This is a genomic window from Prauserella isguenensis, from assembly GCF_014191605.1.
GTDB classification, from domain to species: Bacteria; Actinomycetota; Actinomycetes; order Mycobacteriales; family Pseudonocardiaceae; genus Prauserella; species Prauserella isguenensis.
Genome location: NZ_JACHWU010000001.1, coordinates 519043 through 575984 on the forward strand (window position 1 = coordinate 519043; position 56942 = coordinate 575984).

Here is a 56942-nt window from a genome sequence, read left to right on the forward strand (position 1 = left end):
GGGGCAGCGTCTCGAAGGACGCCGAGACGAAGCCCCGGCCGTCGCAAGGCGGCGACAACTCGTCGCAGCAGCCGGGCGGGCAGTCCGGGCGCGACGGCGACAAGGGCAACGGCTCCGACGGCTCCGACGGCTCCGGGGACGCCGAGAACGGCTCCGGCGACAGCGGCGGCGCCACGGGTTCCGGGTCCGACTCCGGCGGAGCGGGTGTCGACATCGGCGGTGACGCCGGCGTCGACATCGGCGGCGACGTGAGCGGCGACGGGAACGGGGGCTGACCGCCCATGGCCGTCGACATGCCGCTGGAGCGCTTCGAAGAGCTCGTCGCCTCCGCGCTCGACCAGGTTCCGGAACAGTTCGCGAGCGCGATGGACAACGTCGTCGTGCTCGTCGAGGAACACAACGAGGAAGAACCCGACATCCTCGGGCTGTATCACGGCGTTGCGCTCCCCGACCGCGGTCACGACTACGGCGGCGTCCTGCCCGACCGCATCTCGATCTACCGCGGGCCGATCCTGAGCATCTGCGACACCGAGGACGACGTCGTCGAAGAAGTGCTGGTCACCGTGGTGCACGAGATCGCGCACCACTTCGGCATCGACGACGCCAAACTGCACGAACTCGGCTGGGGCTGATCCACCCGGATCCCTTCGAAAGTCGCCATTCGCTCTGCGGCATTCGCCCGAAAGGGTAGAATTACTGGCGGTTGCCGCCCCGGCACGCTCTGCTCGACAACGATGCCGCACGACTCGACCACGACAGCGACTCCTTCGGCTCCCGCCCGCCGCGGGCTACCCCTGCTGCTGGGCGCCAACCTCGCCGCCAACCTCGGCGACGGTATCGCCAAGGTCGCGTTCCCCCTTCTCGCCGCGACGGTCACGCGCGACCCGGTGTTGATCGCCGGGCTGTCGGCCGCCCAGTTCCTGCCGTGGCTACTGCTCGCGGTGCTGGCGGGCGCGCTGCTGGACCGCATCGACCGGCGCAAGGCGATCGTGCTGGCCAACACCGCGCGGGCGGCGGCGATCGGCGGCATGACCGTGCTGGTGCTGACGGACTCGGCGTCGATATGGCTGATCTACGTCGGCGCGCTCGTCGTGGGCGTGGCGGAGGTCGTGGCCGACAGCGCGGCGAACGTGCTGATCCCGTCGGTGGTGGACAGCAACGGCCTGTCGGGCGCCAACAGCAAGCTGCAGGCCACCGAAATCGTGGGGCAGACGTTCGCGGGCGGGCCGCTGGGCAGTCTCACGTTCGCGGTGTTCGCGGCGTTCCCGTTCCTGCTGACGTCGGCGTCGTTCGCGATCGGTGCCGCACTGCTCCTCGCACTGGCGGGAAGCTTCCGGCCACAGCGGTCCTCGTCCGAGATGCAGGACCGGCCCACAGCAACGCTGCGCTCCGACCTTGCCGACGGCCTGCGCTGGCTGGTCCGCGACCCGATCATGTGGCGGCTCGTCGTCGCGGCGGGCGGACTGGCGCTGACCTCGGAGCTCGCGCAGGCCCAGCTGGTGCTGTACGCGCTCGAGGACCTCTCCCTCACCGAGGCGGCGTTCGGCGTGTTCGGCCTCGTGGGCGGTCTCGGCGGGCTGGCGGGCGCGGCGGTCGCCTCGCGGCTGGTCGACCGGTTCCGCGGCCGCTACGTCCTCGCCTGGTCCATGGCGGCGGCCGGGGCCGCGTTCGTCGCCATGGGTCTCTCGGCGCAGCCCGTCGTCAGTGCCGTGCTGTTCGGGGTGTTCGCGGGCGCCGTCGTCGTAGCCAACGTGCTGCTGGCCACGACGCGCCACCGTCTCGTGCCGGCCGAGCTGCTCGGCAGGGTGCTCGGCGTGTGGCGAACCGTGGTGTGGGGCATGCTGCCCGTCGGCGCCCTGCTCGGCGGCCTGCTGACGACCCTGCTGGGCTCGACGAGCGCGACGTTCGCGTTCTCCGGTGCCTGCCAGATCGCACTCGGCGTCGTCACGATCGCCGCGGTGTTGCTGCTGGACCGCCGAGCCGGCCGGCGGCACAACCCGGCTTGAGTGCCCACGCCTGCGGCGGTCACGGCTGCGGCGGTCGGCTGCGGCGCCCACGGTCGTGGTGCCCGGCACCGACTGCGGCCGGGGCACCACGACCGACGGTGTCCGTCAGCGGCCGGGCTCGACGGTCGCGACGGTGAGCTGCTGTCCGTCCGGGAACTCGGCGCACCCCGTGCCGGGTGCCCGGACGAACATCGAGTTCGTCTCGTGCGGCGGGTACACGCGGAGGCCGCGAACCGGCGTCGGCTTGCACTCGGCAGGATCGTAGTTGCGGACCTGCACGAAACCGACGTCGGCGTGCGCGGTGCGGCCCGGCTGGATCGTGACCGGGTCACCCTTCCCACCGGTGCGGTACGCGGCGGTGCCGACCTGATGACCGTCATCGCCCGCGACGTACGAGACTCCGGGAAAACCGTGGATCACACACGGTGAGTCGGACACGTTGGTGAAGCGCAGCGGGCGGTAGTGCGTGCCCGCGGTGCCCTGCCCGTGGCCGAGCGACAGTTCGAGGTCGGCGGCGAGGCAGGTATCGGCGGACCCGCCCCGCTCGTTGGACGGCACGGCCTGTTTCGGCGCGTCCTGCCGGGGCGAGCCGTCACCCGAGCCGTCACCGCCCGAGCCACCGCGCGCGCCGTCGTCGGCCGTGCCTTCGTCGGCTGTGGTGGAAGAGTCTCCGGAGCCGTTCGCGGCGGGTGCGGCCGACGGCGCCTGCTGCGCCTCTCCGGACGAGTCGGACGTTCCCGGCGAGCCACCGCAACCGGCGAGAACGAGGCCCAGAATCGCCACCCCCGCGACGAGCGACTTTTGCGAAGCGGTTTCACGCATCTTGTTCATCACGCGCCTCCCTTGCCGGAATCTCGGCTACCCGGAAGACGTTTCACACACGCTTCGGTTGCGCGGAACTTTCCCGCCAACGGTCAAGGTGAGATAACAATTAACGACCGTCGGACGAATGGCCGGAAGTCGTTCGCGGCCACTTCCCCGCAACCTTCCGACGAACCGCGCGCGATGTGTTCAGCAGCGCTTTCCCAAACCGCGACCGCGCCGGTTTCACCCGTTCGATACCGCGCCTTCGCGTCAGGGACACGGCAAGGAAGCGCCCGTCAACACCGCGGCGAACCGCCCGGACCGCCCACGACCCGGCCGCGGAAATCAATTCCCGACGGCGATACCGGCCCATTCGGAACAACGCCAGCCGCCGCTCGCGTCGGCGTCCAGGCGGACGACCGCGGTGTTGGGCAGCAGACCGTTGTCGGCGATGTCGGAGGTCACATTCCCCGCCAGCCATTCGGCGCCGAACCGGATGGCGCCACCGTGACTCACCACGACGACGGCCTCGTCCCTGCCGTAGTGCCTGCTGTGCAGTCCGCTGATCGCCGCGACGTACCGTTTCCGCACGTCGTCGCCGGTCTCGCCGCCGGGCAACGGCACGTCCAGCCGTCCGTCGAGCCACTGCCGGACGACCTTGCCGTACAGCTCGAGGGCCTCCTGGTCGCCGCGGCCCTCAAGGTCGCCGACGCTGACCTCGTGCACCCCCGGAAGCGGCGTCACGGCGCGCGACAGGGCGTCCGCCAGCGGCCGGGCCGTCTGCTGGGCACGCGTGGCGTGCGACGCGTACACCGCCGCGATCGGCTCCTCACCCAGCCGTGTCGCCAAGTCGTGGGCCTGCTGCCTGCCCAGGTCGGTCAGCGGCGGCCCCGGTAACGCGGTGTCGAGGATCTTGCGGACGTTCGCTTCACTCTGGGCGTGCCGCACCAAGTACAGCCTCACGCGAGTTCTCCCTTCCTGACGGCCTCCACCCAGGCGTCGGCCGCGGCGAAGTCGTCGTTACCCGCGCCTGCTTCGAGCGTGGCGGCCACCCCGTCGGCACGCGGATGCGAACCGAGGAACCGCACCTCGGTGGAACGCCTGCGCAGCGCGGCGAGGGCATCGGCGATGCGTGGCTCGGCGACGTGGCCTTCGAAGTCGAAGAAGAACCGGTACGTGCCGTAGTCGCCCTTGACCGGCCTGGCGTCGAGGCGCGTGAGGTTGATACCGCGCATGGCGAGCTCGGCGAGCAGGCCTGCGAGCGAACCGGTGCGGTTGGCCGCGGCCACGACGATCGACGTCCGGTCGGAGCCCGTCGGCTCGGGCAGTGGCCCCGGCCTGCGCAGCAACAGGAAGCGGGTGCGCGCGTCCGCGAGGTCGGCGACGTCCGTGGCCAGCACGCGCAGCGGGTAGTGCTCCGCGGCGACCGGCGCGACGACCGCGGCGTCGTACTGGCCTTCGAGCACGCCCACCGCGGCTCCGGCCGTCGACGACGCGACCCGCTGCTCGGCGCCGGGCAGGTGCTCGCCCAGCCATCCGCGGACCTGCGCGAGCGCGTGCGGGTGACTGGCGACGGTGCGCGGCGGATCGGGCGCATCGGCGCGGGTCAGGACGCTGAACCGGATCGGCAGCAGCGCCTCGGCGACCCCCACGAGCGGGTCGCCGTCGACGGCGCTGTCGAGTGTCGCCGTGACGGGGCCCTCGACGGAATTCTCGACGGGCACACACGCGCCCTCGGCCGCGCCGCTGCGAACGGCGTCGAAAGCTGCTGGGATTGTCTCCACCGGAAACAGCTGATCACCGCCGGCGAGATTCCGCGCCGCCTGCTCGGTGAAAGTGCCTTCCGGACCGAAGAACGCTATGCGTACCACAACCGGCAAGGTTACCGATCGCGAAAATGTTCACTCCCACAGCCCGTTACACAACTCGCGAGTATTTGCGATCCTGGACGGGTGACCGCCGAATCAGGCACCCATATAACGTGGAATGGTGTGGCTGACGTGACCGGTGCAGACCGCCGACCGGCCGCACCGGAGGTCGTGCTGTGCGCAGTCGACGAACCGCTGGCCCGTGCGTGGGAGTCGGTGGTGGGCAAGGTGTCCGGCCCGGTGAGCGTCCACCACGGCTCGGTGCTGGACGTCGGCGCGGACGCCGTCGTCAGCCCCGCCAACTCGTACGGCTGGATGCGCGGGGGCATCGACGCGATGTACACCAAGGCGTTTCCCGGCATCGAACAGCGCGTGCGGAGCGCGGTGCTGGCCTATCACGGTGGGGAGCTGCCCGTGGGCGAAGCGCTCGCCGTCCCGACCGGCGAACCGATGCCCATGTGGCTGATCAGCGCACCCACCATGCGCGAACCCGGTGAGCAGCTGCCACCGGACACCGTGCACCCCTATCTCGCGGCGAAAGCCGTGTTCACACTGTGGGCCGAGGGCGCGGCCGACACCACCGAAGGCGCCGACGGAGGCGAGACCGTGGCCGCGGCCGGCGGCGGAGCGGTGCCGTTGCGCGATGTGGTCACCACGATCGCGCTGCCCGGGCTCGGCACCGGCGTCGGCGGGGTCGCCCCGGCGACGTGCGCCCACCAGGTCGCCGCCGCGTGGGACGAGGTGTTCGGCTGACGGCCTGCGTACGGACTCCGCGGTTCTCGCCGAGCCCACGTTCGGGCCCGTCTATCCGCTCCGTGTCCGGCGTGACCTGCGGTGGGTTCCGCGCTTCTCCCCGCGTGACGGCACTCCCCCGCGACTCGGGAACGATTGACATGCAAGTATGCACTTGCCTAGTGTCGACGGTGTGGCCGACGTCTTCAAGGCACTCGCCGATCCGACCCGCAGGACCATCCTGGACGAACTGACCGAACGCACCGGCCAGACGTTGTTCGAACTCTGCGGCCGGCTCTCGACGAAACACGGGCTCGCCTCGTCCAGGCAGGCGATCTCGCAACACCTCGACGTCCTCGAAGCCGCAGGATTGGTCGAGACCCGGCGTGAAGGCCGGTACAAGTTCCACTACCTCGACACCACACCGCTCGAACAGATCGCGGTGCGTTGGCTCGACCGGACCGCGGCGCCGCAGTCCGGCGCATCGACCACGAACGGCGACACCACGAACGTCGACACCACGACCGGGGAATGACCGGCCACCCGCCACACCGACCCGACACCGAAACGGAGCCGACCATGCGGATCGACCTGACGAGCGTCTTCGTCGACGACCAGGAGAAAGCCCGCCGCTTCTACACCGACGTCCTGGGCTTTCGCACCAAGCACGACGTGGACATGGGAGGCGGCGCCCGCTGGTTGACCGTCGTGTCGCCGGAGAACCCGAAAGGCACGGAACTGCTCCTGGAGCCGTCCGGCCACCCCGCGGTGCAGCCCTACCGGGACGCACTGCGCGCCGACGGCATCCCGCTCGCCCAGTTCGCGGTCGACGACGTGCACGCCGAGTACGCGCGGCTGATCGCACTCGGCGTGGAGTTCACCCAGCCGCCCGTCGAGATGGGCCCGGTGACGACCGCCGTGCTCGACGACACGTGCGGCAACCTCATCCAGATCGCCACCGCGGCGCCGGAGCCGGCGTAGGGCGCCATCAGCCCGGCGTGACCCGCGCCCGGCACGCCACCCTCGGGCACGTTCCGTAACCGCACGTGCCACTCCTGCCCCGGTTCGTATTCACGGAGTCCGGCAGTGCGACCACGACGTCGGCACCAGCATTCGCCGAAGCACGGGTGCACAACGTCACAGTCCGTTTTCGGCCGCTACGGCTTACCGTAAGAACTGCGTTACGAAAGTCGCGGGAACGCCGGCCCATCGACGGGCGAGGAGTGAGCGAATGCCACGGGTCCGTGAGCTGAGCCCCTATGTTGAATTGCAGCGTGACCAGTGGCGGGAGCTCCGGCGCTCCACGCCGCTTCCGCTGACGGCGGACGAGCTGGTCAAACTCAGAGGCCTCGGTGAGCAGATCGACCTCACCGAGGTGGCCGAGGTGTATCTGCCGCTGTCGCGGCTGATCAACCTGCAGGTCGCGGCCCGGCAGCGGCTCTACGAAGCCACCACGACGTTCCTCGGCGAGGACACCCGGCCCTCGAAGGTCCCCTTCGTCATCGGTGTCGCGGGCAGCGTCGCGGTCGGTAAGTCGACCACCGCACGGATCCTGCGCACGCTGCTGGCCCGCTGGCCCGACCACCCGCGCGTCGACCTCGTCACCACGGACGGATTCCTGTACCCGCGCGACGAGCTGATGCGCCGCGGGATCATGCACCGCAAGGGATTCCCCGAGAGCTACGACCGGCGGGCGCTGCTGCGGTTCGTCACCGACGTCAAGTCCGGCGCCTCCGAGGTGCACGCGCCCGTCTACTCGCACCGCGCCTACGACATCCTGCCCGGTGAACAGCAGACGGTGCAGAGCCCGGACATCCTCATCATCGAGGGGCTGAACGTGCTGCAGCCCGGGCCGAGCCTCACGGTGTCCGACCTGTTCGACTTCTCGCTGTACGTCGACGCCCACACCGCCGACATCGAACGCTGGTACATCGAGCGGTTCCTCGAACTGCGCCACACCGCGTTCGCCGACCCGAGCTCGCACTTCCACCACTTCGCGGGCCTGTCCGATGAGGACGCCCGGTTCGAGGCGCAGCACCTGTGGAAGACGATCAACGAGCCGAACCTGGTGGAGAACATCCGGCCCACCCGGCCCCGCGCGACGCTCGTCATGCGCAAGGACAGCGACCACTCGATCAACCGGGTTCGCCTGCGCAAGCTCTGAGACGCCCGGCCCCGGCGCCGCACCCGCGGTGACGCCGCGTGACGAGGTCGGAGTGGGCGGCCGGGCCCGACGTCGCCACGGGCGGTGACGGGTCGCGTCACCGGCCGCCCGCTGGCCGGTGACGGCGTCACACCGGCGGCCGGGCCCGTGTCGGATCCGGAGCGCCGAGGGTCGTCGGCGCTCCTCCGAAGGTCGCATCCGCGCCGCGGTTTCCGTCATTCCCGCAGCGGAACGGCCCACGCCCGGCTAACGTGGCCGTTCTGTTCACTCACACGCCACCCAGGGGTTCCGGTGATCGCGGAGCGCGACGTTTTCTCGTGCTTTCGGTCGATCGGAAGGCGCGGGGTTTAGCCGGTTGGCCGATGGCTGAGGTCCAGTCCAGGCCCGACCCTGGTGAACGGAAAACGAACGCCCACGAGGGGGAAGGGACGGTAGCCATGCTGGCGACCATCGTGACGTGGATCGGTGCGATTCTCGGGATCGTCGTACTGCTTGCGATGGCGTGCGGCGCCTTCGTGCTCGACATCGACGAGTCCCGCCGCGCCCAGAAGACCGCGCCCTGATCGAGCCGTTCGGCAGCACCGGGTCCGCCGCTCTCCGTGTCGGCTGTGCCTCCGGTGTCGACACCGGTGCCGCCGCCTACTTCCGCACCGGTTCCGCTGCCGGCCTCGCCGTCTGCTTCGGCGTCTGCTTCGGCACGGCGATGCGGGCGGCGCGGATCTCGTCCAGCAGTCGGGTCTTGCGGCGGTGCCGCTCGACCAGGCCGGCGAGGTAGTCGGTGAACTCGTTGGGTATTCCGGCGTCGCGATGCAAGGTCCGCAGCCGCCGTAGCGCGGCCGCGGCCCGCGCGTAGTTCGCCGCGGGGTTGCGGGAGTCCCTCCCGTCGATGAGGGAGTCGATGTGCCTGCGGTACAGGTCGATGACCACGCCTGCGGGATCGGCCTGCGACGCGCCGTGGTCCGGACCAGGATCGCCGTCGTCGTCGACGTTGCGGGCGGAACCGTGGCCGCCGAGCAGATTCCGCGTGAGGGTCCACGCGTCGTCGTCGCGGCCCGCGGCGAGGAGGTCACCGATCCGCGAGGGATCGCTGCCCCGGACCCGCGCCGCGTGGGCGAGCGCGTCGGAGTGTCTGCCCACTGCTCGCAGCACCCGCACGATCTTCAGGCTGACCTCGATGTTCGGGAGGCGCTTCTCCCAGGCCGCGACCAGTCCGCCGACCTCGCCGGTCAGTTCCGCCAGTTCTTGTCCCAGCCGCTCGACGACCGGCTCCGGGCACTCCACTGTGGATGCAGCAAGACGCTCATCCACAGTGGACCGAATTCGCGCCAGACCATGCCGGCCGAGCGCTTCGGCGAAATCGTGTAGCGACACCCGACGGGCCGGCTCACCGAACGACATGGCCAGGAACCAGTCGGCGAGTTCGCCGGGGTCGGGCGGGTGCGCCGCGCACGCACGGGCGTAGAGCGCGATCGCCCGGTCGAGCGGGGCCTGGTCCGGGCAGGCCTCGTCGATCGTGGACGAACCCGTGATCCGGTCGACGGCGAGGCGCGCCAGCCGAGCGACATCGGCCGTCGTACCCGCGTCCAACATCCGCTCAAGGGTGTCGAGTACCGCGGTCACCTGCGCAGGTTCACCGGGTCGACGCATCGAATCATGGTGCCACGACCGCCGGGTCGGTGGTAGCTCTCGGTGCCGGCACCCCGGAATCGCCCACGGCACGCACCTCCGGACCGGCCGCCCGCACCCGGCCGAGCGGCGTCCCCGCGGCGGCGTCCGCGAGCGATGCGGCGTCGGCCAGCAGATACAGGGTGCCGCGAGCACGGCTGGTCGCGGAGGCGAACGCGCGGGTGCGCGCATGCCAGTCGTCCGAGACGAGGTCGACGAGGACGGTGTCGAACTCCTCGCCGTGCATCGTGCGGGCGGTGCCGATGGCCAGGTCGTAACGGCGTCCCGCCGCCTCCAGCCACCGTGCCGCCGCCGTCCGATGTGGAGCGATGACGGCCGAGCCGAGCGGCAGCGAGGTGAGCACGCCCGAGTGCCGCACCGATTCGCCCGCCGTGTCGAGGACCACGACGTGGCCGTCCCGCCGCCCGGCCCCGCCCGTGCCCGCACCGTCGACGTCGGCGGCGCGGTCGAGCGACACCCGGCGAGACGCCGTCAGCACGTAGCACCCGGCGTGAGTGCGGGCGTCGTCGGCGGTGCGGATGCCGCAGTGCGAGAACACCGTCGCCCCGCACCAGCGCCGCACCGCGGCGTCGTCGCGCAGCTCCGGGCCGAGCCAGGGCTGCGGCGAGTCGGGGTCGCCCGCGACGACGGCCGTGTGCCGGGCCAATCCCACCGCGGCGAGCACCTCGGACAACGGCCTGCTGCCCGCGTCGTCGATCAGCACGACGTCGAACCGGGCGTTCGCCTCACCGTGGGGCACCGTGTCGCAGCGGTGCACCGGGCCGTCGGTGGCCACGCAGGCGCCGTCACCGAGCCACCAGAGTCGCTCCTCGAGCTGGCCGCGGCGGGCCGCCTGCTCGGACGAGGAACGCATCAGGTCGTCGTACTCGGTCTGCATGTCCGGCAGACCACGATGGACGCACTCGGCGTGGAACCGCATGTCCTGCTCGGACGGTTTCGTGGACCGCAGCTGGGCGATCTTCGCGTGCAGCTTCTGGACGCGGGTGTAGGCCTCCGATTCGTCACGAGCGGCCTCGTCGAGGCTGCGGTGGGCGTCCGACAGGGCGCTGTCCAGTGCTGATGCCCGCTCGGGCGAGATCGCTTCCTCGCGGCACGCCCCGATGTGCTGGTGCAGCGAGTCGCGTTCGCGTTCCGTGCGATACAGCGCCTTGCGGTCGCGGTTCTTGCCCCGGTACGGGCGCCGTTCGACGCGCAGGTGCAACCGGGCCAGCTCGGCGTCGACGTCGGCGAGCCGGGCGGTGAGCGCACGCACCTCGGTCAGTTTGCGCCTGCCGTCGGCGGCGTTCTCCCAGGCCGCGCGGGCGCGGCGCAGCGCCTGCCTGGCCTGCGCGAGGTCGGCGGCCGCGACGTCGTAGTCGCGTTGCGCCGTGGTGAGCTGTCCTTCCAGGTCGTCGGCGCGGAGCTGGTCGTCGATGCGGCGCCGCACCGCGTCGTAGGCGGTCCGGTCGAAACCCCGCAACTGCTCCCGCAACTCCGGAAGCCTGGTTTCGGCCGCGGAGAGATCGGCGAGCTGCTGCTGCACGGTCAGCCGCGCCGGGTCGGGCATACACGAGAGAGCCTGTTCCGTGCGGCTCAGCAACAGGACGCTGTGCCCCTGCCGCGAGAGTTCGTCGGCCGCCTCGGTCAGCAGGGTCGTTTTGCCGCTTCCCGGGCCGCCGTGGATGAGCCGGACGCCCGGCAGGAAGCACGCCCGTGCCGGGTCGCCGTGGGCACGGTCGGGTTTGCCCGCGGCGAGCCGGTCCGCGAGAGGTGCGAACCCGAGTTCCCGCAGGGTGGTCGCACGGTGATCGGTGACGGCGATCCGCGCCCAGGCGCGGTCGCATTCGGCGGGCAGCGGGCCGGGGTCGTCCAGCCACAGCACGCCGTGGCGCAGGCGCACGCCAACGGGGACGGCCGCACCCTCCCGCGGGCCGTCGGGCCCGGCGATGCGGACGTCGAGCAGCCTGCCGACACGCCTGCCACGCAGGTCCACGACAGGGCCGTCGTCGGAATCGCGCAGCGGTCCGAGCTCGTGCCACTCGTCCTCGGCCTGCGGCTGCGCTCCCCCGTTGTGGGCGGTCTCCGTGCCGACCGCCTCGGCAGCCTCGTGCCGCCAGTTCGCCATCTCATCCCCCTTCACACCTCTCGTCATCCAACCGGTTCGACGGGTCACCCCGGGGGAATGTCCTTCGAGGGTGTGAGATCGCCGTGTCGAACGTCCCCGATCGTGGCGCGGCGGTAACGGCGGGCGCCGTCGACGCGACATCGTGTGGTTGAGCGTCGATCGGCGCCGCGATCACGACCACGGGGTCCGCGGGCGCTCCTGGAGCACGCCGTCGACACGGACGTCGACGCGTTCGTCGGCGAAGCAGATCAGCCCCGCGATGCGTTGACTCTCGGGCAGCGGGCTGGGATACGACCAGGCGATGTCGGTGTGATCGCCGACGGACCAGTACTCGGCCGCGCCCTTGTACGGGCAGTGCGTGACGGTGTCGGTGCGGACCAGCCGGTCGAGGCGGACGTGCGGTTTCGGCAGGTAGTACCGCGTCGGCAGACCGGTTTCGAACAGCAGCCACGGCGACGAGGACTCGGCGACCGGTTCGCCGCCGATGTCGACGCGCACGTGCCGGGAACTCGGCAGGATGTCGACGCGCTTGTGCGGATCGCGGGCGTGAGTGTGGATCTCCTCGTCCTCCTCGAACCAGCGGTCCATCGCGGGCCAGTCCAGTCGGACGTGGCCGCCCAGCGGGCCGCCGGGGTATTCGACGGCGGCGTCGACCGCCTCGCGATCGGCCACCCGCACGGTCGACAGCTCACCGTCGCCGAGGTGCGAGGCACGCGTCCGTCCACTCGGGACGAGCACGTCACCGCGGACGTCCTCCTTCGGCAGGTAGTACGTCGGGTAGTACGGGTTCTCCCACACCAGTAGCGGGCGGGTCGTGTCGGCGACGACGACGCCCGCGAACAGGACCCTCACCCGCTTCGCGGACTGCTCGGTGCGCGGTTCCTCGACGGCCATGGTCGTGACGGTACGCCCGATGCGAGGGGTTTCAGCCTGTCGAACCGGCTCCACCCCTCCGCTCATCGGGTGACGCGGGCAGGCGCTCGTGCCGGACGGCGCCGCGGGCGACGACGTAACCTCGGGGTATGGCCATCCAGGTGCTCCTCGTCGACGATCACGAGGTCGTGCGGCGAGGCCTGCGCGATCTACTCGGCGACGAACCCGACATCACGGTCGTCGCCGAGGCGAGCAGTGCCGACGAGGCGCTGGCGGTCGCCATGCACGTCGAACCGGACGTGGCAGTCGTCGACATGCGGCTCGGCGGTTCGGAGAGCGACGGGGTCGAGCTGTGCAGGCGGCTGCGAGCGCTGAGCAGTCCGCCGTACTGTCTCGTGCTCACCGCATTCGAACACGAGGAGGCCATGGTCGGCGCCATCCGCGCGGGAGCGTCGGGGTACCTGTTGAAGCAGGTCCGCGGGCAGGATGTCGTCCACGCGGTGCGCGAGGTCGGCGCGGGGCGGTCGCTGCTCGACCCGGTCACCACCGCCCGGCTGCTCGACGCGATGCGCGGCGACGTCGAGGCCGATCGCCTGGCCGGGCTGTCCGAACGCGAACGCAGCGTCCTCGACCTCATCGGCCAGGGCCTGTCGAACCGCGAGATCGCGCAGCACCTGTTCCTGGCCGAGAAGACCGTGAAGAACTACGTCACGTCACTGCTCGGCAAACTCGGTATGCAACGCCGCACCCAGGCCGCCGCCTGGGTCGCCCGCCACACCGCGAACCCCGACCGCACCCCCTGACCCGCGTGTTCTGCACGGCTCACGTCGCGGCCGTGCCCGGCCGCCGTAGCTCACCACTCTCGACCTGGCCGCCGAGTACGCGGCTATGGGCGCGACCGGCCCGGTGGCCGAGTACCGCTAGAACGGTGGTCCGTCGTCGTTCTGGTGGCCGGTTCCGCTGGCGTCTCGCGGCGGTGCGGCTCCGGCGGGGTGGCGCCGCGTCTGGGCGTCTCGTGCCGGGCGTCTCGTGCCGGGGCGTCGCACCGCGGTGCGTGACGTGCCCGGGTGTCGCGGGCCGGGGTGGGCCGGCGTCGTCCTGACTTCGGGGACAGGACGGGGTGGCGGTGCGCGGTGTAGGTCGCCCCGTGTGGGGTGGTCACTCGGGTGGTGCCGTGGGTCGGGTCGTAACGGGTGTTCCAGTCGGGCCGGTCTTTGAGTCGGTGGTGGCGTCGGCAGCGTGGACCACCGTTGGCCACCGACGTCGACCCGCCACCGGTGGCCCAGGCTTGTTCGTGGTCGTGGTCGCAATGCCGAGCCGGACGGTGACACCACGGCATGACGCATTCCCGGTCGCGCACCCGCACCAGCTCGCGGATCGTGGCGCTGGGTCGTCGCCGGGTGCGGCCCAGATCAACCGGATCGCCGGTGCCCGGATCGCACAACACGGCCCGCCAGATACTGCGCGGGTTGGTCATGATCTCCCGGGCGACCGCGGCAGGAACGGGCCCGTGGCCGTCGAGTTCGCACCCCTGGTCGGAGATCGTCAGGGCCGCGTCGGCGGGCACGTGCAGGTACACCATGGCCGCGGCTTCAGGCGGTGTCACGCCGGGGTCGCGCCCCAGCAGCAGGTCTGCGGTGACGTCTGCTCGCAGTTGGTCGAGGGTGCGGCCGTCGCCATTGCGGCGTAGCGATCGCGCCATTCCGTCCACCCGCGAGTAGCACGCCGCCGCCACCTCCGCGGGTAGCTGCGCTTCCAACGACGACATCACGTGCTCGCCCGGGGCGAGTTCGAGCTTCCGTTCCGCCCGGGCTCGCCGCGCACGCTCGACCTGCCCACCCGGATCGACCTTTTCCACCAGCCGACGCGCCCGCTGAGCCAGGTTCCCCGGCTGCCACGCCGTCTCCGGCGCATCGGCCAGCCGCTCCGCCAGCAACGCGTCAACACTCCGGGCGGCGTCGTCGTCGAGCGGGCCGGTCACCGCCAACACCCGCCTGGCCCCATACGACTCGACCTCACCGGCCCGCATCGCAGCCAGCAACCACGGCATCCGCCCCGCCACCGACCGGCCAGCGTCGACACGCCGCTCCACCTCACGCGTCGAGACCCGCAACACCGGCGTCAACTCCTCCGCCACACCGCGGTCATCACCCACCGCCGCCGCAATCTCGGCCAACAGTGCCAGTTCCTCGGCATCCAGCCGCGCCCGCCGAACCCGCACGTCTCGCAGCCGCTCGACCGTGGCTCCGACGCCGTCCCCCATGTCATCCACAACCGCCACACTATCGAACTGGTGGTCGAACAAGCTATTACTCGATGGAGTGAAACGACTCCGGTATCGCCTACCGAAAACTCGACCAACGAGAACGCAGTTCGGCCGAGGTCGGCACGTGTCGAGGAGACGCTCCGGTAGTCCGCAGTCGACGCGTCACATTCGCCGTCACGAGCCCGGGATCGTCAGGCTGAGGAAGGAGTCCTCGCCTCAGTCGAGGGAACTCAGTCGAGGGGACGGCCGTCGAGGAGGGCCCGTTCCTCGTCGAGGGTCAGGCCCGCGGCGCGGGTGCGGTCCAGACCCCGGCTGCGTTCGTCGGCGAGGGCCGTGAGTGCGGTGTCGGCGAGCGGGCGGTTCGGTAACCCGGCCTCCGCGGCGGGCGCCGGGTCGTGTGACGCGAGGCCGTGGAAGTCCGGTGGCAGCCACAGCGGCAACGAGCGCGGACCGCCCCACGGTTGCACCCCTGCCGCGGTGAGGTCATCGGCCGAGACGGGGACGAGTTCGAGGTCGTCGGCTCCGACGACCTCGGCCAGTCCGGCCAGGACCTCGCCCAGTTCCAGCACCGGGCCGACGGCGTCGTACACGCCTGCGAGGCCGCTCTCCGCCGCCGTGACCAGCCACGCGGCCAGGTCGCGCACGTCGACGTGCTGGATCGGCTGCCGCGGGGTGTCGGGCACGACCGCCCGGCCTCCGCCGGCGAACCGCGCCGCCCAGTAGCCGAACCGGTCCATGATGTCGCCGGGGCCACTGATGATGCCGGGCCGGACGACGAGCGACCGCTCGTCCCCGACGCGGTCACGCACGGTCTGTTCACTGGCGACCTTCGTACCGCCGTAGGTGGCGACGGTCAGCTCGTCGAGTCCGAAGTGGCGCGGGTCGTGCACCGCGGGTACGAGTGGCGCGTCGACGGTCTGTCCCTGCGTCGCGACGTCGGCGTAGACGTTGACGCTCGAGACGAACGTCCAGTGTGGAGTGTCGTCGGCGAGGACGTCGAGCGCGTCCCGTACCCAGCCGAGCGCGCCCGTCGCGACGTCGACAGCGGCGTCGAACCGCTCACCGGCCAGGACCTCGACGGCCCCGGGCTCGTCGCGGTCGACCGGTACGAGCCGGGCACCGTCCGGTGCGGAACCCGACCGTCCACGAGCGGCGCACACGACGTCGTGTCCGCGCGTGACGGCCTCGGCCGCCACCTGCCCGGACAACCCCGTCGTGCCACCGAGAACGAGAAGGCGCATGCACACACGTTCCCCTGCCGGGGACCGTGCCGCCAGGCGTATCGCGACGAGCGAACACGCCCGGTGCGGCTCCCTACAGCGGGATCTCGAGGGCCACCATCGTGCCCATGCTGGGTGAGGAGTTGACGTCGAACCGCCCGCCCGCGGCGTCGGCGCGTTCGGCGAGGTGTCGCAGTCCGCGCCGGGCGACGTCGGCGGGGACGCCGCACCCGTTGTCGCGCACGCGCAGCCGGACCTCGCCCTCGTCGCGTTCGAGCGTCACCCGCACCTCACTCGCGCCGGAGTGTCGGACCACATTGGACAGCGCCTCGCGCAGGGCGGCGCGGATGTGGTCACCGCGTTCGCCGGGAATACCCGCCAGTTCGCCCGACAGTTCCAGGGTGGGCGGATAGCCGAGGAGTTCCCCGGCGATACGCACCTCGGAGCGGGCCGACTCGGCGAGGTCGCCGGCGTCGGGGGGCTCGGGCACGGGTTCGGGCGAGCGCAGTTCCCGCACGGTGCCGCGGATCTCCTCGATCGTCTGGTCGAGCTGTTCGATGGCCTCGCCGAGCCGGTCGCGCTCGGCACGCGCGAACCGCCGGTGCAGCCTGCGGTACACCCGGTCGAGCTGCATGCCCGCCGCGTACAGCCGCTGGACGACGACGTCGTGGAGTTCGCGGGCGATGCGTTCGCGCTCCTGGTACAGGGTCAGCCGGTGGCGCGCGTCGGCACCGTCGGCGAGCGCCAGCACGACGCCCGCCTGTCCGGCGAACGCGGTGAGCAGTTCGCCGGTTCCGGTGTCGAACGGCGCGCGGCGCGGCGACCGGTACACGGTCAGCACGCCGAGCTGTTTGCCGCCGGTGCCGAACGGGGCCGCGGCGAACGGTCCGTATCCGGCGAGTTCGGCGGGCACGAACTGGGAGGTGCGCGGGTCGCTGGTGACGTCGTCGGCGAACACCGGCTCGGCCCCGCCCGCGACCCGGCCCGCCGCCGACTCGGGTGGAAGCACGAGACCGACGAGGCCCGTGGTGTCGGCGCCGTAGGCGGCCTCGACGGTGACGCCGCCGTCCTCGTCGCGGACCATGAGCAGGCCGAGGTCGGCGTCGGCGAGCTGCACGGCGGACCGCACGACCATGGGCAGCACGGCGTCGGGATCGTCCCCGGACAGCACGGTCGTCGTGATCTCGGTGGCGGCGGACAGGGCCCGCGCGGCGACGTTCGGTTCCATCAGGCTTCCGACGGTACGACCGCTCATGTCGCGGGTGCTCGCGGACGTGTCGCGGCTCGCGTGCGCACCCGCCCTTCGGAGACCTCGAGCACCAGGTCGGCGCCGTCGACCTCGTCGGGCCGGTGGGTGACGTGCACGACCGTCCTCCCTGCCAGCGCCTCGCGCAGGTCGTCGAGGACGCGGTCGGCTGTCGGCGCGTCGAGGTGGGCGGTGGGCTCGTCGAGCAGCACGAGGTCGGCGTCCGGGACGGCGAGCAGCGCCCTGGCGAGTGCCACCCGCTGCGCCTGCCCGCCGGACAGCCCGGCGCCCGCGGCGTCGAGCATCGTGTGCGGGTCGAGGTCCGCGTGCGCGGTGCGGAGGGCGTCGGCGAGCTCGGCGTCGGTGGCGTGCGGATCGGCCAGGCGCAGGTTCTCGGCAACGGTCGTGGAGACGAGTTGCGGATCCTGCGGGGCCCACGCGACGCGCGCGGGTACGTCCGCCTCGCCGCGCACCGGCCGCAGGAAGCCCAGCAGCGCGGCGAGCAGCGTGGACTTGCCCGCACCGGACGAGCCGACGACCGCGACGTACGAGCCCGGCGGGATGTCGAGGCCGACGTTCCGCAGCACCGGAGTCGCACTCGACGGCCAGGCGAGGTCGGCGCCACGCAACGAGACGTGGCCCGAGTGGTGCGTCGGCTGCCGCGCCGCGGGAACCGCGTGCGCTGCGCGAGCGGTGGCCGGGCCGGTGTCCGTGCCGGTGTCGTGCTCGGCGGCGGCCAGGCGGGCGCGGGCGTCGCGGAGGGTGTCCCAGTGCTGGGCGACGGGCGGGAGCAGCGCGAGCACCTCGGCCAGGGCCAGTGGCACCAGGGCGACGACGGGAGCGGCGACGGGAACCAGCGTCCCCGCCTCGACGGCACGTGCGCCCAGCCAGGCGCCCGCGACGGCGGCGGCCCCGGTGGCGGTGACGATCACGGCGTCGGCGGCGCCGTCACCCCAGGCCTGCCTACGTGCCGCGGCGGCGAGCCGCTTGTCGAGTCGCGCGAGTTCACGGCGCCTGCGGTGGTGGGCGCCGACGGCGACCAGTTCCGCCGCGGTGTCGAACAGCGCGAGCACCCGCTCGTCGAGCGTGCGGCGACCGGCCGCGAGCGTGGCGGTGGCGCGGCGCTCCACGACCAGAGCGGCCCACGGGGCGACGACCGCGGCGACGACGACCGCGACCGCGAGCACCAGGCCCGCGGCGGGCAGGACCAGGGTCACGGCAGTGCAGGCCGCGACCAGCACGGCGCCGACCACGAGCGGCGGGGTGAGCACGCGTGGCAGCAGGTCGCGCACGGTGTCGGTGTCGCCGACGAGGCGTCGGTGGTCCGCGCCGCGGCGCAGCGCCACGGCCGGTCCCCTGGCGACGAGCGCGCGCCACAGGCGGACGCGCAGGGTCGCGGCGATGCGGAACGCGGCGTCGTGGGTGACGAGGCGTTCGGCGTAGTTCAGTGCGGCCCTGGCCAGGCCGAACGTGCGCACGCCGACGACGGCGACGCTGAGCATGAGGATCGGCGGCTGTTGCGATGCGCGGGCGATGAGCCAGCCCGACGTGGCTGTCAGCGCGACCCCGGCGATCAGCGAACCCGCGCCGAGCGCGACGCCGCCGAGGAAGCGCCGGTCGACGAGTCTGCGCAGCGCGATGGTGCGGGCAGGGTCCATGGGCGGTTCGGACGTGGCGGCGTCGGCGCCGGGCGAACCGGTCGCGGCGTCGGTGTCATCGGTGGTGTGGGTGTCGAGCGCGGCGCGGTCGTGGGCGGCGACGATGACGGTGCAGCCCGCGCGAGCCGCCTCGTCGACGAGTTCATGGACACGGCGGGCGTTGTCGGCGTCCAGGTGCGCGGTGGGTTCGTCGAGCAGGAGCAGCCACGCCCCTGTGCGCACGCGCGCCAGGGCCCTGGCGACGGCGAGTCGTTGGCGCTGGCCGACCGACAGCGTGGCGACGGGCCGGTCGGCGAGCCCGTCGAGTCCGAGTCGGTGCAGCAGGTCGTGGGTGTCGGCCGGGTCGAGTGCGGGGGCGGCGAGCGCGATCTCGGCGGCCGCGGTGCCTCCGGTGAACGCGGGCGACTGGGGAACCCAGCCGATGCACTCGCGCCAGACGTCGGGGTCGAGGTCGGCGAGGGACATACCGGCGACCTCGACGTCGCCCGCGTCGGGGCGGACGAAGCCGAGGAGGACGGCGAGCGTCGTGCTCTTGCCCGCGCCGCTGGGCGCACGCAGCCGTACGGTCCGTCCCGGCCTCGCGGTGAACGTCTCGCCGTTCGGGGCGTCGCCGCCGCGGCGGTGGACGTGCAGGTCACGGACGTGGATGTCGCCGCGGCGCGGGCGCAGCGTGCCGCCGGACGGTGCGGGTTCGGCGAGCACGTCGGTGACGCGGCGGACGGCCTCGACGCCGTCGGTGCTGGCGTGGAACGCGGTGCCGACGCCCCGGAGCGGCGCGAAGCACTCGGGAGCGAGCAGGAGCACGCCGAGTCCGATGGCGAGGGGCATGTCGCCGTGCACGAGACGGACACCGACGACGACGGCGACGAGGGCGACCGACAGGGTCGCGGCGAGTTCGAGGGCGAACGCGGAGCTGAACGCGACACGCAGGGTGCCGAGGGTCGCGCGGCGGTGCCGGTCGGAGACGCGACGGACGGTGTCGGCCTGTGCGTCGGCACGGCGGAACGCGGCGAGCACGGGCAGGGCGCGCACGAGTTCGAGCACGTGGGCCGACAGCCGTGCCACGGAGTCGCTCGCCTCGGCGACGCGGTCGCGCGTGTAGGAGCCGATGAGCGCTCCGAACAGCGGGAGCAGAGGGAGGGTGACGGCGATGAGCAGCGCCGACGGCCAGTCGGCGACGAGCACGGCCGCGCCCGCGGCGAGGGGTACGACGGCGGCGGTGACGAGCGCGGGCAGATAGCGGGTGAAGTAGGCGTCGAGCGCGTCGAGTCCGGTGGTGGTGAGTGCGGTGAGCTCGCCGGGGCCGCGGCGGGCGATCCGTTCGGGGCCGAGGCGCAGTGCGTGGTCGAGGACGTGGGCTCGGAGTTCCTCCTTGGCTCCCGCGGCTGCGCGGGCGGCGACGACGCGGATCGCCCACGCGAGCACGGCACGCCCGGCGACGGTGGCCAGGAGCAGACCGAGGCGGGGTGCGAGGTCGCCGTTGTGTCCGGCCACGATGTCGGCGAGCACGGAGGCGAGGAGGAACGCCTGCGCGACCAGGCAGGCGGCGTCGAGGAGCGCGAGGACACCGGATGTGGCCAACGCTCGGCGCGCTGCCGGGGACAGTGCCGGGAGCGCGCCGAGCGGGCCGTGTCCCACCCGCGACCGGACCGGCGTGTCCGGTGTGGACGGTTGGGCGCCGGTGCCGATAGCGGAAAGGGTGTCGCGGGTGGGACGGCTCATCGGGACACCTGCTGCGCGTTGTGAGGGGCGGGGATGTGGGAGGTCTTGATGCGTTGACGGAACACCCAGTAGGTCCAGCCCTGGTAGACGAGCACCGCCGGCGTACCGAATGCGGCGACCCAGGTCATGACGGTGAGGGTGTAGTCGCCGGACGAGGCGTTGTCGACGGTCAGCGAGTTGGCGGCGTCCAGTGTGGAGGGAAGGACGTCGGGGAACAGGGCGCCGAACAGGGTGACGACCGTGCCGGTGATCGCGACGCCGAGTGCGGCGAACGCCTGCCCTTCCCGTCCCGCGGCGATGCGCCACCAGGCGACCAGCGCGGCGGCGACGGTGACGGCGAGCGACACGTACGTCCAGTCCGCCCCGTGGCGGACCTGCACGAGGACCGCGAAGGCGGCGACAGGCAGGATCGCGACGGGCAGGATGGCGGTGGCGAGGCGGCGCGCGCGGCGGCGGATGTCGCCGTCGGTCTTGAGTGCGATGAACACGGCGCCGTGCAGCAGGGAGAAGCCGGTGACGGCGAGTGCCCCCAGCAGCGTGTCCCAGCGGAAGGCTTCGAACGCCGAGCCGACCCGGTTGCCGTCGGCGTCGAGCGGCAGGCCGAGGACGGTCGAGGCGATGATGAAGCCGATGCCGACGGGCGGCACGGTCGAGCCGACGACGATGACCTTGTCCCAGGCGCGGCGCCAGCGGTCGGAGTCGACCTTGCCGCGGTACTCGAAGGCGACGCCGCGGCCGATGAGCGCGAGCAGCACGAACAGCAGCGGCAGGTAGGCGGCGGAGAACAGGCCCGCGTACCAGGCGGGGAACGCGGCGAACATCGCGCCGCCCGCGACGATGATCCAGACTTCGTTGCCGTCCCAGACCGGCCCGATGGTGTTGATCATGACGCGGCGCTCGGTGTCGCTCCGGCCCAGGACAGGCAGCAGCATCCCGACGCCGAAGTCGAACCCTTCGAGGAACAGGTAGCCGAGCCACAGGAACGCGATGACGACGAACCAGACGATTTCGAGTTCCATCAGACCACCCGTCCCGGGTCGTGCCGCACCCGCGCTACCACGCTGCTGCGACATGTTTCAGGTGAAACCCGTTGTGCACAGCCGGCTGTGCACAACAGTCGGAGTTGTCCACAACTTGCTGGACACGCCTTGGGAAAACCCCTCGTGGCGGTAGGCTGGAGTCGGGGTCGCCCCCCGGAGAGGGTGGGGGTGTGCCCACCGGAAATCTCGATCACAGCATCTCCTCGGACGGCAGGTGTTCGATCGGCACGTGCGGTGTGCGAACGGCTAGGAGGCGAACGGCTAGTAGGCGAAGGACAACGGCTCGTCGTCCTCGGTGTCGTCGCGCGCGGCACTCCGGCCACCCGAAACGCCTCCACTCGGACCGTCGCCGGAACCGTGACCCGGACCTTCCTGGTCCCCGTCGCTGCCCGCCCCGAGGCGGGAGGCGACCTTCGCGGGCATCACGCTCTCGATACCGCCGCGCACGTATTTGGCCATCAGGAACACCTCGACCACGCCGAGCACCACGTACAGCAGGGTCAGCGACACCAGCGACAGCCACACCTCGCCCTCGGACACCCTGGACACGGCCATCGCGGTGTACATCCACACCCCGTCGACGCCGCTCGGATCCGGGTTCGGCACGACCACGAACGGCTGCCTGCCCATCTCCGTGAAGATCCAGCCCGCGCTGTTCGCGATGTACGGCAGCGCGATGCTGCCCAGCGCCATCCGCGGGAACCAGCGGCCGCCCGGTATCCGCCCGCCGCGCGTCAACCACAGCGTCGCCACGCCGATCAACGTCGACAACGCGCCGAAGCCGATCATGATCCGGAAGCCCCAGTAGGTCACCGGCAGGTTCGGCACGTAGTCCACCGGCTTGCCCGCCAGCTCGCCGAGCGCCGGGTCGTCCGGGTAGTGCGAGCCGTACTTGTCCTGGTATTCGCCCACCAGGTCCTGCACGCCCTTGACCTCGGACGAGAAGTCGCCCTCCGCCAGGAAGGACAGCAACGCGGGCACGTTGAAGGTCTTCACGCTCTCGCAGTCGGCGTCCGCCACGTCCCCGACCGCGATGATTGAGAAGCTCGCGGGCTGTTCGGTCTCGCACAGCGCCTCCGCGGCCGCCATCTTCATCGGCTGCTGCTGAAACATCAGCTTGCCCTGGAAATCGCCGCTCACCACGAGCACGACGAACGCCACGACGCCCGTCCACGCACCCAGCTTCACCGACGACCGCCACACCGCGCGGTGCTCGTCGTGCTCACCGCGCTTGCGCCACAACCGCCACGCCGCGATACCCACGACGAACGCCGCGGCCACGGCGAAGCACCCCGCCACGGTGTGCGGGATCGCGGCCAGCGCCGTGTTGTTCGTCAGCACCGCCCAGATCGAGTTCATCGTCGGCTTCCCGTCGACGAACTCGGCGCCCACCGGGTGCTGCATCCACGAGTTCGCCGCCAGGATGAAGTACGCCGACACCACTGTGGCCAGCGAGAACGCCCACGCACACGCCAGGTGGACCCGTTTCGGCAGCCGGTCCCACCCGAAGATCCACAGGCCGAGGAACACCGACTCGACGAAGAAGGCGACGAGCCCCTCCATCGCCAGCGGCGCACCGAAGACGTCCCCCACGAACCGGGAGTACTCGCTCCAGTTCATCCCGAACTGGAACTCCTGCACGATGCCGGTGACCACGCCCATCGCGAAGTTGACCAGCAGCAGCTTGCCCCAGAACTTGGTCATCCTCAGGTAGCGCTCGTCGCCCGTGCGCACCCACGCCGTCTGCATGCCCGCGACCAGCACGGCCAGGCCGATCGTCAACGGCACCATCAGGAAGTGGTAGACGGTCGTGATCCCGAACTGCCACCGCGCGAGCTCCAGTACTTCCACGACCACGACTCTGCTCCGCGGGCGCGTACGCGCGACAGGTACAGCGGTCCCGACCACGACAGGACGTAAGTCCCGTCGCAGGGCTCGTGTCACGACCGCCGAACCGGGTGTTTCCGCTCCACAGGAACCGATTTAGGTGCGCCGAAAAAAATTGTGAGACACGGGTCCACGACATTTCGACGGGCGCCAAAAATGCCGATTCGCGTGATCGATGAGCTTGATTTTCGGCAATTCCCCTTTATCGTTGAAGTGACCAAGGGGTGAAACTACTGATGTCCACTGCACTGCCGGCCTTCTTCACGGCGTTTGCGCTGGTCTTCGTGGCAGAACTGCCGGACAAGACCACGGTCGCGACACTGGTGCTGACCACGCGTTACCGCGCGAGCGCAGTATGGACCGGCGTCACCGCGGCGTTCGCCATTCAGACGCTCGTCGCCGTCGTTTTCGGCAGCGCACTGACATTACTCCCCGGACGGCTCGTTTCCGTCGCCGCAGGCGTCATGTTCGGTATCGGCGCCGCGATCCTGCTGCGCTCGGGATTCCGTTCCGCCGACGACAGCGAAGCGGACGCCATGCGTGCAGGGCCGCCGCGGGTTCCGTTCCTCCGCGCGGCGACCGCGTCCTTCGGCGTCCTGTTCGCCGCCGAATGGGGCGACGCCTCCCAGCTCGCCACGGCCGGTCTCGCCGCCCGCTACGCCGAGCCGCTCGCGGTCGGACTCGGCGCGTTCACCGCGGTCGCGTGCGTCACCGCGCTCGCGATCGGCGTCGGCACCAAACTCCGCCACCGCATCCGCCCGCACCTGCTGCAACGGGCTGCCGGGGTGGTGTTCGCGGGACTCGCCGCCTACGCGCTCGGCTCGGCGCTACTCGGCTGAGGTACGGCGCGATCCCCGGCCGCGCCCCGCCACTCGCCGGCGCAGCGTTCACAGCGCGTCGAGCAGCCCCAGGTCCACCAGGTCACCCACCGGGCGGTCGAACTCCGCGCACGCGTACGAGGCGAACATCGCGCGCACCGCCGTCGCCGCCTCGTCGGACAGGCCACGGGCCTCCTCCGCCAGCGCAGCACCGTCCGTGCTAGCCAGCGCTCCGCGGACGTCACCCCCGGACAGACACCGCGCCGAGGCCACGAGCAGGTTCAGGAACCCGTGGTGCTCGATACCGTCGTCGGCGGTGTGACGCACCGCGCGGTGCAGGCTGTTCGTGGCCTTGAACGTCGCGCCCGTCGATCCTGCGACGACCGACAGGAAGTCGGCCACCTCGTCGACCGCGGGGAAGTTCTCCGGCGACTGACCTCCGCAGCGGATCTTCGGCCTGCTGCCGTGCTCGATGACCTTCTGCACGCCGTCGAGCCAGCCGACGCCGCGTCGCGGCTCCACCACGCGCACGACATCCTCGGGCACGAACTCGGAGACCCGCTCCAACCACGTCTCGTCGACGTCCGACGGGGCCGGCATCTCGACCATCTTCAGCGCCAGCAGCTCACTCCGGGACTCGACGATCGAGATCGCCTTCGGCACCCCACCGAGGCCCGTGTCGATGATCAGCGCCAACGGCAACGGTTCGGCCGGCTTGATCTTGATGAGTTCAGTGATCAACTCGGGCAGTCGCGACGCCTGGCACAGGAAGACGCCCAACATGCCCGACCGGTCCCCGCCACGGGAAGCGAAGTGCCCCTTCAGCGCCTCCGGCATCGCCGCGTCGCTGGGTGGAAAGAGCGCCGAGTCGTCGACGAGCCGAGCGAACAGCGGAGGGACTCCGCGAGGGCCGGGGGGCGTGAGTTCCACAGCGCTTGACACCCCTCACACGCTAATAGCGCCCGCTTCAGCGATGAATATCGGGATGACGACAGACCGGGAGCCCCCACCGCCGCGCCCCGCCTCACCAGGGCTGCTCCGGTATTCCCCTCACGCGCTAGATAGGTTAGGCTCGCCTTAGTTGGAGGTGACCGGTGACCCGTACCCGTCCGCAGGCGCCCCGGACCCCGCTTCCCGCGGAGCGCGCCAAGAGCATCGCCACCCGTGGCGGACCCGCCGTATTGATGCCCGCCGTCGACCGCGAACCCGCGTCGGGTCTGCACACCGAACCCGTGCTGCACCACGTGCACGCCGGCGGCCGCGCCAGCATCCTGCTCCCCGACGACGACCCGCTGGTACTCGCCGTCGGCGGCACCGCCACCCCGCCGGGAGAACTCGCCATCACGCTCGAGATCACCGACGAGGCCCCCGTCGCGCTGCGCAGCCCCGTCCGCGGCCTGCTGTGGCTCACCGGCTGGCTTCGCGGCCTCGACGAGCGCGCCGCCCGCACCCGCGCCACGACCATCGCCGAGGAACGCGCCGAGCCGACCCTCCTCGACCTCGGACACGGCCTGACGATGCTCGACCTCGTGCCCGCCTCGCTCGTGCTCGCCGACTCGGAAGGCACCCACTCGCTGACCGCTCAGACGTTCGGCTCCGCCAGCCCCGACCCGTTCTGCCGCCAGGAGTCGACCTGGCTGCGACACCTCGAACACGCCCACCCCGAGGCCGTGACCGCGCTCGCCCGGCACGTGCCCGACGAGCTCCGCGCCGGTCGCATCCGCCCGCTCGGCATCGACCGCTACGGCCTCCGTCTGCGCGTCGAGCACCCCGGCGACCTCGGTGCCGCCGACCCGTTCACCACCGGCGGTACCGGCGCCGTCGACCACGACGTGCGCCTCGCCTTCGACGAACCCGCCGACTGCAGGCAGCGACTCGGCGTGGCCCTGCGCAAGCTCGTCGGCTGCCCGATGCGCCCGCAGTCCTGACGGCGCCGCGACCGCCGATACAGACGCGACGGCGCTGCCCGCCCACGAGAACGGCGCCCCGGGACCAGTGCTCCCAGGGCGCCGTTCGTCTCGCGCGCGCAGCGCCAGGACAGGCGTTATGCCTTGACCTTCTCGTCGCTGCCGTCCTCCGGGTCCTCGACGACACCGGCATCCACGAGGTTGCTCGTCACGTGCTCGGTGAGCTCCTCACGCTGCATGCGCCGTTGCGCCCGTAGCGCCGCCCTGCGTTCAGCACTGAACTCGCGCCAGATCGATACACACATACCGATCATCACGAGACTGAACGGCAATGCGATGAGGATCGCGACCAGCTGCAACGTGGACAGACTGTCCTCACCGGGCAGCAGCAGCGCGATGGCCACCGCACCTTCGAGAACACCCCAGAACACCCGGCTCCACACCGGCGGGTTCGGGTCGCCGCCCGAGGACAGCATGTCGACCACGAGCGAACCGGAGTCCGACGAGGTCACGAAGAACAGCACGATCAGGATGATCGCGCCGACGATGACCACCGAACCACCGGGCAGGCCCTCGAGCAGCGCGAACAGCGACGTGTTCGTGTCGACCGTCGTCTCGCCGCCGTCGGTGGTGATCAGGCCACCCTGGCCCCACAGCTCGCGGTAGAGCGCGGTGCCGCCCATGACGCAGAACCAGATGATCGCGACCACGGTCGGGACCAGCAGCACACCGGCGACGAACTGCCGCACCGTGCGACCACGCGAGATCCGCGCGATGAACACGCCCACGAAGGGCGCCCACGAGATCCACCAAGCCCAGTAGTACGTGGTCCACCAGCCCTGCCACTCGGTGCCGTTCTCACCCGAGTAGGCAGTGGTGTTGACGCTCATCTGCAGGATGTTCTGCAGGTAGTCACCGAACGTCTGGACCACGTCACGGAAGATGAACAGGGTCGGGCCGGCGATCAGCACGAAGATCAACAGCGCGGCCGCGAGGCCGAGGTTGATGTTCGAGATGTACTTGATGCCCTTCTTCAGGCCCGTGACCACGGAGATCACCGCGGCCGTCGTGATCGCACCGATGAGGACCACGTAGGTGAGGTTGTTCGGCTCCTCGATGACATCGATGAAGCTCAGGCCGGCCGCGACCTGCATGACGCCGAGACCCAGCGACGTCGCGACACCGAACAGGGTGCCGCAGATCGCCGCGATGTCGATGACGTCGCCGATCCAACCGTTGACCTTCCGACCCAGCACGCCCTCGAGGGCCCACCGGATCGACACCGGGCGCTTCTTCCGGTGGATGGCGTACGCGATGGCCACACCGACCACGACGTAGATCGCCCACGGGTGCAGACCCCAGTGCAGCACCGCCTGGAGGATCGAGTCGTGGGCACCCGCTTCGGTGCCCTGCTCGATCCCCGTCGCCCTGTTCGGAATACCGGCGAAGTGGTTGAGCGGCTCCGCCACCCCCCAGAACACCAGGCCGATACCCATACCGGCCGCGAACAACATCGCGAACCACGAGCCGAGACCGAACTCCGGACCCTCGTCGTCGGGACCGAGTTTGATGTCACCGAAGTGGCTGACACCGATCCAGATCGCGAAGGCCACGAACACGGACACGAGCAGCAGGTAGTACCAGCTGAACGTGCCGATCACGGCGTCCTGGATGTTTCCGACGATCTCCGCGACGGTGTCGGGGAAGATGACGGAAATCAGGACGAAGGCCAGCACAATGATCACGGAGGGCCAGAAAACCCTCGGCGCGATCCCCTTGTGACCAGTCGATTGGCCCTCCGGCGATGTGGATGGCGCGGCCTCAGCTGCTGACGTTTCCGCCACGAGGCTCTCCTCCTTCATCGTTTCTTTCAACCGCTGCACCCTAGTAGGCCGTTCGGGCGATTTATCGATAACCGGCCGCATTGTTAGCGGGATCGTGATGATTCACGGTTCCCCCGGTCGATGCCGAACCCGCGACGGAGCGTTAACGTTCCCCGGTGTCACCGGACTCACGCGATCGCCTGAATCGCTGGCTGCGCAGGTGGTTCGCACCTGCCAGTACACCGCTTCCACAGCCGGTTCCCACAGCGGGCGATGCGCGACAACGGCGGATACTGACCGTCGAAGTCGTCATTGTGTTTACGATCACACTTGGTTTCGCGGGGCTTCGGTCCCTGTTCTCGTTGATCGACTCACTGTTACAAACCACTTCGCTGAGTGATCAGAGTGTCGCGATCAACGCGCCACAAGCCACCAACGAAGTAATCGACCTCCTTCGTCAGCTACTCAGTGCCACTCAGCTCGTCGCCTGGGGCGCTCTTGGCGTTTACCTGCTCTGGCGCGGGGGGATGAAGCTGGCCGAAGTCGGTCTTCCGCGGCGACCGCAAGCCGCCGACCTGCGATGGAGCATCGGACTCGCCGCGCTGATCGGCATCCCGGGGCTGCTGTTCTACCTCGCCATGTGGCAGTTCGGACTGAACCTGGGCGTACAGCCGTCGACGCTGGACCAGACGTGGTGGCGGCCGATCACGCTGACCCTGTCGGCGTTCGGCAACGGCTTCGCCGAGGAGGTCCTCGTCGTCGGGTACCTGATCACCCGATTGAGACAGCTCGGCATGGGCGAGAATACGAGCTTGATCATCTCCGCGGTCCTGCGCGGTTCGTACCACCTCTACCAGGGCTTCGGCGGATTCCTTGGCAACGTCGCCATGGGATTGATCTTCGGCCGCGTGTGGCAACGCACGAATCGACTGTGGCCGCTGGTCGCCGCGCACACCCTGCTCGACGTCGTCGCGTTCGTGGGCTATGCGCTGCTGCGCGACCACGTCTCGTGGCTGCCGTAGTCGCTCCCACTCCGCCCGCGGTCGCGATCACCGACAAGACCATGACCAGGAGGTTTGCGACTGCTTCGAACGTGTGTTCTACTGATCGGCGGCGGTCCGGAACAGCAGGGGACTCCGGACCACGACACGGAAGAAAGTACGTCGCGGGCACGACAGTTCCGTCGTGACGCGACACCCACCGCCCGCGAGCGACGGCCGCGCGGGACACCGGCCCACGGGGAGACAGCGACCCACGGGGAGACAGCGACCTACGGGGAGCCACCGGCCCACGGGGAGACGCCGGCCCACGGCGAAACACCGGCCTGCGGGGAAGCGCCGGCGAGAAGACGGAAAGGACTGTCGGAGGGGATGGAGATGGCCTGCAAGATCACACACCGCGCCTTGCGAGATCAGCAGATCCGGTTCGCGAACCGGGAGGCTGCGGAGCGGTACGCCGAGATCATGGGCGGCGGCGTCGAGAACTGGGTGTTCACGACCGTGCCGTCGGTGGTCGCCGAGTACGGCTGGGGCCCGTACCCGGAGCGTGCGCCACGAAACCGCGAGCTGACGCCCATCGGGTGACTACGCTCACGCGCGTGACGAACACAGCCAACACGATCAGCGTCCCGGGCCACGACGACACGACCTCGATCACGCCGGGCGTCCACAGCGAGGTCGGCCCGCTGCGGTCGGTCCTGCTGCACCGGCCCGGCGGCGAGCTCACGAGGCTCACGCCGCGCAACAACGACCAACTGCTCTTCGACTCGATCCCGTGGGTCGAACGCGCCCAGCAGGAGCACGACGCCTTCGCCGAGGTGCTCACCTCGCGCGGGGTGGAGGTGCTGCTGCTCGCCGACGTCCTCGAGGAGTCGCTCGCCGACCCACGGGCGCACGCCGCGGGCGTGCATACCGCGGTCGACGAGCGGCGACTCGGCGCCGAACTGGCGGACGCGCTGCGCTCCCACCTGTCCGGCCTGCACGCGGCCGCATTGCGCGAGGCGCTGATATGCGGGATGACGTTCGAGGAGCTGCCCGCCTCGGAGGGCGCCTCGCTGGTGCGGAAGATGCACCACGCGCACGACTTCGTGGTCGACCCGCTGCCGAACCTGCTGTTCACGCGCGACTCGTCGGCGTGGATCGCCGACCGCGTGGCGATCTCGTCGCTGGCCATGCCCGCGCGGGGCAGGGAGACGGCGCTGCTCGACCTCGCGTACGCGTATCACCCGCGGTTCCGCGGGGCGGCACGTGCGTACGGAGCGCATTCGGCCCCGGTCGAAGGCGGCGACGTGCTGTTGCTGGCGCCGGGCGTGCTGGCCGTGGGCGTCGGCGAGCGCACGACGGCTGCGGGGGCCGAGTCGCTCGCACGGTCGGTGTTCGCCGACGGCATCGCCCACACGGTGCTGGCTGTGCCGATCGCGCAGAACCGCGCGACGATGCACCTGGACACCGTGTGCACCATGGTGGGCCCCGACGCGGTCGTCATGTATCCGCTCGCCCGCGATTCGCTCGTCGCGTACACGATGCGGCCGGGCGACGACCTCTCCGCCGACGGCACCCGCGGGCTCCGGGTGGACAGTCCCGAACCGTTCCTCGACGCGGCGGCCGCCGCGATGGGCATCGATCACTTGCGGGTGATCGACACCGGCCTCGACCCGGTGACCGCCGAGCGGGAACAGTGGGACGACGGCAACAACACGCTGGCACTCGCCCCGGGCGTCGTCGTCGGATACGAACGCAACACCCGGACGAACGCACGCCTCGAGGAGGCCGGCATCGAGGTGCTGGCCATCGCGGGATCAGAACTCGGATCGGGTCGGGGCGGACCGCGCTGCATGTCCTGCCCCATCGCGCGAGGTCCGCTCCCGGGCGTGGCCTGACTCGCCACAACCTCGGATCGGTGACCGCTTCGCGACGTTTCCGTCGCATACCGTGATTGATTCCCCGAATGAGGGACGCCCGATCAGCCCGGACACAGTTGAGCCTCACCTAAGTGATTCCCGAACGACTTAGGTGAGGCTCATTTAATCTTAGGTGAGCCTTAATTTATTTAGATCACCCTTGGCTAATAAATTGTAGGCAAATGCGTTCCGGATCACCAGACCCCCGGTGGAGAAATATGGGTCGACGGGCGTACATTGAATGTATGCCCACGACGAAGCAGGATTCCAAGCAGCCGCGTTCCAAGTTCTACGAATTGCTGCAGGGTCAGGTCCACAACGAGTTCCACGCCTCGCAGCAGTACACCGCACTGGCCGTGTGGTTCGACAACGAGGACCTGCCCGAGCTCGCGAAGTTCTTCTACGCGCAGGCCATCGAGGAGCGCAACCACGCCATGGCGCTCGTCCAGTACATGATGGACACCGACCACCACGTGACCATCCCGAGCACGGGCGAGGTGCGCAACGAGTTCTCGAGCGCCAAGGAGCTGGCCGAGCTGGCCCTGGAGCAGGAGAAGGAGGTCACCAGCGACATCAAGACGCTGACGAAGGCCGCCCGCTCCGAGGACGACTTCCTCGGCGAGCAGTTCATGCAGTGGTTCCTCAAGGAGCAGGTCGAGGAGGTCGCGACGATGAGCACGCTCGTGAACGTGTTCGAGCGCGCCGACGGCAACCTGTTCGAGGTCGAGCGCTTCGTGCACAAGCACCTGCGCGGCGACGACGCCGACGACGACATGCCGGAGGTCGCGGGCGGCAAGCTCTGACGCTTCGCCTCGGGCACGCGCGCGCAGCAACTTCCGCAGCAGCGTTCGAGAACCGAAGGGGCGGTGCCCCTCGCGGTAGATTCGGATCACGGATCAACCGCGAGGGGCACCGCCCTTTTTTCACATTCTTCGCACTTTTCGGAAGGAAAGGCTCACCTCACCTGCCCGCGAACCTGCGACCGCGGGAAGTACGACCCCGATTCGCCCGACTCCCCGCTCGCCGCGGTTGCCCACAATGTTCGCACTCGTACGGCCACCGCCGGGCCGCAGACGATCATGCAAACGGTCGGTGGCGCTTCTCGTCCGGCCGTTTCGAACCCAACGGAACAGAAAGCTCGCGATCCTCCGACTTGACCCGTCGTGATTTCGCCGCCACCGTAGATTTGACCACAAGGAGCGTCTGCGCTCGACCTGGGACATGGTCGGTGGAAGGCAGGGCACCATGAGCGAGTCGAACAGCGGTGACAGAGCACCTTCCGGTGAAGAGGCCGCCCTGCCGGGCAACGCCGCAGAACAGAGCATCACCCAGAGCGACACGACCGACGCCCAGATCGAGCGCCAGCTGCGCAGTCACGGCGTTCGACTGGGACGAGGCGGGATCGCCCCCTCCGTCTTCTGGCCGAGCCTGATCGTCGTCGCGGCCATCGCACTGTTCTCCATCATCGTGCCCGAAACGGCCGGTGGCCTCTGGAACTCGGTTCAGGGCGGGATCGTCAGCGGGTTCGGCTGGTTCTACACGCTGGCGATCGCGGGATTCGTCCTCTTCGCGATCTTCCTCGGAGCCAGTCGTTTCGGCGACATCACGCTCGGCAAGGACGGCGAGGAACCCGAGTTCGGCCTGTTCTCCTGGTTCACCATGCTGTTCGCCGCCGGCATGGGGATCGGGCTGGTCTTCTTCGGGGTCGGCGAACCGCTGACCTTCTTCTCCGACCCGAAACCCGGCGTCGACGGCGGTTCGGCGGAACGTGCCTCGCAAGCCATGGCGCAGACGTTCCTGCACTGGGGGTTCCACCCCTGGGCGGTGTACGTCATCGTCGGCCTCTCCCTTGCCTACGCGATCCACCGCAAAGGCCGCCCGGTGTCGATCCGCTGGGCGCTCGAGCCGCTCCTCGGGGAGAAGGTCAAAGGCTGGGCCGGGGACGTGATCGACGTGCTGGCCATCGTCGGAACCCTGTTCGGTGTGGCGACGTCGCTCGGACTCGGCGTGACGCAGGTAGCCACCGGGTTGAGTGAGATCGGCGTGGTCGATCAGGCCGACAACCTCCTGCTCGTCGCGCTGATCGTGGGCATCACCCTGATCGCGATCGTCTCGGTGGTCAGCGGCGTCGGCCGCGGCATCCGATGGTTGTCGAACTTCAACCTGTCGTTGGCAGGCGTGTTCCTGCTCGCGGTGCTGCTACTGGGGCCGACGCTGTTCCTCGCCAGGGACTTCGTGCAGTCCCTGGGGTCCTACCTCGCCAACGTGCTGCCGATGACCTTCGACGCCTTCGCCTACGCCGGCCAGGAGGGCATCGACTGGGCAGGTAGCTGGACGATCTTCTACTGGGGATGGTGGATCGCCTGGGCGCCGTTCGTCGGCGTGTTCATCGCGCGCATCTCACGTGGCCGCACGGTGCGCGAGTTCGTGGCCGGCGCGCTGCTCGTCCCCACCATCGTGGGCTTCCTGTGGTTCACGATCATGGGAGGCACGGCCATCGACCGGCAGCAGCGGCAAGGCGATCTCGTCCCCGAAGACGGAGTGGTCGCCGAAGAGGCCTTGTTCGACACGCTGCGGGGCCTGCCGCTGGGGATGATCCTGTCGGTCATCGCGATCATCCTGGTGGTCATCTTCTTCGTCACTTCCTCGGACTCGGGCTCACTCGTGGTCGACATGCTCGCCTCGGGCGGACACCCCGACCCACCCACCTGGAGTCGAGTGCTGTGGGCGTCGCTCGAAGGACTCGTGGCCATCGGACTGCTGCTCGCAGGCGGTGACGAGGGGTTGTCGGCCTTGCAGGCCGGTGCTGTCTCGACCGGTCTGCCGTTCGCCGTCGTGCTGGTGGCGATGGCCGTCGCGTTGTACAAGGCGCTCAACGCCGAACACCGCGAAATCGTCAAGGTGAATCGGCGCCTCTACCGTCGCGAACTCGCCGGGGAGCTGTCGCAGGACTTCGACCGGCACTTCGGGGAACAGGTCGACCAGCGCATCGACTACGCGCTGTCGACCACGACCGGAATCTGGAGCCGGGCCGACAAGCGCACCCCGATCAGCACGCTGTCCCGCGCGCGGCGGCGTGGACGCCAGCGCTCGTCCGGATCCGGAGGTGGCGGGGACGGTCAATCAGGCGGCGGCCCGCCGGGAGGCGCACCGCCCGGAGGCGGAGGCTCGGCAGGCGGCCCGGCAGGCGGAAGCGGCCAGTCCGGAGGCGGTCCGCCGGGAGGAGCGGCGCCGGACTAGGTCACACCGGTACGACCGCCACACCCGCGACGGTGGTTCGTTGTCCGCGTCGGCGCGCTCTCAGCAGCTGACCTCGGGATCGGGCACGGTCAGCCGCAGCGTGGTGACGCGGTCGCCGTCGACACCGAAAAGGTACTGCGAATCGGCGTCGGGATTCGGCTGCACCCGATGCCTCTCGCCCCGGGGTTCCGACTCCGGATACGCCCTGTTCAGGTCCGCCACCGGTGAGCCGACGCCGACACGCTCCGGCGTCGGAGCATCGGCGGCCTGGAATCGCACGATGCCGTGCCCGCCGCGGATCGCGACCCGCAGGACCCCGGGCCCCGACACCTCGTAGGTGCGGCACCGGCCCTGCGCGGGCGGCCCGTCACCGGGGTCCATCGCACCCGTGGCCACCGCCTCGTCGTAGCTCATCAGCAGGGTCAGCGGCTCCTGGCCCGAAGCACCCAGCGGTGGGCCCTCCGGGAGATCGGCGACGATGCTGGTCGCCGACGACGGGCGCATGCTCGGCGGCGCCGACCGGTTCGGCGGGGCCGTCCGCGGCATCGACGTCGAAGCCGCCCCGGGCGGCGACTCCACCGTCGTGAGACCGGGCGGCGGCGCCTCGTCGGCGGCACGGCTCGTGTCCCGCGGAACCGACACGTCGGTCGAGCGCGTGATGGGCCCGGAGCTGTCCGCGGCGGCGATGTCGCCGGGGCCCGGCGCGCCACCTGCGCCCGACAACACCAACCCGCCCGCCACGGCACCGAGTGTCACGACCACGCCCGCGCACGCACCTGCCGTCGCGCGCCTGCGCCTGCGACGTCGCGCACCTGCGACGACGGCGTCGGGGTCCGGGACCGCGACGACACCGAGCGCCGCGTCGTCGAACAACCGCCGCAACCGCTCCCCGACCTCGGCATCGCCGCGGTCGGGGTCGTTCGCGCCTGTCATACCGTCGCCCTCCCCTCCGAGTCCGGGTCGTCGTCACCGAGCCGGCCACGCAGTGTGGCGAGCGCCTTGCTGGCCTGGCTCTTGACGGTCCCGGCCGATACCCCGAGCGAGTCGGCGATCTCGGCTTCGGACAGTCCCTCGTAGTAACGCAACACGATGACGGCGCGTTGCCTCGGCGGCAGATCTTTCAGCGCCCGCCACAGCGGTTCGTGTTCGAGCGGGTCAGCAGGCGGTGCGCCGCCGGTCTCCGGCAGGTCCGCGACGAGGTTCTCCCGCCGATGTTTGCGCCAGCGGCTGATGTGGGCGTTGGCCATCGAACGGCGGACATAGGCGACCGGGTCGGTGGTCTTGCGCTGTACGCTCGACCAGCGCGAACCGATCTTCTCCAGCACCGTCTGCACCAGGTCGGCGGCGTCGTGCGGATTGCCGGTCAGGGCGTGCCCGTAGCGCGTCAGCCCGGCGAGGTTGGCCTCGACGAACTCGCCGAAGCCCGCGAGGTCGTTCGCCACGAACGTCCTCCCTCGCTACAACCCGCTCGTCCTGTCCTGCCCGGCGAGCGCGCCGCCGTGGTCGCGCCTGTTTCGGGCGCCGGAAATCGCGGCCCGTCAGGCCGGGTACTCGTGCAGCCCCTTCGGCAGCCGGAAAGTGCCGTCCGTCTCGGGAGGGAACGCGCACGTCTCCACGACGGCCGCGACCGGTATCGGACCGTAGACGTGGGGAAACCACGGCGCACCCGGTTCGGGCGGATCGGCGGGCTCCCAGCGCAGCGGCGCGTCGAGGCGGGCCGGGTCGATCACGAGCAACACCAGGTCGGTGCGGCCGGGGAACACCCGCTCGGCCGGAAACTGCACGGTGCCGAAGTCGCTGCAGTGGACGAACCCGACGTCGCCGAGCGAGTCGGGACGGTACTCACCGCCTGCGGGGACAGCGGCCCAGTCGGCTTCGGGGCAGATGTGGAGGATCATCGGCGTACCGCCTCACCGCAGCGTGAACTGCCGGCCGATCAGCCCGTCGCGGGCCCGGCGCTCGGCGGCGTCCAGCGGCGTCTCGTCGAGCGAGGCGGACGCCTCCGTCAGGCGCGCACCCAGCGCTTCGGCCGGCTCCACCCATTCGCGCGCGTGCGCCTCCGGGTCCAGGTCCCACACCGGCACGAGCAGCCCGTGGGCGCGGAACGAGCCCGCGAACTTCGTGCCGTCGCCGAGCGTGAGCGTGCCTGCCGCCGACAGCCGCGCAAGCGCTTGCATCAGACGGTTCTCCTCGGCAGGCCACACCCACCGCAGATGCGCCTTCTCACCGGCCAACACCCAGTAGGCGCCCGAGGCGAGCCGTTCGGTCGGCATGATGGCCTCGTTGGCGCGCTGCAGCGACATCGCGACCTCGCCCGTCGGCTCCTCGCCCTCGGGCAGCCACCACGAGAAGTCCTTGTGGACCTGGACATCGAGGTCGGCGGACGGGTCGAGCAGGTCCTGCAGCCGCTCACCCGGCTGCGACGGGCTGCGCGTGTCGGCGACCGACAGCACCTCGCCGGGCTGCGCGGACAGCGCCCACGACAAGGCCCGGCCCAGGTCACGGCTGATGTCCCCGGATCGCGTCTGCACCTGCAGTCCGACGAAGACCTCGCCGTCGGCGCGCACGAACGCCGCCGCGGCCATGGGCAGCACCGACGCGATCGTCACCGTGCGGTCGCTGTGCTCGCCGGCCAGCGGCAGGGTCGCGGTCGCGGGCGGCACGAACTCGCGCATCGCGATGAGTTCCGGCTCGGCCGTCAGGCCCTCGAACGGCCGCCCGACGAATACGTCGCGGACCTTCTCCTTGCGCTCCTTCTTCCGCGCGGCCTTGCCCACTGCGCTCGCCTCCCGGTCGTCATTCGCCTGGCGGAAAACGCTACTCGACCGGCGGTTCGGTTACTGTCGGCGGGTGTTCGATCCCGCCGACCCCGTTTTCCTCGCCGATCCGTACCCCGAGTTCGCCCGGTTGCGCAGCTCGGGAGGCGTCCACCACCACGACGACCTCGGCCTCGCGGTCGCCGTCTCCCACGAGGCCGCCACCGCGGTGCTGCGGCACCGGTCGCTCGGCCGCATCTGGTCCGACGCCACCCCGCTGGAGCAGTTCGCCTCGTTCAACATGCTCCACCGCAACTCGCTGCTGGAGAACGAACCGCCCGCGCACACCCGGTTGCGCAGGCTCGTGTCGCGGGCGTTCGCGCGCGGACACGTGGAGCGGCTGCGGCCGACGGTGCAGGCGCTGGCCGGGCGCATGGTCGACACCGTGGCCGCGGCGATCGAGTCCGACGGCGAGGCCGACCTGCTTGAGCACCTGGCGCAGCCGCTGCCGGTCGCGGTGATCGCCGAGCTGCTGGGCGTGCCCGAGGAGGCGGGACCGCAGCTGGTCGAGTGGAGCAACGCGATCGTCAAGATGTACGAGTACGGCCTGCCCGCCGACAGGCGCGCCGAGGCGGAACGTGCCGCCGAGGCGTTCGCGGGCTACCTGCGCGACCTGGTCGACGAGCGGGCCGCCGAACCGGGCGATGACCTGCTGAGTCACCTCGCGGTCGGCGAACTGACCGGCGACGAGGCCGTCGCGACCGCGGTGCTGCTGTTGATGGCCGGCCACGAGGCCACGGTCAACGTCATCGGCAACGGGGTGCGCGCCCTGCTCACCCACCGCGACCAGTGGGACCTGCTCGTCGCCGACCCGGACCTGGCCCCGACGGCGACCGAGGAGCTGATCCGGTTCGACTCGCCGTTGCAGCTGTTCGAGCGCACCGCGACCGCCGACGTGGAGATCGCGGGCGTCACCGTCCCGGAGGGCGCGAAGATCGCAGCGCTGCTCGGGGCCGCCGCGCGCGACCCCGAGGTGTTCGACGAACCGGACACGCTCGACATCACGCGGGAGAAGAACCCGCACCTGGGTTTCGGCGGCGGTATCCACTACTGCCTCGGCGCCCCGCTGGCGCGGATCGAGATCGCCGCGGCTCTGGAGGCGCTCGTGACGCGGTTGCCCGGACTTCGGCTCGTCAGGGAGCCCCGGCGCAGGGCGGAGTTCGTCATCCGCGGTCTGCGCGACTTCCCGGTCAGCGGGTAGAGGTTGCAGGGCGGGAACGGCGGTCCGGCTCCGGGGCGCCGTGGACGGCGACGACCTGACGCAGCGCGAGCACGTCGGCGTCGACCGGGGACAGCAGCCGCGTGATCCGCTGGACGAGCACGACGCTGACGAGCGCCAGTCCGGCGGCGCAGGCGTGGGTCAGTGCGCTGAGCACCACGCCGTCGGCGTCGGCCTGCACGCCGTCACGCAGCCGCCACACGACGGTGAGCACGGCGAGCACGAAGTTGGCGCACCACGTCGCCCACCAGCCGAGCACCAGCCGGGACGGCCGCGGCCGCTCGTCGGCGGGCCTGCGCAGCACGGCGTGTTCCAGCTCGGCCACGATCGGCCCGGCGAGCAGCACGTTCGCTCCCGGCACGAGCATGCAGACCAGCACCTGCCACGCCGGGCGTGGCACGTCCTGGCCCGCATCGACCGCGGCCACGGACCGGGCGACGAGCAGCCACCACAGGGCCACTCCGACGGCCAACAGCGCCATGATCGGCGTCATCAGCGCGAACGCGAGCACGAACGCGTCCGACGCGCCGACGACCTCCGGGGTCAACGCCGACGTGCGACTCTGCAGCAGGAGCACGTACCGCCAGCCCTCGGCGATCGCTGCGAGCCCCGCCAGGACGGCGAGCGCGATCAGCAGCGTGACGGCGTTCCTGCTCGTCGACCGGAGCCGCTGCCGGGGCTCCATGCCACCGGACGACGTTCCGGGAACGGCCGTCGAGTGGCGCCACACGAGGCTCGGGAAACCCCACCGGGGCGGGGACGGGTACCGCGGCGGTCCCGTGTACGGCATGCGCCGGGCACGCGGGCGCGGGCGGGCCGCGCCCGGTGGGACGGTCGCGACCCACCGCACGCTCGGCCTCGGCTGCTGCTCGCCCGGCTGCCGGTGCGGGTACCTGCCCGGATGCATCGCGGCTACAGCACCTCGGGTTCCGCCGCGTCGTGATCGGTCTCCAGCGCGCGGCCCTCGGTCTGCCAGGACTTCATGCCGCCCGCCACGTTGACGGCGTCGACCAGTCCCGCCGCGTTGAGCCACGCCGTCGCCTGCGCGGACCGGCCCCCGGTGCGGCAGATGACGTACACCGGACGGTCATCGGGCAGTTCGGCCAGTCTGTCGGTGCTTGCGGGCAGGTCGCCGAGCGGGATGTGCACCGCGTCGGGCGCGTGTCCCGCGGCCCATTCGTCGGCCTCACGGACGTCGAGCAGCACCGCACCGTCGGCGGGCAGGTCGGACACACGTGTCGTCGGGATCTCGGCTGGGTTCACCACGAGCCCATCGTCGCACGAACCGCGTGACCACCGCGTAGGAGCGAGATCCGGCCCACGACCGGCTACTTGCGGTGGCGGCCCTGGGAGGTGCGGGTGTGTTCCTCGGCGCGGCCGAACCGCTGCACGGCGCGGTCGCGCATGAAACCCAGTGGGTCGGGTGCGTGGAGCCGCAGCATGACGGCGCCGACGTCCTCGGGGACACGGCTCGAGGTGCCGATGCTGACGAGGACGGTCAGGCCGAACGCCACCGGCACGGTGACGAGCGCGGGCCGTTCCAGCAGCCACGGCGCCCACCCGCCGGTGTGGGCGGACACGGCGTTCAGCACCACGGCCAGCAGGACGAGGCCGCCGCCGGTGCACATGCCGACCATCGCGCCGAGCCACGTGAGCCGCCGCCACCAGACACCGAGCACGAGCAGCGGCGCGAACGTCGACGCGCCCAGCGCGAACGACATGCCGACGCTGAGGGCCAGGTCGTCGATCGGCAGGGTCACGGCCAGCAGCACGGCGATGCCGGCGACACCCACACTCGCCACCCGGTAGTCCCGTACCTTGCCCGCGAGCAGGTCGGTGGCGATGACGCCGGACATGCTGGACACGAGGCCGGACGCCGTCGAGAGGAACGCTGCGAACGCCCCGGCCGCGAGCAACGCCGCGAGGATCTGCCCCGCCACACCCGACAGCATCGCCGTCGGCAGCGCGATCACCGCGGCGTCCGTCTCGCCGGTGATCAGCAGCTCCGGCACGAACATCCGCGACAGCATCCCCAGCATCACGGGGAACAGGTAGAAGAGCCCCAGCAGCAACAGCACCTGCACGGTGGTGCGCCGCGCAGCCTTACCGTCCGGGTTGGTGTAGAAGCGCGACAGTACGTGCGGCAGGCCCATCGTGCCGAGCAGCAATGCCAGCAGCAGCGAGTACGTCGACAGCAGCCCGGACAGGTCGGTGCTCGGCAGGAGCCAGTCGAGGTTGGCCGATGTCGCCTGGTCGACGGTCGGAACGGCGGCGCCTTCGGGGAACGTCAGCTCGGACCCGGCGTCGACGGTGTGCTGCGAGCCGGCGTGCCAGGTGGTCCAGCCCGCGCCGCCGGAGCCGTCGTCGACGCGCACCCGTGTCAGGGTGTCGACGCCGAGGGTGACGTCCGTGTCGACCGTGACGGTGGTGTGCGCGGCGAAGTTCGGCGGCGCGGGTTCGTCGAGGCTGCCCGCCGACCCCGGGGCGCCCGCACCACCGGCGACGAACACCGCGCACAGCACGAACGTCGGTGCAGCGATCGCGAAGAGCTTGAACCAGTACTGGAACGCCTGCAGCAGCGTGATGGCGCGCATGCCGCCACCCATGACGTTGTAGGCGATCACCACCGTGACCAGCACCGACCCGACCCACGCCGGCGTCGGCATGATCATCGTCAGCGCCAGCCCCGCGCCCTGCAGCTGCGGCAGCAGGTACAGCACCCCGATGAACACCACGAACCACGTCGAAGCGGTGCGCAGTACGGGCGAGGACAGCCGGGCCTCCATGAAGTCCGGCAGCGTGTAGGCGCCCGACCGCCGCAGCGGCCCGGCGACGAACAGCATCAGTGCGAGGAACCCGGCCGTGAACCCGATCGGGAACCACAGCGCGTCGGCGCCCTCCTTGAGCACCAGTCCGGCGATGCCGAGGAACGAGGCTGCGGAGATGTACTCGCCCGCGATGGCGGCGGCGTTGCGCCGCGAGCGCACGGTGCGGCGGGCGACGAGGAAGTCGTGGGTGCTGCGCGCGAACCGCGATGTGCGGTGACCGAGGTAGAAGGTCACCACCACGACCAGCGTGACGCTGACCAGGGCCCACGGGTTCACCTGCACGCACGCCTTCCTCGCGGAGTTTCCCGGCGGCTCGCCCTCAGTTCTCGATCATGTTCACGAAGTCCTGTTCGCGCCGCTCGGCCAGCCGGTTGTACCACAGTCCGACGCCGAACATGAGCGGGAACGGCGCCACCGCGAGCAGCAGCCACGGCAGCGGAATGCCCGCCAGGCGCAGTTCGGCGGCCGCGGGGACGGCGTAGAACACCGCCGGGATGGCGCACAGCACCACCAGCACCAGCAGGCCGAGCAGCACGGCCGTGCGCAGCTGCACCTTGACGAGATCCTTGATGAGCAGTTCGCCCCAGCTGGTCTGCTGCTCGAGCTCGACCCGCGCGCGCAGGCTCGTCGACGACCGGCTCGGTTCGGCCAGGACGACGCGCTGCCTGCGGATTCGCGGCTGCCGGGGCTCCGAGGCGCGGGGTTCGGGATTGCGCTGGTCCGAGGCGCGGGAGGCCGAGTGGGACGCCGCCGCGTGCGAAGGACCCCTCGACGACCGCGGCTGCTGCGGCTGCTGCGACGGCCCCTGAACGAACGGTTCGGGTGCGAACGGCTTCGCGGGCTTGCCGAGCGTCGGATCCGGCTCGCGGATGCCGCCCGGCCTGCCTGCCGGGTCCGGTGGGTCCGTCGGGTCCCCCACGGCCCGTCACCCTGCTCGCGAGGAGCCGACCAGTTTGTCCTTGAGCGCCCGCGTGTGTCTGCGGGAAACGGGCAGCACCTTCTCCTCGTCGCCCAACACGACCTGGTAGCCGCCCTGGGCCATGCGCAGTTCCGTGATCAGCGGCAGCGCGACGAGGTACGACCGGTGGATCCGCACGAACCCGGCGCCTCCCCAGCGTTCCTCGAGCTGGGCCAGCGGGATGCGCACCAGGTGGCTGCCCTCGGTGGTGTACAGCCGCGCGTAGTCGCCCTGCGCCTCGACCCACCGGACCGACGAACGGGGGATGAGCTTGGTCGTGCCGCCCAGTTCGACGGGGATGACCTCCTCGTCTCCCCCGGTGCCGTCGTCGGCGGCCGGTTCCGCGGCCGCACCTGCGACGGCACTGCGCACGGGCTGCGTGTCGAGTTTGTCGAGCACGCGGCCGATGGCCTTGTCGATGCGTTCCTGCCTGGCCGGTTTCAGCACGTAGTCGACCGCGCCGAGGTCGAACGCGTCGACGGCCTCGCTCGCATAGCCGGTGACGAACACCAGCACCGGCGCGGGGTTCAGCGATGCGAACACCCGCGACATCTCCATGCCGGACAGTCCGGGCATGTTGATGTCGGCGAACACCGCGTCGACGGGCGGGAGGCCGGCGTCCTTGCGCCGGTTGATGTCCTCGTCCTCGGATCCGAGCAACCGCAGCGCCTCGGACGCGTCGACGGCCGGAATCACCCGGCCGACGACGTCGTTCGACTCGAGACAGTGCCGGAGCTGGTCAAGGCCGGGTAGCTCATCGTCAACCGCCAGGACGAGGAGCTTTCGGTTGTCATCACGAGCACTCACAGTGAGCGTTATCCTGCCGTGAGTACAGCGCGACTGTCTACACCGCTCCGGGCGAAACTCTGTGTCATAGGCCGAAACGTGACCATGCGGCGCGGTGCTCCAGTGCCGTCAGGACCGCGGCCGCGGGAGCGCCCAGTCCGAGCCGCGCGGCCAGCGACTTCTTCGGCTCGGCCACCACGAGCTCGGCGTCGGGATAGCGCTCCGACACCACGTCGCGCAGGTTGCCGACCCGGTCGACGAGGCCGAGCTCCGCGGCACGCTGGCCGAGCCACACGTCGCCGGTGAACAAGTCCCTCTCCGCCGAGAGCTTGCTCCCGCGACGCTCGCGGACCCACTCGGCGAACAACCCGTGCAGATCCTCGTGCACGCCCTTGAGCCACTCGACGTCCTCGTCCTTCTCCGGGCTGAACGGGTCGAGCCTCGCCTTGTTCTGCCCCGCGGTGTACAGGCGCCGTTCGATGCCGAGCCGGTCGATGAGCCCGGTGAACCCGAACCCGCCGCTGATCACGCCGATCGAACCGACCTGCGACGTGCGGTGCGCGACGATCTCGTCCCCTGCGCAGGCGAGCCAGTAGCCACCGGAGGCGGCGATGTCCTCGCAGAACGCGATGACCGGCACGTTCTTCTCGTCGGCCAGCTGCCGGATGCGCTCGGCGATCAACCCCGACTGGGTGGGCGCGCCGCCGGGCGAGTTGATCTGCAGCGCGACCGCCTTGAGGTTCTCGTGACCGAACGCCCTGGTCAGAGCCGATTCGACGGTCGAGAGGTTCAGCACGCCCCTGCCGACGGGTGACGCGTGCTGCGTGATGATGCCGTGCAGTTTCACCACCGCGACGACGTCCTTGTCCCTGCGCTCGATCCGGTCCCCTACGACGGGAATCCGGCCCGCCAGCCCGCTCTTCGCCATGCCCCCACCGTAGCGACGATCACCGCGTCGGGCGGCTCCGAAATCCGCCACGAACGGACCCGACCCGACCGGTGGCACCGGTGCGCAGGTCCGTCCGGGCGATACGAGCCCGATCACACCGGTTCCCGGTTCTGCCGGTTCTCAGTGCAGCCGGCCCTCAGCGGTGCAGGAACCAGTGTTGCCGGGCTCAGGTGGACCGGGGTGTGGACGTCGGGTCGGGCTCTTCGTCGGCCCGGCGTTTCCGTTCCGCGGGCTTGCCGCCGCGCGCGGCGGCCTGGGCTGCGCGGGCGGCCTGCTTCGCCTCGGATGCCTGGCGCGCGACCGGCCTGCGCGACGGCTGCGACGACGTCTGCCGTGTGCCCTGCCCCGGGGCGGGGTTCTCCTGGGGAGGTGCGGCGGGCGGCTGTTGCGTCGACGGGCGCTGCTGGCCCGGTGACGACGCCCCGTGCGCCGGTGTCATCCCGGGGTGGGTCGAACCGCGCCTGCCCGCTGGCGAACTGGGCTGTGCCGGTGCCGGTCCTGCCGGTCCTGCCGGTCCGGGTGCGGGGCCGCCTCGTCCCGAGCCGGGCTGTCCCGAGCCGGGCTGGCCTGGGCCGGGCTGGCCGGGGACGGACTGCGCCGCGGCGGGCTGCGTGGGCGGTGTCGAGGGCGGCTGCGCCGGGGCCGGAGGCGCCGTGGGAGCTCCGGAGCCGTCCGGCACGGAACCGCTCGACGTCGCCGCGAGCGAACCGTCCGCCGCCACGCCGCCCGGAAGGGCGGACGGGTCGTCGTCCGACGTGCCCTCGGCGGCGAACTTCAGCATGTCGGGCCGTACGCCGCGCACGAACTTCGGCACCCGCATCGTCACCTTCATGCCCGCGCCGGGAGCGGTCTCGACGACCAGCGAGTAGCGGTTGCCGAACACCTGACTCATCCGGCGGTTGATGCCGGTCAGGCCGATGTGCGCGCTGGAACGCGAGTCGCGCATGCCGTCGAGCTGCTTCGGGTCCATGCCGACGCCGTCGTCCTCGACACTGATCTCGGCCTCGGTGCCGTAGTCCTGCGCCGTCACGGTGACGGTGCCGCCGCCCGGCTTGTTCGCGATGCCGTGTTTGACGGCGTTCTCCACCAACGGCTGGATGAGCAGGAACGGCACGACGACGGACTGCACCTCGGGCGCGATCTTCAGTCGCACGCCGAGCCTGCCGCCGTAGCGTGCGCTCTCGATGGTGAGGTAGCGGTCGATGTTGCGCAGCTCGTCCGACAGTGTCGTGAACGTGCCCTCGGTGCGGAAGCAGTAGCGCGTGAAGTCGGCGAAGTCCTGCAGCAGTTCGCGCGCCTCTTCCGGATCGGTGCGAATGAGCGAGGAGATCGTGTTCAGCGCGTTGTAGACGAAGTGCGGCGAGATCTGCGCCCGCAGTGCCTTGATCTCGGCCTGGTGCAGCTGGTGCTTGGTGTCCTCGAGCCGCGCCGCCTCGAGCTGGGTGCCGACGAACCGTGCGACGGCGTCTGCCATCTGCACGATGCGTTTGCCCTTGGTCTTGCCGACGACGATCAGCACCGCGTCGGTCTCGCCCTCGACGATGAGCGGCACGAGCACGGCGGTGCGCATCCTGCAGGTGCCGCGGTGGTTGCAGGGCATTTTGTCGTGCGAGACGACCTCGCGGCGGTGTTTGCGGATGCAGGTGCCGATGGTGTCGACCAGGTCGACGTAGTGGTCGTTGGCCTCGCCGTCCCAGGCCAGCAGCGTTCCCTCGCCGTCGGTGATGCCCACGGCGACGCCCTTCAGCAGCTTCAGCAACCTACTCGTCATCTTCTCCGCGGCGGCCTGGTCGAGACCTTCGCGGAGTTCGAGCGGCGCCTTCGCCATGACGTACACGGCCTCGAGCACGGCGTCGTCGATCGCGCTCGTCGGTTTCCGCCGCTTCAGCAGCACGATCGCGAGCGTGATCACGAGCAGCGCAATGATCGCCCCCAGGGCGATCGGCACGGTCAGCTGCTCGGACACGGCGTCAATGCTGGAGGGTCACCGTCGCGGTGGCAAGGCCCGCAGGAGTACTTCGCGTATCCGATTCGACACTCACCGTCATGGGCCATATGGGCGAGGCCCTCACTTGACGAGCCGTGACAACCGCCGATCGGCGAGTGGTTTCCCGCCGGTCTGGCACGTCGCGCAGTACTGGAACGCCTTGTCGGCGAAGGAGACCTCACGCACCGTGTCGCCGCACACCGGGCACGGCAGGCCCGTCCGCCCGTGTACGCGCAGTCCCGACCGCTTCTCGCCCTTCAGCCGTGCGGCGTCCTGACCGACGGAACGCTCCACAGCGGCGGTCAGCACGCCGTGCAGAGCGTCGAACAGCGCGTCGAGGTCCTCGGACGTCAGCCTGGCCGGCGTCGCGTACGGCGACACCCGCGCGGTGTGCAGGATCTCGTCGGAGTAGGCGTTTCCGATGCCCGCGACGGTCTTCTGGTCGGTGAGCACGGTCTTGATCCGGCGTGTCTCGCCGGTGAGCAGCGCTTCGAGCCGGTCGCGGTCCAGGTCGAGCGCATCGGGACCGAGCGCGGCGATGCTGGGCACCTCGGCGGGATCGGTGACGATCCAGACGGCGAGCCCCTTCTTCGTGCCTGCCTCGGTGAGGTCGAACCCCACGTGCCGGGGCGCGGAGCCCGGGTCGGCTGCCGCATCGTCGGCGGACAGGTGCGTGCGCAGGGCGAGCGGGTTCTTGCGGCCCGGTGCAGGCGGCTTCGCGGGCAGGTCGTCCGACCAGCGCAGCCAGCCCGCCCGGGCCAGGTGGACGATCAGGTGGAGGTCGCCGCACTCGACGTCGAGGTGCTTGCCGTGCCGCCCGGCGCCGGTGACCTCGCGGCCGCGCAACTCCGTGTATGCGGGCGTGACGGTCTTGAGCACGCTCAGCGACACGACGTCGATCCGGGTCACCGCGCGGCCGACCGCGTGCTCGCGCAGATGGTGTGCGAGCGCTTCGACCTCGGGTAACTCGGGCACGGTGGCTACTCCACGGGGTGCAGCGGACCTTCGAAGTCCGGCAAATCGTGCTGGGCGATCGACTTGGCGATCCGTTTCACCTCGCCGTTGATGTTGAACACGCCGCTGACCGTGCCGACCCAGCGTTCGGACGGGTGGTCACCGGTCGGGTCGCCGTCGGTCTCGGCCACGACGGTCCAGGGCCTGCGCAGCACCCACCGCAGCGGGAAGAACAGCGCGATCAGCAACAGGCCGTACGGCACGAACTCCGGGATGACCAGACGGTCCGGCATCGACAGCACCAGCGCACCCGCCAACGCCAGCGCCACGCCCGCCATCATGACTCCCGGCGTGTAGTTCGCGGCGGCGTCGTGCTCGAAGTCGTCGGCGGTCGCGGGCTGCCGCCACTCCATGTGCGCCCGGATGACCCATTCCCGGCCGTCGTTTCCCCGGACCAGCCGGTTCATCACGTTCCTCCGCAGCCCGCCGGTGTCCCTGTCGGTGACAGAAGCACGTACCTCACCGTTCCTGTCGGTAACAGACGTTACCGGGAGTGTCACTCTCCGCGGAAGTAGGCGCCCGCCGGTTTCCGGCCTTGGTGGTCCGGTCCGGCCTTCGGAAGCGGGTGGTCGCCGCCGTGGGCACGCTCGTCACCGTCGTCGAGACGTGGCGCGGGTTCGGAGGCCGACTTCCGGGCCTTGTCCCCGGGCTCCGGGGCGCTGCGGTCCGGGGCGCTGGCGCTGCGGTCCGGAGCCGCGGCGCTGTGGACGCCGGGGCGTTCGGTCGGCGGTTCGAACCCGCGTGCGCGGTCCCGTCGGGCGTCCGCGGCCTTCTCCGCCCACGCGTGCGCGAGGCGTTTCGCCACCGCCGCCTTGTCCTCTGCGGGCGCCTTGTTCAGCCCCGGCGCGGCTTCGGGTCCCGGCGCCTTGTTCGGCCCCGGCGCCCGGTCCGGTCCCGCGGCCTGTTCCCCGGCCGGGGCGCCGTTGCGCTGCCCGCGGCCGGCGTTGTCGTCGCCGTCGGTGCCGCCGTCGCCGCCCGCGCCCACGTCCGAGCGCGCCGTGCCTCCCGACCGATCGGAGCGGACGTTCACACCAGCACCCCTGGGAGAGTCCGCAGTTCCACCGTCGGCTCCCCGCCGGGGACCGCGCTCGGCGCCGGGTTCGGGTTGCCCCGCGCGAGGCTGTCCTGCGCGAGGCTGGGGCTCGCTGCCGGCCCGGGGCGCGTTCCGAGGCTGCTTCGCACGAGCGGAGTGGCCGCGCTCGGACCCGGGCACGGAGTAATCGGTGTCGGCCATCGGGCCGCGCTCGTCGCCGTCGCCGTCGCCGGGCGCGCGGTCGTCCTGTGTCCCGTTGTCCCGCACGGCGTGGTTCGGAACGGCACCGTTCTGCGCACCGTCGTCGGCCACGGCACCCTCGGCGGCCTCGCCCCGCTCGTCGCGCGGGGGGCCGTCACGGTCGGCTTTGCGGTCGACCTCGGGGCCCACCGGTGGCGGTTCGACGAGTTGCAGGTCGCCGCGCGGCCCGCCGTGCAGTCCGATCGTCTGGCGGCCGTCGTCGGACAGGTCCGCGACACCCGCCACACCCGCGGCGCCGACCGCGACCGTCGAGGCGACCGCGAGCCCGACCTTCACGTGCCCGCCCAACGCAGCCAGACCACCAGCCGTGCCGGACACGGAACCCGCCGCCGACCCGGAGGCACCGGCCGCGGACCCGGCCACCTCCGACACGACACCCGAGGCGGCACCGCCCCAGTTCGCGACCACACCGGCCGCGGGCACGAGCAACACCAGCACGCCGGCGTGCGAACGGAGCGAGGAGCAGACATCACGCAGCTCGTCGTGCGTCGACCGGCACGACGAGCACGCCGACAGGTGCGCTTTGACCTTGCGCGCCTCCGCCCCGGTGACGCTGCCCGCGGTGTAGCCGCCGAGCTTCTCGACGATGGTGCGGCAGCCGTTGGAGCTGCGCCCGGTCGCGAGATGTGCCTGCAGGTACGCGGCGCGCAGTCCGATCCGGGCTCGCCGGGCGAGCGCCGCCGTCGCGTTGGGGCTGAGACCGAACTCGGGCGCCACGTTCGCGGGCTGCACCCCTTCGACCTCTGTCTGCCACAGCACGGTGCGCCACCGCTCGGGCAGACTCGAGAACGCGCGCGTGATCAGTGACGCCTCGGCGGTCGAGCTCTGTGCGTCAGCGCCGCCGCCGACACGGGTCGTCAGTTCGTCGTCGCTGACCGGGACGTCGCGGCGGGCGGCCTGCCACTCCCACGTGACGCGACGCGCGACGGTCAACAGGTACGCGCGGACGTTGTCCCTCGGCCCGTTGCCGCGGCGGACCGCCTGCAACACCCTGAAGAACGTCTCCGCGGTGATGTCCTCCGCCTCGGACCCGTCCCGCGCGATCCCGCGGGCGAGCCGTCGAACGGAAGCCACGTGGAGCTCGAAGAGCTCCCCGAACGCGTCGTCCTCCCCTTGACGCAGCCGTTCGAGCAACCTCGCCTCGTCGGTCGCGGTCACCGTGCGGTCCATTCAGCCAGCCACCCCCTAAGGCCTGCCCTGACCCCCTCGTCACGTGCAGGCACCAGTTGAATGTTGAACACGATACGGAGAGTGGAGCCGTTACGTCACCCCTCTGCCAGGCCCCTGACGCCAACGTGTAAACTTCTCCACCGTAACCGGGAAGGCACGCTGGACCGGGGACACCGACAACTACACATGCGGGTCCACCACATGCGGACCCAAGGCATGCGGACGTAGCGCAGCTGGTAGCGCATCACCTTGCCAAGGTGAGGGTCGCGGGTTCGAGTCCCGTCGTCCGCTCCGAAGAAGAGGCCCCCGTGCAGTGCACGGGGGCCTCTTCTTGTGGTTCCCCCTGATCCCTCTGTTTCCCCTCGCCCGTGGTTTCCTGTGGCCCGATTCCCCCTCGAAACCGGGCCACGGGTCAGCGAACCTGCCGCCGGCACCGCGTTCGGCGTCGGGATCGTGCCGGGCGCTCCGCTGTGACCATGCGTCCACGATGCCGCGACGGCGGGGGCGCGGGCTTCAGGGAAACCCCGCGATCGGGGTGGGTGAAACTACTCAGGTTTCGCGCGGCCCGCCGCGAGCCGAGGCGAGAACGAGCGCGGTTACTGCTCGCGCCACGCGAGCGGCGACAGGGTGAGCGCTGCGTCGGCGACCCGGCGGGCGGTGGTCGTAGTCAGGTTCCGCAGGGCGCTGTCGATCCACTCGCCCGTACCGGCGACACCGACGTCGCGGTATTCGACGGCCTGGAGCAGCATCTCGAGCTTGTCGGCGTCGCGGGCGCAGCGCGCTTCGGGGCTCGCCGCGGTCTCGTACTCGTCGACGGCGTGGCGCACGCTGTCGCGGGACGCGTCCGGCAGCGCGGACGTCTGGTCAGCGGTGATCAGCCGCGGGTCGGGCTTGTCGACGTACGGTTTCGCCGAGTGGGGCAGGTCGCCGGTGCGGGTCTCCTGGGTGTCGTGCCACAGCGCGAGGTAGGCGGCACGGTCCGGGTTCGCACCCTCCTCCGCGGCGAGCAGGCCCGCGAGCTGGGCGACGCGCATGGTGTGTTCGGCGACGGACTCCGGGTCCCGCACGCCCGCCTGCCACCAACCGGCCCGCCGGATGCGCTTGAGCACGCCGAGTTCGTACCCGAACGCCGCGATCCGATCACCGGTCATGGTCCGCGGAACCTCCCCTGTCGTGTCGTCTGCGCCGAGACTAGCGAAAGCCGGCCGCGTCCCACGTAGCCCCGGCTGCGGACAGAAAAAGACCCGGCCCCTCGAAAGCGAGAGAACCGGGTGGTATGTGCATGTGCCCCTCGTACAACCACCGGAGCGGTTGTCACCACCCCACCGGCTTGGATACACCGGCGACGGGATCAGGCAGTTGATGCGCGAAGAAACGGGCTCCGTAATAGACGTTGAAAGCGTCCACGTGGACACCGGTCCGCATCGACTCGCCAGCCGAATCGCTCATCGTGGAACCTTAACGACCACACCCGACAAGTCACCCAACACAGGCCCCCGCGCGGGACGAGCGCTCAGCGGGTGACCGGCTCGCGCAGCAACGCGACGGTCGACGCGGCGGGAAGCGGCCGTCCACACGAGCGGGCCCGACAAGCCTCCCAGCGGGTCGATCCGGACGGACTGCGGTTCGCAGCCACCCGAGGCGAACCCTACGGCGTGGACTTCACCGCGCCGATCCCGATCGGGCAGATGAACCATCTGCACCACAACGTGCTGCCGGAAGCCAAGGACACGCACTCGGATCTGCTGCCGTTCCTCGGACGCGACGACACCTGAGCCCGAGTCACGCTCCGGTCGACGGTCGTTTCGGGCGGTAGACGCGGCCGAAGCTGCGGGGGCTGTCGTCGTAGATGTCGACGAGTTCCCAGTCGACCCTGCGGCCACCGGCGACCTCGAAGATCCGCACGCCGTCGCCGAGGAACACCGGCGCCACGAAGACCTGCATCTCATCGATCAGGTCGTGCTCCAGCGCCTGCCTGGCGATGTCTGCGCTGATGATCTGGACGTCGGCATCCCCAGCGATCTCCTGCGCCCGGCGGACCGCTTCGACGACGTCGCAGTTCAGGGCGGTGACGTCCGGGTCGTCGGCGAGTTCCTCCGGACGGTGCGTCAGGACGAACTCGGTTCCGGACCACGCGCCGCCGTAGGGCTCGGACGTGAGCTCGTCCCGGTCTCCGCGCTGGGACTGCGCAGCGTCGTAGCCGTCGCGGCCGGAGATGATGACCGCGACCTCACCCGCCATACGTTCGATCGTGCCGTCGGCCAGCGATTCCGCCGCCGACATCCAGCTCATGTCGTGTCCGGGGCCCGCGATGAACCCGTCGATCGAACACGTGAATCCCCAGGCGACCTTGCCCATCTCAGCTCCCATGCCGTGGTTCCACAAGACCACGGAAGTTAGTGGCACACCCCGACAATTCCGGTGCGGCGACAGTCCGGCGGGGGCGACAGTCCGGTGGGGGCGACAGTCCGGTGGGAACGCAGTCCGTCCTGCGACACGAGCGGCACCACCGAACGACCACCGCGGAACCACCGGCCGGTCTCATCCTGCTCCCGCCGCCTGTCATGCCTGGCGAGGAGGGATGTCCGTTGAACGCTCACGCGCGCTACACGCGATACGTCAACGCACGGCTCATCAAGGAACGCGCGCAGGCCGTGGGGGTGACGGTCGTCGGCGTCGGCATGATCGTCCTCGGGATCATCGCGCTGAACGACGACGACGTCACGTGCGGCGGGCAGACCATGGAGCAGGGCGAGGTCTGCGAGTCGACCAGGAACGGCGAGACCACCGCCGAACGCGACTACGCGGCCCAGTCCGAGGAGAACACCCTCACCGGCTGGTTGCTCGCGGGCGGCGGAGCGGCGATGGTCGCAGGCGGCGGGTTCTGGACGGCCGCAGCGTTCGCGAGAAAGAAGCGCGTCACCGTCGACGAGGCCGCCGCCGGTCTCACACCTGCCACCGTGGTGGCGGCTCGCCGTTCCGGCGGCACGCAGCAGGCTCCGCCGTACCGACCCGGGCCTCCGCAGCCACCTCCGGGGTTCGCGGGCCAGCACCCGCCGGACGACGGCCGGGCCGCGAACGGCATGTGGCAACCCGGCGGACCACAGCACCCGTTCCGCTGACGACTGTTCCCGGGGCCGACTCCACCGCGAGGGCCTGTACTGTGCGGAACCCGTGAATGCCGGGACCGCGGAACATCCGCCCACGCGGATCGTTGACCGCACATGCTGCGGATGACGGTCGAGCCGACAGCCCTGGTGGTGATCGCGGGACTGCCGGGCTCGGGCAAGAGCACGTTGTTGCGCAGCGTCGAATCGGACACACCGTTCCTCGTGCTCGATTCGGACACCACCCGCGACCGGTTCGCGGACCGGCTGCCCGCGGGCGTGCCGTACGTCTGCTACCGGCCCGTGGTGCACCTGGTCCATCGGCTGTTGGTCAGCGTCGTCGTCCTGAGTGACCGGGGAACGGTCGTGGTGCACGACCCGGCGACCGGTGTGCCGACGCGCGCGTGGCTGGTCCTGCTCGGCGTGCTGAGCGGGCGGCCGCGACACTTCCTGTGGGTCGAATGCCCGCCCGACGACGCGGCCGCGGGCCAGCGCGCGCGGGGCCGCGTACTGCGCAAAGGCTCGTTCGCCCGCCACCTGCGGCGACTGCCGCGGGTCCACGCCGCCCTGCGCACCGGCCCGCGCGGCTGGCACACCACCACCGTCGTCGACCGCGACGCCGCAGTCGGGGGTCTGCAGCTGCGGGCACGCCGTGCGATGTCCTAGCTCACGCCTGTCCGCTCCTGCCGCCTGCGCACGGTCTTCACAGTCGGTCCCGCGATCAGCGCGACGACGAGCAATCCGTACAGCACCAGCGCGATCGGGCTGGCGAACAACACTCCGACGTCGCCCTGGCTGATCGCCATGGCGCGGCGCAGTTCCGTCTCCGCCAACGGTCCGAGGATTACGCCGATCAGCACCGGTGCGATCGGAAAACCGTGCCGCCGCAACAGGAAACCGAGCGCGCCGACGGCGTACAGCAGCACGACGTCGACGACCGAACTCTTCGCCGTGTACACGCCGAGCGTGGCGAACACGACGATGCCGGCGTAGAGGTAGTTGCGCGGAATCCGGAGAAGTTTCGCCCAGATCGGCGCGAACGGCAGGTTGATGAGCAACAGGATCACGCTGCCGATGAACAGGCTCGCGAGCAGTGCCCAGATCAGCTCCGATTCCTCGGTGAACAACAGCGGACCGGGCTGCATGCCGTACTGCTGGAACGCACCGAGCATGATCGCGGCGGTCGCCGACGTCGGCAGTCCCAGGCCGAGCAGCGGCACCAGCGAGGTGGCCGTGGTGGCGTTGTTGGCCGCCTCCGGTCCCGCGACGCCCTCGATCGCGCCGTTGCCGAACTCGCTGTCGCCCCGGCGTTGCGCCAGGTTGCGCTCCGCGCCGTAGGACAGGAACGTCGGGATCTCGGAACCGCCCGCGGGGATGATGCCGAACGGGACGCCGAGGGCCGTCCCGCGCAGCCACGGCCGCCACGAGCGTCCCCAGTCGCGACGCGACATCCACGGCCGTCCCGGCGTGACCGTCTGCGTGGCGGGCGTCTTGTGCGCGGTCGACGCCACGTACAGCACCTCACCGATCGCGAGCAGTCCGACGGTGACGACGACGATGCTGATGCCGTCGAGCAGCTGCGGCGATCCGAAGGTGAACCGCACCGCGCCGGACTGTTCGTCGATACCGACCAGTGCGATCGTCAACCCGAGCCCCAGCGAGGTGAGGCCGCGCAGTTTGTTGCCGGACACGATCGCCGCCGTCGCGACGAAGGCGAAGATCGCCAGCGCGAAGAAGTCGGCCGGGCCGAAGCTGACCGCGAGATCCACCATCACCGGCGAGAAGAACACCACGAGCGTCACGGCGATGATGCTGGCGACGAACGACCCGATCACCGCGGCTGCGAGTCCCTGCGGCGCGCGGCCGTTCTTGGCCATGGGGAAGCCTTCGAAGGCGGTGACCATCGACGAGCTCTGGCCGGGTGTGTTCAGCAGGATCGCGGTCGTCGCGCCGCCGAACTGGCCTCCGAAGTAGACACCCGCGAACATGATGAACGCGCCGGTGGGTTCCAACGTGAACGTCAGCGGCACCAGCAGTGCGACCGCCATGGCCGTGCCGAGACCGGGCAGCACGCCGACGGCCGTGCCGAGCACGACGCCGATCAGGCACCACAGCAGGTTCTCCGGCGTGAGCGCCTCGGCGAACCCGCTGCCGAGCAGCGACAGGGTTTCCACTCAGACCACCGCCCCGAGGATGCCGGCGGGCAGCGACATGCCCAGTCCCGCGGAGAAGGCCAGCTGCGCCACCGACGACATCACGAACGCCACGCCGAGATCGCGCAGCACGTTGCGACCGCCGAGCGCGTAGGACACGCCGAAGAACAGGCCCGCACCGGCGATCAGCCATCCCAGCGGTTCGAGCAACACCACGTGCAGCACCAGCGTCGCGGCCACCAGGCCGAACGGTTTCCAGTCGATCGCGGGCGGAACGTCCGATTCGGACGCCGCCTCGCCCCGACCGGCGGCACCGTCGGCCACGTCGTCGGCGTCGGCCTTGTGCGTGTCGGTGGTGCCGACAGCGGCCGTGTCGGCGGGAGCCCCGCGAAGGTGCTGCACGACGAGCAGTGCACTCAGCACGAGCAGCAGCCCGGAGACGATGTACGGGAAGAACTGCGGGCCGAGGAAGGCGCCGTTGTCGGGGACGTCCATCGTCACCGTGCGGACGCCCACGACGACACCGATGACGGCGACCGTGCCGGCGACGAGCAGCTCGCCCCGCGGTTTACGGCCACGCGCAGTGCTCCGTGGAGTTGTCGTGGTCGTCATGCCAACCCCAGCTCCTCGCTGATCTCGGTGATGCGGGTGGTCTCCCGTTCGACGAACCGCTCGAACGGCTCGCCCGTGAGGAACGTGTCCTCCCACTCCTGGGTCTTGAGCGTGTTCTGCCACTGCTCGGTCCCGTGGACCTGCTTGAGCAGGTTCTCCAACTCGGTCCGCTGCTCGTCGGACAGCCCGGGCGGTGCGACGACGCCGCGCCAGTTGGCCAGTTCGACGTCGACGTTCTGCTGCCGGAACGTCGGGACGTCGATGCCGTCGACCGGTTCGGCGGCCGACAGTCCCAACGCCCGCACCTCGCCGCTCTCGATCTGTGCCGCGAACTCGTCGTATCCGGAGACGCCGACATCGAGGCTGCCGTTGAGCAGACCGGCCACCGCCTCGCCGCCGCCCGCGTACGGGATGTAGTTCAGTCCGCCCGGGTCGGCACCCGCCTCGTCCATGAGCATGCCCGCGAGCAGGTGGTCGGTTCCGCCGACCGATCCACCACCGACCGCGACGGAGCGAGGGTCGGCGCGCCACCGGTCCAGCAGATCGTCCAAGTTCTTGATCGGCGAGTCGGCGGGCACGACGACGACCCCGTAGTCGTTGGCCAGCCGGGCGATCGGGGTCACGTCGGTGAGGTCGTTCGGTGCTCCGGTGGCGACGATCGATCCCATCATGACCGTGCCGGTCATCATGAGCGTGTCACCGCGCCCGACCTGGTTGGCGACCCTCGCGAGTCCGATCGAACCGCCCGCACCGGGCACGTTCAGCACCTCGGTGGTGTTGACGTATCCCTTGTCATCCACAACGGACTGGATCTCCCTGCCGACGCTGTCCCAGCCGCCTCCCGGTGCGGCGGGAACCGTGATGTTCAGCCGGTCCCGCGGGCCCGAACCGCCCTCCGCACCGGTCACGACGTCGACCACGGCGACGCCGACGAGCGCGACGGTGGCGGCGATCGCCGCCACACGCACCAGCGGTCTCATCGCTCGTCGCCCGGAGCTCGTACTGCTCGGCGAGGGACTCGCGGTCATGGTGCTCCTTCGCGTACGTCATCGGGCGCGGTGTCGGTCCACGGAGTCCACCAGACGGTCGAATCGGACCGCACAGCGGATCGTGCGCTACGATAGAGATCGACCACGTCCACGACAAGGTCCGCGCAGGAGTTGATTTCGCGTGCCCACCACCGACGCCGCCCCGGAGGACGACACTCCGGCCGGCGGCGCTTCCTCACCGGTCCGCAGTGTGGCGCGCGCACTGGACCTGCTGGCGCTGTTCACCGAGGACAACGCCACGTGGACCGTGCGGGAACTCACCGAGACCAGCGGACTGGCCAAAACCACGGTGCTTCGCCTCGTCGACACGCTGCAGCAGCGTGGCCTCCTGTGGTCCGGTGAGCAAGGCCGGATCTCGGCGGGCCCCGGTCTGCTGCGTTGGGCCAACCTCGCCCGGACGACGTGGCAGGTGCCCGAGCAGGCCCGGCAGGTGATGCGAGACCTGTCCGACTCCTGCGGCGAGACCGTGAACCTCTACGTCCGCTCCGGCGCGACCCGGATCTGCGTGGAACAGCGGGAAGGCCGCCGCAGCGTGCGGCACATCGTGCGCGTCGGCGACGAACTCCCGCTGTGGGGCGGCGCCGCGAGCAAGGTGTTGCTCACCGGGGCCGACGACCGGGCACTCGCCGCGGTGGCGGCTCTCGACCCCGCGGGACGGACCGTCGACGGGTTGCGTGCCGAGGCCGCCGAGGTGCGGGAGCACGGCCACGCCGTCAGCCACGGCGAACGGGAGGTCGGCGCCTCCGGGGTCGCCGCGCCCGTGGTCGACGCCGACGGCGCAGTGCTCGCCGCGCTCGCTCTCGGCGGGCCCACTCCGCGGTTCACCGACGAGGCGGTCGCGGAGTTCACCGTGGCGGTACGGGACGCCGCACGGCGCATCTCACGGATCGGCATCGGAGGACGAGCGTGACCGACGGACTGTTGCACGGCGTGCGGGTACTCGACCTGACGAACGTCCTCGCCGGCCCGTACGCCAGCTACCAGCTCGGCCTGCTCGGTGCGGACGTCGTCAAGATCGAGACACCGGAAGGCGGTGA

The 56942-nt window shown here is 70.7% G+C and carries 55 protein-coding genes, 1 tRNA gene and 1 pseudogene (2 of these 57 only partly in view); 23 read left to right on the top strand and 34 right to left on the bottom strand.

What is annotated here, in order from left to right:
- From FHS23_RS02410 to FHS23_RS02420, 3 genes are all read left to right on the top strand, one after another.
- Positions 1 to 275: the 3' end of a septum formation family protein gene (locus FHS23_RS02410; RefSeq protein ID WP_183647054.1), read on the top strand. The gene continues 913 nt to the left of window position 1, outside the view; the window shows 275 of its 1188 coding nt (coding positions 914–1188); its start codon lies beyond the left edge, outside the window; it ends in the stop codon at positions 273 to 275.
- Positions 276 to 281: 6 nt separating this feature from the next.
- Positions 282 to 632 carry a metallopeptidase family protein gene (locus FHS23_RS02415; RefSeq protein WP_183647057.1) on the top strand — a complete coding sequence of 117 codons (351 nt, stop codon included), beginning with the start codon at positions 282 to 284 and terminating at the stop codon, positions 630 to 632.
- A 102-nt stretch (positions 633 to 734) separates the two neighbouring features.
- Positions 735 to 2006: an MFS transporter gene (locus FHS23_RS02420; RefSeq protein WP_183647060.1), complete on the top strand. Its 1272-nt coding sequence runs from the start codon at positions 735 to 737 to the stop codon at positions 2004 to 2006.
- 105 nt (positions 2007 to 2111) lie between these two features.
- Here the strand turns inward: FHS23_RS02420 and FHS23_RS02425 are convergent, their stop codons facing one another.
- From FHS23_RS02425 to pheA, 3 genes are all read right to left on the bottom strand, one after another.
- The gene (locus FHS23_RS02425; protein WP_246381276.1) at positions 2112 to 2837 is read right to left on the bottom strand and encodes a DUF4232 domain-containing protein; all 726 of its coding nucleotides are present in this window, start codon (positions 2835 to 2837) and stop codon (positions 2112 to 2114) included.
- 318 nt (positions 2838 to 3155) lie between these two features.
- Positions 3156 to 3773 carry a histidine phosphatase family protein gene (locus FHS23_RS02430; RefSeq protein WP_183647063.1) on the bottom strand — a complete coding sequence of 206 codons (618 nt, stop codon included), beginning with the start codon at positions 3771 to 3773 and terminating at the stop codon, positions 3156 to 3158.
- Positions 3770 to 4681, bottom strand: a complete 912-nt coding sequence (pheA, locus tag FHS23_RS02435; protein WP_183647066.1) for a prephenate dehydratase — start codon at positions 4679 to 4681, stop codon at positions 3770 to 3772. The genes FHS23_RS02430 and pheA overlap by 4 nt, the downstream gene beginning before the upstream one ends.
- Positions 4682 to 4762: 81 nt before the next feature.
- On the opposite strand from pheA, the gene FHS23_RS02440 reads away from it, so the two are divergent.
- From FHS23_RS02440 to FHS23_RS23490, 5 genes are all read left to right on the top strand, one after another.
- Complete coding sequence (locus FHS23_RS02440) at positions 4763 to 5431, top strand: macro domain-containing protein (RefSeq protein ID WP_183647069.1); 669 nt, start codon at positions 4763 to 4765, stop codon at positions 5429 to 5431.
- Positions 5432 to 5579: 148 nt separating this feature from the next.
- Entirely contained in the window at positions 5580 to 5945 is a 366-nt protein-coding gene (locus FHS23_RS02445; protein ID WP_183647072.1) for an ArsR/SmtB family transcription factor, read from the top strand.
- Positions 5946 to 5989: 44 nt separating this feature from the next.
- Positions 5990 to 6391, top strand: coding sequence for a VOC family protein (locus tag FHS23_RS02450; protein ID WP_183647075.1), 402 nt, complete (start codon positions 5990 to 5992; stop codon positions 6389 to 6391).
- A 250-nt stretch (positions 6392 to 6641) separates the two neighbouring features.
- Entirely contained in the window at positions 6642 to 7574 is a 933-nt protein-coding gene (gene coaA, locus FHS23_RS02455; protein ID WP_183647078.1) for a type I pantothenate kinase, read from the top strand.
- A gap of 437 nt (positions 7575 to 8011) precedes the next feature.
- Positions 8012 to 8137 (top strand): hypothetical protein, encoded by a 126-nt coding sequence (locus FHS23_RS23490; RefSeq protein WP_281372337.1) that lies wholly within the window; start codon positions 8012 to 8014, stop codon positions 8135 to 8137.
- Between the two features lie 76 nt (positions 8138 to 8213).
- Here the strand turns inward: FHS23_RS23490 and FHS23_RS02460 are convergent, their stop codons facing one another.
- From FHS23_RS02460 to FHS23_RS02470, 3 genes are all read right to left on the bottom strand, one after another.
- On the bottom strand, positions 8214 to 9194 hold the full coding sequence (locus FHS23_RS02460; RefSeq protein ID WP_183647081.1) for a hypothetical protein: 981 nt from the start codon (positions 9192 to 9194) through the stop codon (positions 8214 to 8216).
- Positions 9195 to 9225: 31 nt separating this feature from the next.
- Positions 9226 to 11364 carry a hypothetical protein gene (locus FHS23_RS02465; RefSeq protein ID WP_183647084.1) on the bottom strand — a complete coding sequence of 713 codons (2139 nt, stop codon included), beginning with the start codon at positions 11362 to 11364 and terminating at the stop codon, positions 9226 to 9228.
- A gap of 171 nt (positions 11365 to 11535) precedes the next feature.
- Positions 11536 to 12258 carry a DUF427 domain-containing protein gene (locus FHS23_RS02470; protein ID WP_183647087.1) on the bottom strand — a complete coding sequence of 241 codons (723 nt, stop codon included), beginning with the start codon at positions 12256 to 12258 and terminating at the stop codon, positions 11536 to 11538.
- A 128-nt stretch (positions 12259 to 12386) separates the two neighbouring features.
- Here FHS23_RS02470 and FHS23_RS02475 point away from each other — a divergent pair, with 128 nt between their 5' ends.
- On the top strand, positions 12387 to 13040 hold the full coding sequence (locus FHS23_RS02475) for a response regulator (protein ID WP_183647090.1): 654 nt from the start codon (positions 12387 to 12389) through the stop codon (positions 13038 to 13040).
- Between the two features lie 83 nt (positions 13041 to 13123).
- On the opposite strand, the gene FHS23_RS02480 is transcribed toward FHS23_RS02475, so the two are convergent.
- The 6 genes from FHS23_RS02480 to FHS23_RS02505 all read right to left on the bottom strand — a co-directional run bounded on the left by FHS23_RS02480 (position 13124) and on the right by FHS23_RS02505 (position 23240).
- Positions 13124 to 14500 carry an HNH endonuclease signature motif containing protein gene (locus tag FHS23_RS02480; RefSeq protein ID WP_246381537.1) on the bottom strand — a complete coding sequence of 459 codons (1377 nt, stop codon included), beginning with the start codon at positions 14498 to 14500 and terminating at the stop codon, positions 13124 to 13126.
- A 233-nt stretch (positions 14501 to 14733) separates the two neighbouring features.
- On the bottom strand, positions 14734 to 15744 hold the full coding sequence (locus tag FHS23_RS02485) for a Rossmann-fold NAD(P)-binding domain-containing protein (protein ID WP_183647096.1): 1011 nt from the start codon (positions 15742 to 15744) through the stop codon (positions 14734 to 14736).
- A gap of 73 nt (positions 15745 to 15817) precedes the next feature.
- Complete coding sequence (locus FHS23_RS02490; protein ID WP_183647098.1) at positions 15818 to 16951, bottom strand: GAF domain-containing sensor histidine kinase; 1134 nt, start codon at positions 16949 to 16951, stop codon at positions 15818 to 15820.
- A gap of 23 nt (positions 16952 to 16974) precedes the next feature.
- On the bottom strand, positions 16975 to 20349 hold the full coding sequence (gene cydD / locus FHS23_RS02495; RefSeq protein WP_183647101.1) for a thiol reductant ABC exporter subunit CydD: 3375 nt from the start codon (positions 20347 to 20349) through the stop codon (positions 16975 to 16977).
- Positions 20346 to 21368, bottom strand: a complete 1023-nt coding sequence (gene cydB, locus FHS23_RS02500; protein WP_183647104.1) for a cytochrome d ubiquinol oxidase subunit II — start codon at positions 21366 to 21368, stop codon at positions 20346 to 20348. The genes cydD and cydB overlap by 4 nt, the downstream gene beginning before the upstream one ends.
- Positions 21369 to 21650: 282 nt before the next feature.
- The gene (locus FHS23_RS02505) at positions 21651 to 23240 is read right to left on the bottom strand and encodes a cytochrome ubiquinol oxidase subunit I (protein WP_183647107.1); all 1590 of its coding nucleotides are present in this window, start codon (positions 23238 to 23240) and stop codon (positions 21651 to 21653) included.
- A gap of 272 nt (positions 23241 to 23512) precedes the next feature.
- On the opposite strand from FHS23_RS02505, the gene FHS23_RS02510 reads away from it, so the two are divergent.
- Positions 23513 to 24115, top strand: a complete 603-nt coding sequence (locus FHS23_RS02510; protein ID WP_183647110.1) for a TMEM165/GDT1 family protein — start codon at positions 23513 to 23515, stop codon at positions 24113 to 24115.
- 48 nt (positions 24116 to 24163) lie between these two features.
- Here the strand turns inward: FHS23_RS02510 and FHS23_RS02515 are convergent, their stop codons facing one another.
- A complete protein-coding gene (locus FHS23_RS02515) occupies positions 24164 to 25024 on the bottom strand; it encodes a hypothetical protein (protein ID WP_343053741.1) in 861 nt (286 codons plus the stop codon).
- 164 nt (positions 25025 to 25188) lie between these two features.
- On the opposite strand from FHS23_RS02515, the gene FHS23_RS02520 reads away from it, so the two are divergent.
- The gene (locus FHS23_RS02520; protein WP_343053592.1) at positions 25189 to 26022 is read left to right on the top strand and encodes a DUF2470 domain-containing protein; all 834 of its coding nucleotides are present in this window, start codon (positions 25189 to 25191) and stop codon (positions 26020 to 26022) included.
- Between the two features lie 116 nt (positions 26023 to 26138).
- On the opposite strand, the gene FHS23_RS02525 is transcribed toward FHS23_RS02520, so the two are convergent.
- Positions 26139 to 27863, bottom strand: a complete 1725-nt coding sequence (locus tag FHS23_RS02525) for a BCCT family transporter (protein ID WP_183650664.1) — start codon at positions 27861 to 27863, stop codon at positions 26139 to 26141.
- Between the two features lie 161 nt (positions 27864 to 28024).
- On the opposite strand from FHS23_RS02525, the gene FHS23_RS02530 reads away from it, so the two are divergent.
- From FHS23_RS02530 to FHS23_RS02550, 5 genes are all read left to right on the top strand, one after another.
- Complete coding sequence (locus FHS23_RS02530; RefSeq protein ID WP_221219088.1) at positions 28025 to 28846, top strand: CPBP family intramembrane glutamic endopeptidase; 822 nt, start codon at positions 28025 to 28027, stop codon at positions 28844 to 28846.
- Positions 28847 to 29200: 354 nt separating this feature from the next.
- Positions 29201 to 29407, top strand: a complete 207-nt coding sequence (locus FHS23_RS02535) for a hypothetical protein (RefSeq protein WP_183647113.1) — start codon at positions 29201 to 29203, stop codon at positions 29405 to 29407.
- 35 nt (positions 29408 to 29442) lie between these two features.
- Positions 29443 to 30702, top strand: coding sequence for an arginine deiminase (locus FHS23_RS02540; RefSeq protein WP_183650670.1), 1260 nt, complete (start codon positions 29443 to 29445; stop codon positions 30700 to 30702).
- Positions 30703 to 30968: 266 nt separating this feature from the next.
- Positions 30969 to 31526 carry a ferritin gene (locus FHS23_RS02545; RefSeq protein ID WP_183647116.1) on the top strand — a complete coding sequence of 186 codons (558 nt, stop codon included), beginning with the start codon at positions 30969 to 30971 and terminating at the stop codon, positions 31524 to 31526.
- Between the two features lie 442 nt (positions 31527 to 31968).
- Entirely contained in the window at positions 31969 to 33963 is a 1995-nt protein-coding gene (locus FHS23_RS02550) for a BCCT family transporter (protein WP_183647119.1), read from the top strand.
- A 60-nt stretch (positions 33964 to 34023) separates the two neighbouring features.
- Here the strand turns inward: FHS23_RS02550 and FHS23_RS02555 are convergent, their stop codons facing one another.
- From FHS23_RS02555 to FHS23_RS02570, 4 genes are all read right to left on the bottom strand, one after another.
- The gene (locus FHS23_RS02555; RefSeq protein ID WP_183647122.1) at positions 34024 to 34896 is read right to left on the bottom strand and encodes a RodZ family helix-turn-helix domain-containing protein; all 873 of its coding nucleotides are present in this window, start codon (positions 34894 to 34896) and stop codon (positions 34024 to 34026) included.
- Entirely contained in the window at positions 34893 to 35405 is a 513-nt protein-coding gene (locus tag FHS23_RS02560; RefSeq protein ID WP_183647125.1) for a SigE family RNA polymerase sigma factor, read from the bottom strand. The genes FHS23_RS02555 and FHS23_RS02560 overlap by 4 nt, the downstream gene beginning before the upstream one ends.
- A 96-nt stretch (positions 35406 to 35501) precedes the next feature.
- A complete protein-coding gene (locus FHS23_RS02565) occupies positions 35502 to 35861 on the bottom strand; it encodes a DUF952 domain-containing protein (RefSeq protein ID WP_183647128.1) in 360 nt (119 codons plus the stop codon).
- Positions 35862 to 35873: 12 nt separating this feature from the next.
- A complete protein-coding gene (locus tag FHS23_RS02570; protein ID WP_183647131.1) occupies positions 35874 to 36740 on the bottom strand; it encodes a DUF5926 family protein in 867 nt (288 codons plus the stop codon).
- A 73-nt stretch (positions 36741 to 36813) separates the two neighbouring features.
- On the opposite strand from FHS23_RS02570, the gene FHS23_RS02575 reads away from it, so the two are divergent.
- Complete coding sequence (locus tag FHS23_RS02575; protein WP_183647133.1) at positions 36814 to 37980, top strand: cytochrome P450; 1167 nt, start codon at positions 36814 to 36816, stop codon at positions 37978 to 37980.
- On the opposite strand, the gene FHS23_RS02580 is transcribed toward FHS23_RS02575, so the two are convergent.
- The 10 genes and pseudogenes from FHS23_RS02580 to FHS23_RS22885 form a co-directional block, all read right to left on the bottom strand.
- Complete coding sequence (locus FHS23_RS02580; protein ID WP_183647136.1) at positions 37970 to 38905, bottom strand: DUF4328 domain-containing protein; 936 nt, start codon at positions 38903 to 38905, stop codon at positions 37970 to 37972. The genes FHS23_RS02575 and FHS23_RS02580 overlap by 11 nt on opposite strands.
- Positions 38906 to 38910: 5 nt before the next feature.
- Positions 38911 to 39261 carry a rhodanese-like domain-containing protein gene (locus FHS23_RS02585; protein ID WP_183650672.1) on the bottom strand — a complete coding sequence of 117 codons (351 nt, stop codon included), beginning with the start codon at positions 39259 to 39261 and terminating at the stop codon, positions 38911 to 38913.
- A gap of 65 nt (positions 39262 to 39326) precedes the next feature.
- On the bottom strand, positions 39327 to 41108 hold the full coding sequence (locus FHS23_RS02590) for a sodium:solute symporter family transporter (protein ID WP_183647139.1): 1782 nt from the start codon (positions 41106 to 41108) through the stop codon (positions 39327 to 39329).
- Between the two features lie 37 nt (positions 41109 to 41145).
- Positions 41146 to 41745: a hypothetical protein gene (locus tag FHS23_RS23660; RefSeq protein ID WP_183647142.1), complete on the bottom strand. Its 600-nt coding sequence runs from the start codon at positions 41743 to 41745 to the stop codon at positions 41146 to 41148.
- 6 nt (positions 41746 to 41751) lie between these two features.
- The gene (locus FHS23_RS02600) at positions 41752 to 42603 is read right to left on the bottom strand and encodes a LytTR family transcriptional regulator DNA-binding domain-containing protein (RefSeq protein ID WP_183650674.1); all 852 of its coding nucleotides are present in this window, start codon (positions 42601 to 42603) and stop codon (positions 41752 to 41754) included.
- A 52-nt stretch (positions 42604 to 42655) separates the two neighbouring features.
- Positions 42656 to 43498: a S49 family peptidase gene (locus tag FHS23_RS02605; protein WP_183647145.1), complete on the bottom strand. Its 843-nt coding sequence runs from the start codon at positions 43496 to 43498 to the stop codon at positions 42656 to 42658.
- Between the two features lie 787 nt (positions 43499 to 44285).
- Positions 44286 to 45494 (bottom strand): annotated as a pseudogene (locus FHS23_RS02610) (sensor histidine kinase); the annotation flags it as partial.
- Between the two features lie 93 nt (positions 45495 to 45587).
- Positions 45588 to 46481 (bottom strand): DNA-formamidopyrimidine glycosylase family protein, encoded by an 894-nt coding sequence (locus FHS23_RS02615; RefSeq protein ID WP_183647148.1) that lies wholly within the window; start codon positions 46479 to 46481, stop codon positions 45588 to 45590.
- A 5-nt stretch (positions 46482 to 46486) separates the two neighbouring features.
- The gene (locus FHS23_RS02620; RefSeq protein WP_183647150.1) at positions 46487 to 46927 is read right to left on the bottom strand and encodes a DUF983 domain-containing protein; all 441 of its coding nucleotides are present in this window, start codon (positions 46925 to 46927) and stop codon (positions 46487 to 46489) included.
- 89 nt (positions 46928 to 47016) lie between these two features.
- Positions 47017 to 48984 carry a sigma-70 family RNA polymerase sigma factor gene (locus FHS23_RS22885; protein ID WP_221218933.1) on the bottom strand — a complete coding sequence of 656 codons (1968 nt, stop codon included), beginning with the start codon at positions 48982 to 48984 and terminating at the stop codon, positions 47017 to 47019.
- A gap of 218 nt (positions 48985 to 49202) precedes the next feature.
- On the opposite strand from FHS23_RS22885, the gene FHS23_RS02630 reads away from it, so the two are divergent.
- Positions 49203 to 49275, top strand: a tRNA-Gly gene (locus FHS23_RS02630).
- A gap of 305 nt (positions 49276 to 49580) precedes the next feature.
- Here FHS23_RS02630 and FHS23_RS02635 read toward each other — a convergent pair.
- Together FHS23_RS02635 and FHS23_RS23495 are read right to left on the bottom strand one after the other, a co-directional pair.
- On the bottom strand, positions 49581 to 50135 hold the full coding sequence (locus FHS23_RS02635) for an HD domain-containing protein (protein WP_183647153.1): 555 nt from the start codon (positions 50133 to 50135) through the stop codon (positions 49581 to 49583).
- A 163-nt stretch (positions 50136 to 50298) separates the two neighbouring features.
- Positions 50299 to 50433: a hypothetical protein gene (locus tag FHS23_RS23495; protein WP_281372338.1), complete on the bottom strand. Its 135-nt coding sequence runs from the start codon at positions 50431 to 50433 to the stop codon at positions 50299 to 50301.
- Between the two features lie 71 nt (positions 50434 to 50504).
- On the opposite strand from FHS23_RS23495, the gene FHS23_RS02640 reads away from it, so the two are divergent.
- The gene (locus tag FHS23_RS02640; RefSeq protein ID WP_183647156.1) at positions 50505 to 50759 is read left to right on the top strand and encodes a hypothetical protein; all 255 of its coding nucleotides are present in this window, start codon (positions 50505 to 50507) and stop codon (positions 50757 to 50759) included.
- Positions 50760 to 50766: 7 nt separating this feature from the next.
- Here FHS23_RS02640 and FHS23_RS02645 read toward each other — a convergent pair whose 3' ends face one another.
- The gene (locus tag FHS23_RS02645) at positions 50767 to 51354 is read right to left on the bottom strand and encodes a dihydrofolate reductase family protein (RefSeq protein ID WP_221218934.1); all 588 of its coding nucleotides are present in this window, start codon (positions 51352 to 51354) and stop codon (positions 50767 to 50769) included.
- 218 nt (positions 51355 to 51572) lie between these two features.
- Here FHS23_RS02645 and FHS23_RS02650 point away from each other — a divergent pair, with 218 nt between their 5' ends.
- Both FHS23_RS02650 and FHS23_RS02655 read left to right on the top strand, forming a co-directional pair.
- On the top strand, positions 51573 to 52106 hold the full coding sequence (locus tag FHS23_RS02650; RefSeq protein ID WP_183647158.1) for a hypothetical protein: 534 nt from the start codon (positions 51573 to 51575) through the stop codon (positions 52104 to 52106).
- 111 nt (positions 52107 to 52217) lie between these two features.
- Entirely contained in the window at positions 52218 to 52757 is a 540-nt protein-coding gene (locus tag FHS23_RS02655) for a P-loop nucleotide/nucleoside kinase family protein (RefSeq protein ID WP_246381280.1), read from the top strand.
- Here the strand turns inward: FHS23_RS02655 and FHS23_RS02660 are convergent.
- From FHS23_RS02660 to FHS23_RS02670, 3 genes are read right to left on the bottom strand one after another with little or no spacing between them, the layout of a single operon-like run.
- Positions 52754 to 54265, bottom strand: coding sequence for a tripartite tricarboxylate transporter permease (locus tag FHS23_RS02660; RefSeq protein WP_183647162.1), 1512 nt, complete (start codon positions 54263 to 54265; stop codon positions 52754 to 52756). The genes FHS23_RS02655 and FHS23_RS02660 overlap by 4 nt on opposite strands.
- Positions 54266 to 54856, bottom strand: a complete 591-nt coding sequence (locus FHS23_RS02665; protein ID WP_183647164.1) for a tripartite tricarboxylate transporter TctB family protein — start codon at positions 54854 to 54856, stop codon at positions 54266 to 54268.
- Positions 54853 to 55836, bottom strand: coding sequence for a Bug family tripartite tricarboxylate transporter substrate binding protein (locus FHS23_RS02670; protein WP_183647166.1), 984 nt, complete (start codon positions 55834 to 55836; stop codon positions 54853 to 54855). The genes FHS23_RS02665 and FHS23_RS02670 overlap by 4 nt, the downstream gene beginning before the upstream one ends.
- A 190-nt stretch (positions 55837 to 56026) precedes the next feature.
- Here FHS23_RS02670 and FHS23_RS23665 point away from each other — a divergent pair, with 190 nt between their 5' ends.
- A complete protein-coding gene (locus FHS23_RS23665; RefSeq protein WP_183647168.1) occupies positions 56027 to 56815 on the top strand; it encodes an IclR family transcriptional regulator domain-containing protein in 789 nt (262 codons plus the stop codon).
- Positions 56812 to 56942, top strand: the beginning of a protein-coding gene (locus tag FHS23_RS02680) for a CoA transferase (RefSeq protein WP_183647171.1). 1075 nt of this gene lie beyond the right edge of the window; 131 of the gene's 1206 nt are visible here — the first part of the coding sequence; it begins with the start codon at positions 56812 to 56814; its stop codon lies off the right edge, out of view. The genes FHS23_RS23665 and FHS23_RS02680 overlap by 4 nt, the downstream gene beginning before the upstream one ends.

Bases quoted from the DNA above. Each gene is read 5' to 3' on its own strand.
- FHS23_RS02415 (WP_183647057.1), top strand. From the start codon at position 282: ATGGCCGTCGACATGCCGCTGGAGCGCTTCGAAGAGCTCGTCGCCTCC.
- FHS23_RS02420 (WP_183647060.1), top strand. From the start codon at position 735: ATGCCGCACGACTCGACCACGACAGCGACTCCTTCGGCTCCCGCCCGC.
- FHS23_RS02425 (WP_246381276.1), bottom strand. From the start codon at position 2,837: ATGAACAAGATGCGTGAAACCGCTTCGCAAAAGTCGCTCGTCGCGGGG.
- FHS23_RS02445 (WP_183647072.1), top strand. From the start codon at position 5,580: ATGCACTTGCCTAGTGTCGACGGTGTGGCCGACGTCTTCAAGGCACTC.
- FHS23_RS02450 (WP_183647075.1), top strand. From the start codon at position 5,990: ATGCGGATCGACCTGACGAGCGTCTTCGTCGACGACCAGGAGAAAGCC.
- coaA (WP_183647078.1), top strand. From the start codon at position 6,642: ATGCCACGGGTCCGTGAGCTGAGCCCCTATGTTGAATTGCAGCGTGAC.
- FHS23_RS23490 (WP_281372337.1), top strand. From the start codon at position 8,012: ATGCTGGCGACCATCGTGACGTGGATCGGTGCGATTCTCGGGATCGTC.
- FHS23_RS02465 (WP_183647084.1), bottom strand. From the start codon at position 11,364: ATGGCGAACTGGCGGCACGAGGCTGCCGAGGCGGTCGGCACGGAGACC.
- FHS23_RS02470 (WP_183647087.1), bottom strand. From the start codon at position 12,258: ATGGCCGTCGAGGAACCGCGCACCGAGCAGTCCGCGAAGCGGGTGAGG.
- FHS23_RS02475 (WP_183647090.1), top strand. From the start codon at position 12,387: ATGGCCATCCAGGTGCTCCTCGTCGACGATCACGAGGTCGTGCGGCGA.
- FHS23_RS02480 (WP_246381537.1), bottom strand. From the start codon at position 14,500: ATGGGGGACGGCGTCGGAGCCACGGTCGAGCGGCTGCGAGACGTGCGG.
- FHS23_RS02485 (WP_183647096.1), bottom strand. From the start codon at position 15,744: ATGCGCCTTCTCGTTCTCGGTGGCACGACGGGGTTGTCCGGGCAGGTG.
- FHS23_RS02490 (WP_183647098.1), bottom strand. From the start codon at position 16,951: ATGGAACCGAACGTCGCCGCGCGGGCCCTGTCCGCCGCCACCGAGATC.
- cydD (WP_183647101.1), bottom strand. From the start codon at position 20,349: ATGAGCCGTCCCACCCGCGACACCCTTTCCGCTATCGGCACCGGCGCC.
- cydB (WP_183647104.1), bottom strand. From the start codon at position 21,368: ATGGAACTCGAAATCGTCTGGTTCGTCGTCATCGCGTTCCTGTGGCTC.
- FHS23_RS02510 (WP_183647110.1), top strand. From the start codon at position 23,513: ATGTCCACTGCACTGCCGGCCTTCTTCACGGCGTTTGCGCTGGTCTTC.
- FHS23_RS02525 (WP_183650664.1), bottom strand. From the start codon at position 27,863: ATGAAGGAGGAGAGCCTCGTGGCGGAAACGTCAGCAGCTGAGGCCGCG.
- FHS23_RS02535 (WP_183647113.1), top strand. From the start codon at position 29,201: ATGGCCTGCAAGATCACACACCGCGCCTTGCGAGATCAGCAGATCCGG.
- FHS23_RS02545 (WP_183647116.1), top strand. From the start codon at position 30,969: ATGCCCACGACGAAGCAGGATTCCAAGCAGCCGCGTTCCAAGTTCTAC.
- FHS23_RS02550 (WP_183647119.1), top strand. From the start codon at position 31,969: ATGAGCGAGTCGAACAGCGGTGACAGAGCACCTTCCGGTGAAGAGGCC.
- FHS23_RS02555 (WP_183647122.1), bottom strand. From the start codon at position 34,896: ATGACAGGCGCGAACGACCCCGACCGCGGCGATGCCGAGGTCGGGGAG.
- FHS23_RS02565 (WP_183647128.1), bottom strand. From the start codon at position 35,861: ATGATCCTCCACATCTGCCCCGAAGCCGACTGGGCCGCTGTCCCCGCA.
- FHS23_RS02580 (WP_183647136.1), bottom strand. From the start codon at position 38,905: ATGCATCCGGGCAGGTACCCGCACCGGCAGCCGGGCGAGCAGCAGCCG.
- FHS23_RS02605 (WP_183647145.1), bottom strand. From the start codon at position 43,498: ATGGCGAAGAGCGGGCTGGCGGGCCGGATTCCCGTCGTAGGGGACCGG.
- FHS23_RS02620 (WP_183647150.1), bottom strand. From the start codon at position 46,927: ATGAACCGGCTGGTCCGGGGAAACGACGGCCGGGAATGGGTCATCCGG.
- FHS23_RS22885 (WP_221218933.1), bottom strand. From the start codon at position 48,984: ATGGACCGCACGGTGACCGCGACCGACGAGGCGAGGTTGCTCGAACGG.
- FHS23_RS02635 (WP_183647153.1), bottom strand. From the start codon at position 50,135: ATGACCGGTGATCGGATCGCGGCGTTCGGGTACGAACTCGGCGTGCTC.
- FHS23_RS23495 (WP_281372338.1), bottom strand. From the start codon at position 50,433: ATGAGCGATTCGGCTGGCGAGTCGATGCGGACCGGTGTCCACGTGGAC.
- FHS23_RS02645 (WP_221218934.1), bottom strand. From the start codon at position 51,354: ATGGGAGCTGAGATGGGCAAGGTCGCCTGGGGATTCACGTGTTCGATC.
- FHS23_RS02655 (WP_246381280.1), top strand. From the start codon at position 52,218: ATGACGGTCGAGCCGACAGCCCTGGTGGTGATCGCGGGACTGCCGGGC.
- FHS23_RS02665 (WP_183647164.1), bottom strand. From the start codon at position 54,856: ATGACGACCACGACAACTCCACGGAGCACTGCGCGTGGCCGTAAACCG.
- FHS23_RS02670 (WP_183647166.1), bottom strand. From the start codon at position 55,836: ATGAGACCGCTGGTGCGTGTGGCGGCGATCGCCGCCACCGTCGCGCTC.